The sequence below is a fragment of the Solibacillus sp. iso_87 genome (genome assembly GCF_056173085.1).
Map to the genome: position 1 here is coordinate 3,783,186 of NZ_CM149656.1, position 57,671 is coordinate 3,840,856.

General features: G+C 41.0%; 60 protein-coding genes, 1 tRNA gene and 3 rRNA genes (1 of these 64 only partly in view). 4 read left to right on the top strand and 60 right to left on the bottom strand.

All coding sequences use genetic code 11. The annotated features are described in order from the left end of the window. Positions 1 to 10: 10 nt before the first annotated feature. The 6 genes from AC0VXV_RS19330 to AC0VXV_RS19355 all read right to left on the bottom strand — a co-directional run bounded on the left by AC0VXV_RS19330 (position 11) and on the right by AC0VXV_RS19355 (position 7,463). Positions 11 to 86, bottom strand: a tRNA-Asn gene (locus tag AC0VXV_RS19330). Positions 87 to 249: 163 nt separating this feature from the next. Beyond that, on the bottom strand, positions 250 to 1,536 hold the full coding sequence (locus AC0VXV_RS19335) for an alpha/beta hydrolase (protein WP_475529738.1): 1,287 nt from the start codon (positions 1,534 to 1,536) through the stop codon (positions 250 to 252). 96 nt (positions 1,537 to 1,632) lie between these two features. Then, positions 1,633 to 2,265: a FusB/FusC family EF-G-binding protein gene (locus tag AC0VXV_RS19340; RefSeq protein ID WP_475529739.1), complete on the bottom strand. Its 633-nt coding sequence runs from the start codon at positions 2,263 to 2,265 to the stop codon at positions 1,633 to 1,635. Positions 2,266 to 2,541: 276 nt separating this feature from the next. Continuing rightward, positions 2,542 to 2,657: ribosomal RNA gene (gene rrf, locus AC0VXV_RS19345) — 5S ribosomal RNA — on the bottom strand. A gap of 88 nt (positions 2,658 to 2,745) precedes the next feature. Next, positions 2,746 to 5,674: ribosomal RNA gene (locus tag AC0VXV_RS19350) — 23S ribosomal RNA — on the bottom strand. Positions 5,675 to 5,905: 231 nt separating this feature from the next. Next, a 16S ribosomal RNA gene (locus AC0VXV_RS19355) occupies positions 5,906 to 7,463 on the bottom strand. The 16S, 23S and 5S rRNA genes sit together here, the layout of an rRNA operon. A gap of 253 nt (positions 7,464 to 7,716) precedes the next feature. On the opposite strand from AC0VXV_RS19355, the gene AC0VXV_RS19360 reads away from it, so the two are divergent. Further along, positions 7,717 to 8,361 (top strand): hypothetical protein, encoded by a 645-nt coding sequence (locus tag AC0VXV_RS19360; protein ID WP_475529740.1) that lies wholly within the window; start codon positions 7,717 to 7,719, stop codon positions 8,359 to 8,361. 71 nt (positions 8,362 to 8,432) lie between these two features. On the opposite strand, the gene AC0VXV_RS19365 is transcribed toward AC0VXV_RS19360, so the two are convergent. Then, on the bottom strand, positions 8,433 to 9,113 hold the full coding sequence (locus AC0VXV_RS19365) for a KinB-signaling pathway activation protein (RefSeq protein WP_475529741.1): 681 nt from the start codon (positions 9,111 to 9,113) through the stop codon (positions 8,433 to 8,435). 149 nt (positions 9,114 to 9,262) lie between these two features. Here AC0VXV_RS19365 and gerD point away from each other — a divergent pair, with 149 nt between their 5' ends. Continuing rightward, complete coding sequence (gerD, locus tag AC0VXV_RS19370; protein WP_475529742.1) at positions 9,263 to 9,874, top strand: spore germination lipoprotein GerD; 612 nt, start codon at positions 9,263 to 9,265, stop codon at positions 9,872 to 9,874. Between the two features lie 43 nt (positions 9,875 to 9,917). On the opposite strand, the gene AC0VXV_RS19375 is transcribed toward gerD, so the two are convergent. The 5 genes from AC0VXV_RS19375 to AC0VXV_RS19395 form a co-directional block, all read right to left on the bottom strand. Further along, positions 9,918 to 10,976 carry a P-loop NTPase gene (locus tag AC0VXV_RS19375; protein WP_475529743.1) on the bottom strand — a complete coding sequence of 353 codons (1,059 nt, stop codon included), beginning with the start codon at positions 10,974 to 10,976 and terminating at the stop codon, positions 9,918 to 9,920. 73 nt (positions 10,977 to 11,049) lie between these two features. Then, the gene (locus tag AC0VXV_RS19380; protein WP_475529744.1) at positions 11,050 to 11,763 is read right to left on the bottom strand and encodes an N-acetylmuramoyl-L-alanine amidase; all 714 of its coding nucleotides are present in this window, start codon (positions 11,761 to 11,763) and stop codon (positions 11,050 to 11,052) included. 58 nt (positions 11,764 to 11,821) lie between these two features. Continuing rightward, on the bottom strand, positions 11,822 to 13,630 hold the full coding sequence (locus tag AC0VXV_RS19385; protein ID WP_475529745.1) for an ABC transporter ATP-binding protein: 1,809 nt from the start codon (positions 13,628 to 13,630) through the stop codon (positions 11,822 to 11,824). Further along, positions 13,623 to 15,362: an ABC transporter ATP-binding protein gene (locus AC0VXV_RS19390; protein WP_475529746.1), complete on the bottom strand. Its 1,740-nt coding sequence runs from the start codon at positions 15,360 to 15,362 to the stop codon at positions 13,623 to 13,625. Before AC0VXV_RS19390 ends, AC0VXV_RS19385 begins: the two co-directional genes overlap by 8 nt. Positions 15,363 to 15,394: 32 nt before the next feature. Beyond that, positions 15,395 to 15,679 (bottom strand): 2-keto-3-deoxygluconate kinase, encoded by a 285-nt coding sequence (locus AC0VXV_RS19395; RefSeq protein ID WP_475529747.1) that lies wholly within the window; start codon positions 15,677 to 15,679, stop codon positions 15,395 to 15,397. Between the two features lie 165 nt (positions 15,680 to 15,844). Here AC0VXV_RS19395 and AC0VXV_RS19400 point away from each other — a divergent pair, with 165 nt between their 5' ends. Further along, positions 15,845 to 16,882: a C45 family autoproteolytic acyltransferase/hydolase gene (locus AC0VXV_RS19400; protein ID WP_475529748.1), complete on the top strand. Its 1,038-nt coding sequence runs from the start codon at positions 15,845 to 15,847 to the stop codon at positions 16,880 to 16,882. Between the two features lie 70 nt (positions 16,883 to 16,952). Here AC0VXV_RS19400 and rpsI read toward each other — a convergent pair whose 3' ends face one another. The 40 genes from rpsI to AC0VXV_RS19600 form a co-directional block, all read right to left on the bottom strand. After that, positions 16,953 to 17,345: a 30S ribosomal protein S9 gene (gene rpsI, locus AC0VXV_RS19405; protein ID WP_008406708.1), complete on the bottom strand. Its 393-nt coding sequence runs from the start codon at positions 17,343 to 17,345 to the stop codon at positions 16,953 to 16,955. A 29-nt stretch (positions 17,346 to 17,374) separates the two neighbouring features. Continuing rightward, a complete protein-coding gene (gene rplM / locus AC0VXV_RS19410) occupies positions 17,375 to 17,812 on the bottom strand; it encodes a 50S ribosomal protein L13 (RefSeq protein WP_008406709.1) in 438 nt (145 codons plus the stop codon). Positions 17,813 to 18,042: 230 nt separating this feature from the next. Beyond that, on the bottom strand, positions 18,043 to 18,792 hold the full coding sequence (truA, locus tag AC0VXV_RS19415) for a tRNA pseudouridine(38-40) synthase TruA (RefSeq protein WP_475529749.1): 750 nt from the start codon (positions 18,790 to 18,792) through the stop codon (positions 18,043 to 18,045). 12 nt (positions 18,793 to 18,804) lie between these two features. Next, positions 18,805 to 19,602, bottom strand: a complete 798-nt coding sequence (locus tag AC0VXV_RS19420; RefSeq protein ID WP_475529750.1) for an energy-coupling factor transporter transmembrane component T family protein — start codon at positions 19,600 to 19,602, stop codon at positions 18,805 to 18,807. Further along, entirely contained in the window at positions 19,599 to 20,471 is an 873-nt protein-coding gene (locus AC0VXV_RS19425; RefSeq protein WP_475529751.1) for an energy-coupling factor ABC transporter ATP-binding protein, read from the bottom strand. The genes AC0VXV_RS19420 and AC0VXV_RS19425 overlap by 4 nt, the downstream gene beginning before the upstream one ends. Continuing rightward, positions 20,447 to 21,292, bottom strand: a complete 846-nt coding sequence (locus AC0VXV_RS19430) for an energy-coupling factor ABC transporter ATP-binding protein (RefSeq protein ID WP_475529752.1) — start codon at positions 21,290 to 21,292, stop codon at positions 20,447 to 20,449. Before AC0VXV_RS19430 ends, AC0VXV_RS19425 begins: the two co-directional genes overlap by 25 nt. A 441-nt stretch (positions 21,293 to 21,733) precedes the next feature. Then, positions 21,734 to 22,111: a 50S ribosomal protein L17 gene (rplQ, locus tag AC0VXV_RS19435; protein WP_108714263.1), complete on the bottom strand. Its 378-nt coding sequence runs from the start codon at positions 22,109 to 22,111 to the stop codon at positions 21,734 to 21,736. 56 nt (positions 22,112 to 22,167) lie between these two features. Beyond that, positions 22,168 to 23,112: a DNA-directed RNA polymerase subunit alpha gene (locus AC0VXV_RS19440; protein WP_008406717.1), complete on the bottom strand. Its 945-nt coding sequence runs from the start codon at positions 23,110 to 23,112 to the stop codon at positions 22,168 to 22,170. 145 nt (positions 23,113 to 23,257) lie between these two features. After that, entirely contained in the window at positions 23,258 to 23,647 is a 390-nt protein-coding gene (rpsK, locus tag AC0VXV_RS19445; RefSeq protein WP_008406718.1) for a 30S ribosomal protein S11, read from the bottom strand. 26 nt (positions 23,648 to 23,673) lie between these two features. Beyond that, the gene (gene rpsM / locus AC0VXV_RS19450; RefSeq protein WP_008406720.1) at positions 23,674 to 24,039 is read right to left on the bottom strand and encodes a 30S ribosomal protein S13; all 366 of its coding nucleotides are present in this window, start codon (positions 24,037 to 24,039) and stop codon (positions 23,674 to 23,676) included. 24 nt (positions 24,040 to 24,063) lie between these two features. Further along, positions 24,064 to 24,177, bottom strand: coding sequence for a 50S ribosomal protein L36 (rpmJ, locus tag AC0VXV_RS19455; RefSeq protein WP_000868344.1), 114 nt, complete (start codon positions 24,175 to 24,177; stop codon positions 24,064 to 24,066). Between the two features lie 37 nt (positions 24,178 to 24,214). Further along, the gene (infA, locus tag AC0VXV_RS19460; protein ID WP_016839390.1) at positions 24,215 to 24,433 is read right to left on the bottom strand and encodes a translation initiation factor IF-1; all 219 of its coding nucleotides are present in this window, start codon (positions 24,431 to 24,433) and stop codon (positions 24,215 to 24,217) included. A gap of 413 nt (positions 24,434 to 24,846) precedes the next feature. Next, entirely contained in the window at positions 24,847 to 25,500 is a 654-nt protein-coding gene (locus tag AC0VXV_RS19465) for an adenylate kinase (RefSeq protein ID WP_475529753.1), read from the bottom strand. A gap of 62 nt (positions 25,501 to 25,562) precedes the next feature. Then, entirely contained in the window at positions 25,563 to 26,858 is a 1,296-nt protein-coding gene (secY, locus tag AC0VXV_RS19470) for a preprotein translocase subunit SecY (protein WP_350478628.1), read from the bottom strand. Beyond that, complete coding sequence (gene rplO, locus AC0VXV_RS19475; protein WP_008406935.1) at positions 26,858 to 27,298, bottom strand: 50S ribosomal protein L15; 441 nt, start codon at positions 27,296 to 27,298, stop codon at positions 26,858 to 26,860. Before rplO ends, secY begins: the two co-directional genes overlap by 1 nt. Before the next feature lie 33 nt (positions 27,299 to 27,331). Beyond that, positions 27,332 to 27,511 carry a 50S ribosomal protein L30 gene (rpmD, locus tag AC0VXV_RS19480; RefSeq protein WP_008406936.1) on the bottom strand — a complete coding sequence of 60 codons (180 nt, stop codon included), beginning with the start codon at positions 27,509 to 27,511 and terminating at the stop codon, positions 27,332 to 27,334. A 14-nt stretch (positions 27,512 to 27,525) separates the two neighbouring features. Next, positions 27,526 to 28,026: a 30S ribosomal protein S5 gene (gene rpsE / locus AC0VXV_RS19485; protein WP_008406937.1), complete on the bottom strand. Its 501-nt coding sequence runs from the start codon at positions 28,024 to 28,026 to the stop codon at positions 27,526 to 27,528. Between the two features lie 21 nt (positions 28,027 to 28,047). Continuing rightward, complete coding sequence (gene rplR / locus AC0VXV_RS19490) at positions 28,048 to 28,407, bottom strand: 50S ribosomal protein L18 (protein ID WP_008406944.1); 360 nt, start codon at positions 28,405 to 28,407, stop codon at positions 28,048 to 28,050. A gap of 42 nt (positions 28,408 to 28,449) precedes the next feature. Further along, positions 28,450 to 28,989, bottom strand: coding sequence for a 50S ribosomal protein L6 (rplF, locus tag AC0VXV_RS19495; protein WP_079523479.1), 540 nt, complete (start codon positions 28,987 to 28,989; stop codon positions 28,450 to 28,452). Between the two features lie 31 nt (positions 28,990 to 29,020). Next, complete coding sequence (gene rpsH, locus AC0VXV_RS19500; protein ID WP_079523480.1) at positions 29,021 to 29,419, bottom strand: 30S ribosomal protein S8; 399 nt, start codon at positions 29,417 to 29,419, stop codon at positions 29,021 to 29,023. Positions 29,420 to 29,449: 30 nt separating this feature from the next. After that, positions 29,450 to 29,635: a type Z 30S ribosomal protein S14 gene (locus AC0VXV_RS19505; RefSeq protein ID WP_079523481.1), complete on the bottom strand. Its 186-nt coding sequence runs from the start codon at positions 29,633 to 29,635 to the stop codon at positions 29,450 to 29,452. A gap of 23 nt (positions 29,636 to 29,658) precedes the next feature. Further along, positions 29,659 to 30,198, bottom strand: a complete 540-nt coding sequence (gene rplE / locus AC0VXV_RS19510; protein ID WP_079523482.1) for a 50S ribosomal protein L5 — start codon at positions 30,196 to 30,198, stop codon at positions 29,659 to 29,661. Between the two features lie 28 nt (positions 30,199 to 30,226). After that, entirely contained in the window at positions 30,227 to 30,535 is a 309-nt protein-coding gene (gene rplX, locus AC0VXV_RS19515) for a 50S ribosomal protein L24 (protein ID WP_057986278.1), read from the bottom strand. Positions 30,536 to 30,572: 37 nt separating this feature from the next. Next, a complete protein-coding gene (gene rplN, locus AC0VXV_RS19520; protein ID WP_008406955.1) occupies positions 30,573 to 30,941 on the bottom strand; it encodes a 50S ribosomal protein L14 in 369 nt (122 codons plus the stop codon). Between the two features lie 46 nt (positions 30,942 to 30,987). Continuing rightward, positions 30,988 to 31,251, bottom strand: a complete 264-nt coding sequence (gene rpsQ, locus AC0VXV_RS19525; protein WP_079523483.1) for a 30S ribosomal protein S17 — start codon at positions 31,249 to 31,251, stop codon at positions 30,988 to 30,990. An 18-nt stretch (positions 31,252 to 31,269) separates the two neighbouring features. Further along, complete coding sequence (gene rpmC / locus AC0VXV_RS19530; RefSeq protein ID WP_004233646.1) at positions 31,270 to 31,470, bottom strand: 50S ribosomal protein L29; 201 nt, start codon at positions 31,468 to 31,470, stop codon at positions 31,270 to 31,272. Further along, positions 31,460 to 31,894: a 50S ribosomal protein L16 gene (gene rplP, locus AC0VXV_RS19535; RefSeq protein ID WP_079523484.1), complete on the bottom strand. Its 435-nt coding sequence runs from the start codon at positions 31,892 to 31,894 to the stop codon at positions 31,460 to 31,462. Before rplP ends, rpmC begins: the two co-directional genes overlap by 11 nt. 1 nt (position 31,895) lies before the next feature. Beyond that, the gene (gene rpsC, locus AC0VXV_RS19540) at positions 31,896 to 32,552 is read right to left on the bottom strand and encodes a 30S ribosomal protein S3 (protein ID WP_008406961.1); all 657 of its coding nucleotides are present in this window, start codon (positions 32,550 to 32,552) and stop codon (positions 31,896 to 31,898) included. Positions 32,553 to 32,555: 3 nt separating this feature from the next. Continuing rightward, positions 32,556 to 32,900 carry a 50S ribosomal protein L22 gene (gene rplV, locus AC0VXV_RS19545; protein WP_008406963.1) on the bottom strand — a complete coding sequence of 115 codons (345 nt, stop codon included), beginning with the start codon at positions 32,898 to 32,900 and terminating at the stop codon, positions 32,556 to 32,558. Positions 32,901 to 32,922: 22 nt separating this feature from the next. Then, positions 32,923 to 33,201: a 30S ribosomal protein S19 gene (gene rpsS, locus AC0VXV_RS19550; protein WP_004233637.1), complete on the bottom strand. Its 279-nt coding sequence runs from the start codon at positions 33,199 to 33,201 to the stop codon at positions 32,923 to 32,925. Positions 33,202 to 33,261: 60 nt separating this feature from the next. Further along, positions 33,262 to 34,092, bottom strand: coding sequence for a 50S ribosomal protein L2 (gene rplB / locus AC0VXV_RS19555; RefSeq protein ID WP_008406964.1), 831 nt, complete (start codon positions 34,090 to 34,092; stop codon positions 33,262 to 33,264). A 43-nt stretch (positions 34,093 to 34,135) separates the two neighbouring features. Further along, complete coding sequence (rplW, locus tag AC0VXV_RS19560) at positions 34,136 to 34,420, bottom strand: 50S ribosomal protein L23 (RefSeq protein ID WP_008406966.1); 285 nt, start codon at positions 34,418 to 34,420, stop codon at positions 34,136 to 34,138. Next, the gene (gene rplD, locus AC0VXV_RS19565; protein WP_251690867.1) at positions 34,420 to 35,043 is read right to left on the bottom strand and encodes a 50S ribosomal protein L4; all 624 of its coding nucleotides are present in this window, start codon (positions 35,041 to 35,043) and stop codon (positions 34,420 to 34,422) included. Before rplD ends, rplW begins: the two co-directional genes overlap by 1 nt. Positions 35,044 to 35,070: 27 nt before the next feature. Then, complete coding sequence (rplC, locus tag AC0VXV_RS19570; protein ID WP_008406969.1) at positions 35,071 to 35,700, bottom strand: 50S ribosomal protein L3; 630 nt, start codon at positions 35,698 to 35,700, stop codon at positions 35,071 to 35,073. Positions 35,701 to 35,751: 51 nt separating this feature from the next. Next, positions 35,752 to 36,060, bottom strand: coding sequence for a 30S ribosomal protein S10 (gene rpsJ / locus AC0VXV_RS19575; RefSeq protein ID WP_008406970.1), 309 nt, complete (start codon positions 36,058 to 36,060; stop codon positions 35,752 to 35,754). A gap of 360 nt (positions 36,061 to 36,420) precedes the next feature. Beyond that, on the bottom strand, positions 36,421 to 37,740 hold the full coding sequence (locus AC0VXV_RS19580) for a Na+/H+ antiporter family protein (RefSeq protein ID WP_475529754.1): 1,320 nt from the start codon (positions 37,738 to 37,740) through the stop codon (positions 36,421 to 36,423). 125 nt (positions 37,741 to 37,865) lie between these two features. Further along, on the bottom strand, positions 37,866 to 39,851 hold the full coding sequence (locus AC0VXV_RS19585) for an FtsX-like permease family protein (protein ID WP_475529755.1): 1,986 nt from the start codon (positions 39,849 to 39,851) through the stop codon (positions 37,866 to 37,868). Further along, positions 39,841 to 40,602: an ABC transporter ATP-binding protein gene (locus AC0VXV_RS19590; protein WP_350478633.1), complete on the bottom strand. Its 762-nt coding sequence runs from the start codon at positions 40,600 to 40,602 to the stop codon at positions 39,841 to 39,843. The genes AC0VXV_RS19585 and AC0VXV_RS19590 overlap by 11 nt, the downstream gene beginning before the upstream one ends. A 97-nt stretch (positions 40,603 to 40,699) precedes the next feature. Further along, positions 40,700 to 41,671, bottom strand: a complete 972-nt coding sequence (locus AC0VXV_RS19595; protein WP_475529756.1) for a sensor histidine kinase — start codon at positions 41,669 to 41,671, stop codon at positions 40,700 to 40,702. Next, the gene (locus AC0VXV_RS19600; RefSeq protein WP_475529757.1) at positions 41,668 to 42,348 is read right to left on the bottom strand and encodes a response regulator; all 681 of its coding nucleotides are present in this window, start codon (positions 42,346 to 42,348) and stop codon (positions 41,668 to 41,670) included. Before AC0VXV_RS19600 ends, AC0VXV_RS19595 begins: the two co-directional genes overlap by 4 nt. A 119-nt stretch (positions 42,349 to 42,467) precedes the next feature. Between AC0VXV_RS19600 and AC0VXV_RS19605 the strand changes: the two genes are divergently transcribed. After that, positions 42,468 to 43,355: a LysR family transcriptional regulator gene (locus AC0VXV_RS19605; protein WP_475529758.1), complete on the top strand. Its 888-nt coding sequence runs from the start codon at positions 42,468 to 42,470 to the stop codon at positions 43,353 to 43,355. Positions 43,356 to 43,539: 184 nt separating this feature from the next. On the opposite strand, the gene AC0VXV_RS19610 is transcribed toward AC0VXV_RS19605, so the two are convergent. The 8 genes from AC0VXV_RS19610 to rpoB form a co-directional block, all read right to left on the bottom strand. Next, positions 43,540 to 45,717 carry a malate synthase G gene (locus AC0VXV_RS19610; RefSeq protein ID WP_475529759.1) on the bottom strand — a complete coding sequence of 726 codons (2,178 nt, stop codon included), beginning with the start codon at positions 45,715 to 45,717 and terminating at the stop codon, positions 43,540 to 43,542. Positions 45,718 to 45,919: 202 nt separating this feature from the next. Then, on the bottom strand, positions 45,920 to 47,107 hold the full coding sequence (gene tuf, locus AC0VXV_RS19615; RefSeq protein WP_079523494.1) for an elongation factor Tu: 1,188 nt from the start codon (positions 47,105 to 47,107) through the stop codon (positions 45,920 to 45,922). A 140-nt stretch (positions 47,108 to 47,247) separates the two neighbouring features. Continuing rightward, complete coding sequence (fusA, locus tag AC0VXV_RS19620) at positions 47,248 to 49,326, bottom strand: elongation factor G (protein ID WP_475529760.1); 2,079 nt, start codon at positions 49,324 to 49,326, stop codon at positions 47,248 to 47,250. Between the two features lie 81 nt (positions 49,327 to 49,407). Next, complete coding sequence (rpsG, locus tag AC0VXV_RS19625) at positions 49,408 to 49,878, bottom strand: 30S ribosomal protein S7 (protein WP_008406982.1); 471 nt, start codon at positions 49,876 to 49,878, stop codon at positions 49,408 to 49,410. A gap of 41 nt (positions 49,879 to 49,919) precedes the next feature. Continuing rightward, positions 49,920 to 50,339, bottom strand: coding sequence for a 30S ribosomal protein S12 (gene rpsL / locus AC0VXV_RS19630; protein ID WP_008406983.1), 420 nt, complete (start codon positions 50,337 to 50,339; stop codon positions 49,920 to 49,922). Between the two features lie 100 nt (positions 50,340 to 50,439). Next, positions 50,440 to 50,691: a ribosomal L7Ae/L30e/S12e/Gadd45 family protein gene (locus tag AC0VXV_RS19635; RefSeq protein ID WP_008406985.1), complete on the bottom strand. Its 252-nt coding sequence runs from the start codon at positions 50,689 to 50,691 to the stop codon at positions 50,440 to 50,442. Between the two features lie 180 nt (positions 50,692 to 50,871). Continuing rightward, the gene (rpoC, locus tag AC0VXV_RS19640; protein WP_285848953.1) at positions 50,872 to 54,552 is read right to left on the bottom strand and encodes a DNA-directed RNA polymerase subunit beta'; all 3,681 of its coding nucleotides are present in this window, start codon (positions 54,550 to 54,552) and stop codon (positions 50,872 to 50,874) included. 260 nt (positions 54,553 to 54,812) lie between these two features. Beyond that, positions 54,813 to 57,671, bottom strand: the 3' portion of a protein-coding gene (gene rpoB, locus AC0VXV_RS19645; RefSeq protein WP_475529761.1) for a DNA-directed RNA polymerase subunit beta. Its footprint extends 696 nt past the window's final position; the window shows 2,859 of its 3,555 coding nt (coding positions 697–3,555); the start codon falls outside the window, past its right edge; it ends in the stop codon at positions 54,813 to 54,815.

Sequence of the window (57,671 nt, forward strand, 5' to 3'; positions counted from 1 at the left end):
GCAAAAAAAATGGCTCCGAAGGCAGGACTCGAACCTGCGACCTGCCGGTTAACAGCCGGATGCTCTACCAACTGAGCTACTTCGGAACGCTACTATTATACAGTGATGTACAAGCCATCTCTCGTACATTTATTATTATAGCAACGTTTTAAATTTATACAAGCAGTTTTTTGAAATAATTTGAACATTTTATTTATTATGCTCCTCTTTTATTGGAAAATCCTCATTTTAATGAATATTTGTACTCCATTACTGCTTTATAAACTCAGTAATCTCATCAATCAAACCATTTGTTAGCGGTAAATCAGGGTTATAATAGCTCGCAAGATTTTGGTCTCGATCGCCTTCTACATCTTTTAACACATGATTCATCTTATCAAAATAGTGTATTGTCGCATCATTATTTGCTGCATGTAAGTTTTCCGCATCATTTTCGGTTACTTGAATATCCTTTTTCCCTTGAAGGATGATAATTGGAACGGTAACATTGCTTATTTCATGCTGGGGATCGTATTTAAGCCATGAAATCATATATGGTTGAACAGACGGTCTAAATAATGATTGAAGCTGTGCAGAGACTGTCTCTACTCTTTTGCCTGCTTTTAATTGCTGCAATGCTTTTTCCGATTCCATTAATAAATTCGGAGGTAGGCTTGCTGACAATTGTTCCATTAAAACTTCATCTGCCGGTCTTCCAATACCTGCTACCGAAATTAGAGAGGCTACATCATTTTGCTGGGCAGCAATGGTCATTATTAAAGCACCTTCACTATGCCCTAATAAATGAATTTCATTAAATCGGTCATCCTTTTTAGCATAATCAACAATAGATTTAACATCCTCTACATATAAATCAAACGTTAAATCCTCTTCTTTTTTAATTAATGCCGTATTATCACCTACTCCACGTTTATCGAAACGAATAGAAGCAATTCCTTTCTCCGCTAAGCTCTCTGCAATCATTTTTAAACTATTATTCGAACCAGCTCCTATTGTATTGCCGTCTTTATTTGTAGGACCTGACCCTGCATGGATTATAACTACCTCTCCCATAGCTTTATCAGGCATTTCCAGCGCTGCTTTAAGCTCTCCGCCGGCAACAGGGATTAATAGTTCCTCATACGTTACAGGTATCTCTGTATATGGCTTTAACGTAATTGGGTAGGACTGTCCGTTTTGTGTAAACGTTCCCTCTATTGTATCGTTATTTAGCTTCCCGGCAATTTTAACGAGAGATCCAGCTAAATTAATAGCGATGGTCACATCCGTCTCATTATACTTAATCGATTCAAATGCATAATCACTGATTCCTTGTGCAGGTACGGAAATACTTCCACTCGAATCTTCCAATTTTAATATAATTTCAAGAGGCAACTGCGGAATTTCAATCATCCCCTGCCATTTTCCTAATAGTGCTTCCACCATATGCACAACCTCCTGCTTCGTTTGTTCTTCTGCTGTTGACTTATCCGTAGCTTCACTATTACAAGCTGACAGCAATAACACAACAGCTAAACTATAAGCAATTTTTCGCATGGCTCAATCCCCCCCAATTGGGTTCTTAAATTCCTTTACGGTTAGAAAAGGAAAAAGTTTCAAAATAAAAAGCCTCAATAAAGATGACTTTTATTTTCATATTAAATTACGGGCAACAAAATCCTGAAGTTTTTCATAATCACTGACCTTTTGATTACATAGTTGTGAGTCATCACAAATGTAGTTGCTGTAAGATGTATAATTATCACCATTGCCCTTTACTGTAGCTGTAAACAAATGAACTGAACTGTGCTGATTACAAATCGAACAGACACCTTTAATAGGATTGTGGGTGTCTACAACTCCACGTAATGCCGTATATTGACCTACCTTTTCCAGTACAATGTATTGGCGGTTTGTCCCCTTATCAACCCATGACAGATAACTGATTGCTTGCCAATCAATCATTTCTAGTTTAGGTAACTTCAGCTTTTTATCCTTTTTAAATAGCTTTTGCAAACCTTGCTCGGAAATTGATTTATACGGAATAGTATATGACTTTAAGCTTTGGAAAAATAAATCTGCCCCGACGGTATCCTCAACCGTTTCTACTTCTTTAATAATATCTTCATTTACATGCGTCAATTTTTCTCTTAGCTCTGTAATTGCCAGCTGACGTACAGCCGCAACAATTTTCTTGTCGTTTGATGCCAGTTTTGCCTTCAGTATTTTATTTACTTGTTGCTCAATTAATCGTAAGTCCACTACTGTTAAAAATGGTGCTGTCATGTTACTTCCTCCAATGTTTTGCCTTATAGGACATTTTACATTCATTAATCGTATTTCTTTCTGCTTTAATGGTCAACTACTAAAACAATCCTCGTATAAGGCATGCAAAATAATTTAATTCAAATATAAGAAAAACCAAAGAAGGCAGTCTGTTATTTAAGACACCCTCTTTGGTTTAATATGTTATGAGTTTACTCTTTATATTGTATAGTAGCAATTATAATTTCCAATAATATAAAAAAGCCACTACTGACTAAATCAGCAGCGACTTTTTGAGCGAAGCGACGTCCTACTCTCACAGGGGGAAGCCCCCAACTACCATCGGCGCTAAAGAGCTTAACTTCCGTGTTCGGTATGGGAACGGGTGTGACCTCTTTGCCATCATCACTTCACTATATTGGGCTTTAAATAAGCCTATGTAAAAGAAATTTCATTCTTTCAAAACTGGATAAACGTTTCATTGAATTGGTGCAATAAAATGTGGTTAAGTCCTCGACCGATTAGTATTCGTCAGCTGCATGCGTCACCGCACTTCCACCTCGAACCTATCTACCTGATCGTCTTTCAGGGGTCTTACTTACTTGCGTAATGGGAAATCTCATCTTGAGGGGGGCTTCATGCTTAGATGCTTTCAGCACTTATCCCGTCCATACATAGCTACCCAGCGATGCCTTTGGCAAGACAACTGGTACACCAGCGGTATGTCCATCCCGGTCCTCTCGTACTAAGGACAGCTCCTCTCAAATTTCCTACGCCCACGACGGATAGGGACCGAACTGTCTCACGACGTTCTGAACCCAGCTCGCGTACCGCTTTAATGGGCGAACAGCCCAACCCTTGGGACCGACTACAGCCCCAGGATGCGATGAGCCGACATCGAGGTGCCAAACCTCCCCGTCGATGTGGACTCTTGGGGGAGATAAGCCTGTTATCCCCGGGGTAGCTTTTATCCGTTGAGCGATGGCCCTTCCATGCGGAACCACCGGATCACTAAGCCCGTCTTTCGACCCTGCTCGACTTGTAGGTCTCGCAGTCAAGCTCCCTTATGCCTTTACACTCTACGAATGATTTCCAACCATTCTGAGGGAACCTTTGGGCGCCTCCGTTACCTTTTAGGAGGCGACCGCCCCAGTCAAACTGTCCGCCTGACACTGTCTCCTACCCCGCTAAGGGGCATGGGTTAGAAGTTCAATACAACCAGGGTAGTATCCCACCGACGCCTCCTTCGAAGCTGGCGCTCCGAGATCTCTGGCTCCTACCTATCCTGTACAAGTTGTACCAAAATTCAATATCAGGCTACAGTAAAGCTCCACGGGGTCTTTCCGTCCTGTCGCGGGTAACCTGCATCTTCACAGGTACTATAATTTCACCGAGTCTCTCGTTGAGACAGTGCCCAGATCGTTACGCCTTTCGTGCGGGTCGGAACTTACCCGACAAGGAATTTCGCTACCTTAGGACCGTTATAGTTACGGCCGCCGTTTACTGGGGCTTCAATTCACAGCTTCGCTTGCGCTAACCGCTCCTCTTAACCTTCCAGCACCGGGCAGGCGTCAGCCCCTATACGTCACCTTACGGTTTTGCAGAGACCTGTGTTTTTGCTAAACAGTCGCCTGGGCCTATTCACTGCGGCTTCTCTAGGCTATGCACCCAAAGAAGCACCCCTTCTCCCGAAGTTACGGGGTCATTTTGCCGAGTTCCTTAACGAGAGTTCTCTCGCACACCTTAGGATTCTCTCCTCGACTACCTGTGTCGGTTTGCGGTACGGGCACCTCTCACCTCGATAGAGGCTTTTCTTGGCAGTGTGAAATCAGGAACTTCGCTCATACGAGCTCGTCATCACAGCTCAACGTTAAAGTATGCGGATTTGCCTACATACACGCCTTACTGCTTGAACACGCGCAACCAACGGCGTGCTTACCCTATCCTACTGCGTCCCCCCATTTCTCAAACGGTGAGGAGGTGGTACAGGAATATCAACCTGTTGTCCATCGCCTACGCCTATCGGCCTCGGCTTAGGTCCCGACTAACCCTGAGCGGACGAGCCTTCCTCAGGAAACCTTAGTCATACGGTGCATGGGATTCTCACCCATGTTTCGCTACTCATACCGGCATTCTCACTTCTAACCGCTCCACCAGTCCTTCCGGTCTGACTTCAACGCTGTTAGAACGCTCTCCTACCACGCATACTCAAAGTATGCATCCACAGCTTCGGTGAATCGTTTAGCCCCGATACATTTTCGGCGCAGCGTCACTCGACCAGTGAGCTATTACGCACTCTTTAAATGATGGCTGCTTCTAAGCCAACATCCTGGTTGTCTAAGCAACGCCACATCCTTTTCCACTTAACGATTACTTGGGGACCTTAGCTGGTGGTCTGGGCTGTTTCCCTCTTGACTACGGATCTTATCACTCGCAGTCTGACTCCCGTGTATAAATATCCGGCATTCGGAGTTTGTCTGAATTCGGTAAAGCGAGATGCCCCCCTAGTCCAAACAGTGCTCTACCTCCGGTATTCTCAATCACGAGGCTAGCCCTAAAGCTATTTCGGAGAGAACCAGCTATCTCCAGGTTCGATTGGAATTTCTCCGCTACCCACACCTCATCCCCGCACTTTTCAACGTGCGTGGGTTCGGGCCTCCAGTGAGTGTTACCTCACCTTCACCCTGGACATGGGTAGATCACCTGGTTTCGGGTCTACGACCACGTACTAATTCGCCCTATTCAGACTCGCTTTCGCTGCGGCTCCGTCTTCTCAACTTAACCTCGCACGTAATCGTAACTCGCCGGTTCATTCTACAAAAGGCACGCTATCACCCATTAACGGGCTCTAACTACTTGTAGGCACACGGTTTCAGGATCTATTTCACTCCCCTTCCGGGGTGCTTTTCACCTTTCCCTCACGGTACTGGTTCACTATCGGTCACTAGGTAGTATTTAGCCTTGGGAGATGGTCCTCCCGGATTCCGACGGAATTTCACGTGTTCCGCCGTACTCAGGATCCACTCTGGAGGGAATGAACTTTTGACTACAGGGCTTTTACCTCGTTTCGCGGACCTTTCCAAGTCGCTTCGTCTAGTTCATTCTTTTGTAACTCCGTATAGAGTGTCCTACAACCCCAAAGAGCAAGCTCTTTGGTTTGGGCTCTTCCCGTTTCGCTCGCCGCTACTCAGGGAATCGAATTTTCTTTCTGTTCCTGCAGGTACTTAGATGTTTCAGTTCCCTGCGTCTGTCTTCAACACGCTATGAATTCACGTGAAGATACTATCCGATTAAAGATAGTGGGTTCCCCCATTCGGAAATCCCCGGATCAAAGCTTACTTACAGCTCCCCGAGGCATATCGGTGTTAGTGCCGTCCTTCATCGACTCCTAGTGCCAAGGCATCCACCGTGCGCCCTTATTAACTTAACCAAAAGTTAACACTTGGATATAATCCAAGATTTAGGTTTACACGTCAATTGCTTGACTTGTTTAAAAATCTATAAAATAGAAATTTGATTTATTGCTTTCAATGTCGTTTTATCCAGTTTTCAAAGAACAAAGGTTTTGAAGTGTTTCATTCATTTAAGAATGAACCTTCAAAACTGAACAGCAACCGTTAATGTTTCATTCCCCAAGGGAATGATTCCGAAAAATCCTTAGAAAGGAGGTGATCCAGCCGCACCTTCCGATACGGCTACCTTGTTACGACTTCACCCCAATCATCTATCCCACCTTCGGCGGCTGGCTCCATAAAGGTTACCTCACCGACTTCGGGTGTTACAAACTCTCGTGGTGTGACGGGCGGTGTGTACAAGGCCCGGGAACGTATTCACCGCGGCATGCTGATCCGCGATTACTAGCGATTCCGGCTTCATGTAGGCGAGTTGCAGCCTACAATCCGAACTGAGAACGGTTTTATCGGATTAGCTCCCCCTCGCGGGTTGGCAACCGTTTGTACCGTCCATTGTAGCACGTGTGTAGCCCAGGTCATAAGGGGCATGATGATTTGACGTCATCCCCACCTTCCTCCGGTTTATCACCGGCAGTCTCCTTAGAGTGCCCAACTGAATGATGGCAACTAAGAATAAGGGTTGCGCTCGTTGCGGGACTTAACCCAACATCTCACGACACGAGCTGACGACAACCATGCACCACCTGTCACCGTTGCCCCCGAAGGGGAAACTATGTCTCCATAGTGGTCACCGGGATGTCAAGACCTGGTAAGGTTCTTCGCGTTGCTTCGAATTAAACCACATGCTCCACCGCTTGTGCGGGCCCCCGTCAATTCCTTTGAGTTTCAGTCTTGCGACCGTACTCCCCAGGCGGAGTGCTTAATGCGTTAGCTACAGCACTGAGGGGCGGAAACCCCCCAACACTTAGCACTCATCGTTTACGGCGTGGACTACCAGGGTATCTAATCCTGTTTGCTCCCCACGCTTTCGCGCCTCAGTGTCAGTTACAGACCAGACAGTCGCCTTCGCCACTGGTGTTCCTCCAAATCTCTACGCATTTCACCGCTACACTTGGAATTCCACTATCCTCTTCTGCACTCAAGTTCCCCAGTTTCCAATGACCCTCCCCGGTTGAGCCGGGGGCTTTCACATCAGACTTAAGGAACCACCTGCGCGCGCTTTACGCCCAATAATTCCGGACAACGCTTGCCACCTACGTATTACCGCGGCTGCTGGCACGTAGTTAGCCGTGGCTTTCTAACAAGGTACCGTCAAGGTAGCGCCAGTTACTACGCTACTTGTTCTTCCCTTGCAACAGAGTTTTACGAACCGAAATCCTTCTTCACTCACGCGGCGTTGCTCCATCAGACTTTCGTCCATTGTGGAAGATTCCCTACTGCTGCCTCCCGTAGGAGTCTGGGCCGTGTCTCAGTCCCAGTGTGGCCGATCACCCTCTCAGGTCGGCTACGCATCGTTGCCTTGGTGAGCCGTTACCTCACCAACTAGCTAATGCGCCGCGGGTCCATCTTATAGTGACAGCGAGATGCCGTCTTTCAACTTCAAAACATGTGTTAAAAAGTGTTATTCGGTATTAGCCCCGGTTTCCCGGAGTTATCCCAATCTATAAGGTAGGTTACCCACGTGTTACTCACCCGTCCGCCGCTAAAATTTTAAAGGTGCAAGCACCAATAAAATTTCCGCTCGACTTGCATGTATTAGGCACGCCGCCAGCGTTCGTCCTGAGCCAGGATCAAACTCTCCATAAAAGTAGTTTGAAAGCTCATTTGCTTTGCTAGCGATCCAACTTCGTTAGAAGTTGGAATCTATTGTTTGCTTCATTTAAGAAGCTTGTTTCATTAACGTTGCTTGTTCAGTTTTCAAGGTTCATTGTGTTTCGTTTGTCGCGTCATCTCTTGGCGACCTACTTATAGTATCACCCCCTTGTTATATCCGTCAACACTTTTTCATAAGTTTTTTATATAATCGTGTTTAAAACTAATTGAAAGTGGGTATTAAAGCATGTACAAAACATTGGTATCACTGGTTTTATGCTTATTTTTAGTTTTTATTTATTTTGATGATAAAAATAGTATTTCCCCTGTATTTCAATTAACAGAAGCCCCCGCAATCATTACAAAAGGTCAATTTGGGCAAAGCTTAATCATTGAGTTAAGTTATTCCCACAAAGGTTTTGAGGAATGGATTACAAATCTTCGTGAACCATATCCGCTTATATTGGCTGATAGTGACTGGTTGTTACGAAGTCCTGAATTGGTAAAGATGCTGAGGGAAAAAAACATTCGTGTCGGGCTGCTTGGTTCTAATAGTGATCAATACGAAGATAAGAATCTATTAAAAAAAGAAATCGCAATCTATGAAAAAACGTTTTACAAAAAACCACTTTGGTTTGCGACCGCGGATTATAAAGTCGACACTTCCATGCAAACTGCTTTGCATGAGCAAGGTATCAATATCGTTGCTCCGACTTATACGTTTCCTATAGAAGAAAGTAAAATTCCTGAAGGTTCATTTGTAAGTATTCCTTTACATCGAGACAAGGAAGTTTCTTTTGAAGGTATTAATAAATTTATAAAAGCGCATAAGTTTGTATCTATTGAACAAAATATATTTGGCTATGAAATTTCTACGAAGCGTTATCCTTAAGTTTGAGGAATCTACTATATAACTAAAAAAGGGCTGACACGAAATATTTCATTTCTGTGATCGCCCTTTTTTTATGCTTTTACAGTTTTAGTTGTTTCTTTTCGTGCTTTGCGACGCTCTTCCAATCGCTTTCGATCTTCTTCTGATTGTGCATTGTATTTCGGCAGCATTAAAATTTGGTATGCATTAACGGCTACTAATGGGAATAATAATAGGGCAACATATACATCAATATTATCTTGTCTTCCCATTAAAGCAATGATCCATTCTAAAGATGTAATAACAATCATGAAAAACAATGTTGAAATCAACACATGCGGTTTTTGCGTCATTTTAATTTTTTTAACTGCTGTCCATATAGCAACACCGACTAGCACTGCAAGCAAGAAGCCATAAAAAATCCAGTCTACAGCCGCATTTGCTCCTGGTGCAAAACGGAAAACAATAATATCCACTAACACGATAATTATTAATAAGATTTGAATCCAATTCCAAAGTGTTAACGTTCTAAATATATTGACCCCGACTTGATGTAATGTTAAATAAGCGAAAAAGCCTGCTTGTGCCATTACACTCATCGTCATCCCTAATACGATATTCCAAACTATTGCAGCAAGAAATTCTGAGATTTCCCCATTCGCTAAGTATGGCTGGTAAAAGTCCCAACGAATAATTAACGAGGCAACCGCATTAACTAAACCACCGATTACTAATGCCCAAAAAGCAAATTTCACCCAGTTCCGTATCGTCACGAACAAATCCCCCCCATTTTTTAATATATCTTGTATATTTTATCAATTTGGTGTCAAAAAAGCGACCTCTCTTAAAAGATGTTACATATAATTTGTAAAATTGTGAACACTAAGCGAAAGCGCATAATTGAAGAAAGGTCGTGAGAAAAGTGAAACGATTAATCATACTAGCCTTTTTCCTCATTTTCCTTGCCGGTTGTAATGATGCTAAATCGACGACATTATCCTATGATGAAGTTAAGAAAATTATGGTCGATGCCATTCAAACAGAGGATGGGAAAAAAGCAATTCGCCAAATGTTTGAAGATAAGAATTTCCGGGAGTTGCTTATTTTAAATACGGAAGAAGTTAAGAAAGCGACCGAGGAAACAATGTTGTCAAAAGAGGCAATGGATTTTTGGATTAAAACATTTGAAGACCCGAAATTCAAAGAGACATTCGCTAAAAGTATGCAGGATCAGCAGGAAGATTTAATGAAAAGCTTACTGAACGACGCCAGCTACCAAGAATCTTTAACGTCTTTCTTCGGCCAGCCGGATATGCAAAAACAGCTTGAAAGTATCATGAAAGGTGCCGTTATGCGAAAAGAGCTGGAGAAAATCGTAATGGAAACAATCGAAAATCCGCTTATGCAGACAAAATGGCAGGAGCTCATTAAGAAGAGCGGTGAAGCTTCATCCGAAAAGGAATCGGGATCTGAATCCGGATCCGGCTCGGAGAAGGAAAGCGGCGGCGGTAAAGAAAGCGGTGGGGGCTCATAAAAAACAACCAGTCGTCTCATTCGGGACAACTGGTTGTTTTATTTTATTGTTTATTTAGCTCTGAAATAATTTCTTTAGCGATTTGCAAATAGATTTTACCTGTTGGATGACTTTCTGCATAGACAGATGGTGCGAAGTCTTCCTCTGTCCAATCTGGTTGTCCTAACGGAATTTGGCCAAGTAATTTTGTGCGCAATTCATCAGCAAGCTTTGGACCGCCACCTTGACCAAATACGAATTCTTTTTCCCCTGATTTGCTTTCATACCAAGCCATATTCTCAATAACACCAAGGATCTCATGATTTGTTTGTAATGCCATCGCACCTGCACGGGCTGCTACGAAAGCGGCTGTCGGGTGTGGTGTCGTCACAACAATCTCTTTTGAAGACGGCAGCATTTGGTGAATATCCAGTGCTACATCTCCTGTTCCTGGTGGTAAATCCAATAGTAAATAGTCTAAATCGCCCCACTCTACATCACGGAAGAACTGGTCCAATACTTTCCCAAGCATCGGTCCGCGCCAAACGATTGGTGCATTGTTTTCAACGAAGAATCCCATTGAGATAACTTTTACACCAAGACGTTCTACCGGGTAAATACGGTCATCTTTTACGACCGGCATTTCTGTTACGCCCATCATGTCCGGTACAGAGAAACCATAAATATCAGCATCGATTAAACCGACTTTTTTGCCTAGGCGTGCTAGTGCAACTGCCATATTTACAGATACAGTTGATTTCCCTACTCCGCCTTTACCTGATGCAATTGAAATAAATTGTACGCTTGATAAAGGTGATAAAATATCTTGTGCTTCCGCTTCCGTCGCTTGTCCACGGAATGATTGCAGTACTTCTGCCGGTAACTCTTCAAAACGAATCCCAACTGAAGCCGCGCCATTTTCTTTTAGCACTTCAACAATTTTCATTTGAAGTGTCATTTGTTCAGGCGTATTAGTTTTTGCAATTGCAATACGAACACTCACATGCGCTTTTTCTGCTTTAATCGAAACGTTTGTTACACCTTTTGTTTCTGCTAGTGATTTATGTAAAAACGGATCTTGTAGTTCTCCTAATAGTTCTCGGACTTGTTCCTCATTTAACATATCAAACACTCCCCTGAATGAAATTACAATTGTTAGTATATCATAATCGATTCGTATTGTTATTACATGTTGCCTACTCGTATTTTACGTGAATATAATTTTCAATCCCGCGTGCAATCGCAAATGCCATTTTTTCCTGATAGCTGTCATTTGCCAGTAAATCACGCTCTTCCTCATTACTTAAAAAACCTGTTTCTACTAATACAGCCGGTTTTTCAACTTTCTTTAATAAATAAACATTTTTAATCGCCAGTGCTTCGCGTTCCGTATTTTCCATCGTCTCTCGAATTGATTGCTGAACAGCCTGTGCGAGTACCGCACTTTTCTCATGTCCAGTCTGATGGTAAAACACTTGCGCCCCTCTCCACTTGCTATTTGGGATTGCATTTGCATGAATCGTAACGAATAGATCCGGTTCATGTGATTCTACTAACGTTTCACGTAAAAAAATGTCCTGTTTTTTACGCTCACGAAGTGTTGGAAATGTCTCACTTGGTGCATGTTCACTTAATACATCCCCATCTGTTGAACGTGTTAATACTACTTCTGCCCCTAAACGTGTCAATTGACGAGCTACTTTTTTTGTAATTGCCAGTGTCACATCTTTTTCGATTACCTCTCCATTTGAAGCACCACCATCAACCCCTCCATGACCAGCATCTAATACAATTTTTACCCCACCTAATGGCTCGGGTAAAAAAAATCGCCGGTCGGATGCGTTCGTTTCATATACAACGACAAGCATCGAACAAAAAATTACGAATATGAGTGCAAGCCAACGTCTCAAAAAAAACACCGTCCTTTTTGCCTACTATACGCAAAAGGACGGTGGAATATTCACCTTATCATTGCGACAAAAGCTGACGCTGTAATGTTGCATAAAAACCTTGTTCATTCATTAAAGAATCATGATTTCCTTGTTCTAAAATCCGGCCGTCTTTAATGACAAGGATCTGGTCGGCATTTTCAATCGTTTTAAGACGGTGTGCAATGACAAAGCTCGTACGCCCTTCCATCAAATTGTTCAAACCTTTTTGAATATGCACTTCTGTCATCGTATCAACACTTGAAGTTGCTTCATCTAAAATTAAGATGTCGGGGTCTTCTAGAATGGCACGGGCAATCGCTATAAGCTGACGCTGCCCCTGACTTAAATTTAAGCCCCCGCTTGTCAGCACAGTATCGTACTGTTCAGGCAAATACTTTATAAAATTATGTGCATATGCAATTTTTGCCGCTTGTTCAACCTCATCATCCGTTGCATGGAGCTTACCGAACCGAATATTCTCACGTACTGTTCCCGAAAACAGGTATGTATCCTGCAGTACGACTCCGACATGATCACGAACATTCGTCATCTTGTAATGTTCAATTGGATCGCCGTCCAATAAGATCCGGCCACCTGTCGCATCATAAAATCGGGTTAACAGCTGGATGATTGTTGTCTTCCCTGAACCAGTCGGACCAACAATGGCAATTGTCTCTCCTGCTTTTGCTTCAAAATCAATTCCGTGTAATACAGTCTTGCCCGTTTCATAGGCAAACTGAACGTTTTCGAATTTAACATCACCACTAAACTGTCGTTTCGCATTTGCATTTTCAATATCAGATACTTCTTTTGCTTCATCCAGCACTTCAAAAACACGTTCGGAACCCGCAATGGCCGATTGGAACGTATTGAGCAAGTTCGATAGCTGATTGATTGGTCGGAAAAACTGGCGCGTATACGTAACAAATGATGCGATTACACCGATTGTAAGTCCGCTTGTTACAGCCATGATTGCACCTGCACCTATTACAAGACTTAAACCTAAGTTGTTCATAAAGTTATTGATTGGACCCATGAAGCCAGAAATAATATCGGCTCGCATTGCTGAACCGCGCAATCGCTCATTGGCTTCTTTAAACTCGGCAAGCGTTGATTTTTCCTGACCGAAAAGCGTAATAATATCCGCGTTCGAAATGGTTTCTTCAATATAACCATTTAAATTGCCCAAATCCCTTTGACGTGCCTTGTAGTTCACGCTGCTTCGTTTAATGATCTGCTTTGTCGCATAAACGATGAGCGGGATAATAATGAGCGTTACTAGCGCTAATCGCCAATCTAAATAAAAGAGTGCAAAGGCTGTTCCGACAATCGTTAAAAAACTCGAAACAATTTGTATGACACTTTGTGACAATGCCGCATTTAAATTTTCGATATCATTTGTCATCCGGCTCATTAAATCACCCTGCTGTCTTTTATCATAAAAGGCAAGCGGTAATGACTGGTACTGCTCAAACAGCTGTTGTCGCAACCGGCGAATCGTCTTCTGTGAAACACGAATCATGACAAATGTTTGAAGCCAAGTGAGTAACGATGACGCGATATAAACACCGGCTAAAATAAGTGCCATCCGAATCGCTCCTGGAACATCTAGCTTCACAATATAATCATCGATTGTTTTCCCGATTAAAAATGGGCCAACTAAGCTTAACAATGTACTAATAATAACGAAAATGACAACACTGATCAGTTCTACCTTTTGTATGCGTAAATAGCTCCAAATACGAAGCAATGTTTCTTTTTGATTTTTTGGCTTCACAACCGGACCTGTAAAGCGCCCACCTGGATGCCTCATTGGTACAGGCGGTTCCCCTTGTTGTTTATTCACTTAAGGTCACCCCTTTTTTTGCCTGTGTTCTTGCCATCTCTTGATACAATGGACTTTCCTGCAATAATTGCTCATGTGTTCCTTTAGCGGCAATTTTCCCGTCATCCATTACGAGTATTTGATCGGCATGACGAATGGAAGAGATTTTAGACGAGACAATCACTTTTGTGGCATCACTAAACTGTTCTTCAATCGCCCGTTGAATCGTTTTTTCAGAAATACTGTCAACCGCACTTGTCACATCATCCAAAATTAAAATACTCGGTTTCCGGATAAAGGACCTCGCCATTGCCAACCGCTGCTTTTGCCCGCCTGATAAGTTTGTCGCCCCTTGTGTGAGCAAATGTTCTGTCCCTGCATCCAGTTTTTCGACAAACTCCTTTGCATTTGCTGATTGCAATGCCTGCACAATTTCCTCTGCCGTTGCATCGGATTTGCCGTAGCGTAAGTTGTCGGCAATCGTTTTCGAAAACAATGTGGCCTTTTGTGGCGCAAAACCGATTGACTGGCGTAAATGTTCCAATGAATAGTTTCCGATCGGTAACCCGTCAATTTTTACGACACCACTGTCAGGATCAAACAAGCGTGGAATCATTTTAACTAATGTCGATTTTCCGCTTCCTGTCATTCCGATAACACCGACCGTTTCTCCCGCATTCACATGGAAGCTAATATTTTTTAACACCGATTCTGTTTCTTTTAAATAGGAGAAGCTTACATTTTCGAAACTTAAACTTCCTTTAATTTCTTTCGTCTCTGGTTCTGAAGGGCTCGTTAAATCTGTTTTCTCTTCCAGCACTTCTACGATTCGACCAGCGCTTGGTATCGCACGGGCCAACTGTACAAGTACCATTGAAGAACTCATCAGTCCCTGCATGACCATCATTAAATAGTTGATAAAGGCAAGAATAACCCCCACTTGTAACGTATTGTTATCTACTTTGATTGCACCCATCCAAAGTGCTGCTACAATACCTAAGTTCACGACAAACATCGTAAGCGGTGCAAGTACGCCTATAATTTGATCGGCTGCCATACTGCGCTTCATCAGCTGTGTGTTCACTCCGGTAAATTGCTCAATTTGATGATTTTTCCGGTTATAAGCCTTGATGACCCGAATACCCGCCAAGTTTTCCTGGACTTTCGTATTTACAACATCGACAACCTGTTGCACTTTATGAAAAAGCTTCCCTGATAGTGCCGTAAAATAGTACATGCAAAATGCCAAAATCGGTACAACGACCAACAAAATCGGAAATAACTCGCGTGCTGTAATAAAAACAATGACAATGGCCCCGATAAACATCATCGGTCCACGTACAAATATTTTTAATAACATCGTCAGTGCACGCTGAAGCATTTCCATATCACTCGTTAAATTCGTAACAAGCTTTCCGAGCGTAAATTTATCTTTACTGCTATTCGAAAAATACGTAATTGTTTCATATAAATCATGACGTAGATCGGTTGAAAAGTTAACGGCCGTCCGCGATGCGTAAATCGAACACCCTACACCGCCGATTAACCCGATTAAGGATGTCGCTATCATTAAGCCAAACATTTTTACAATGTATGAAGTATCATTTTGAGCAATCCCCTCATCGATAATATGCTGTAATATTGTAGGCTGCAGTAAATCCATGCTTACCTCAATAACCATCATTACGGGAGCTATGATCGCAAAAAGTATATATGGCTTAATATATTTTGAGAGTTTCCATACTGCCTGCATTAAACAAGTTCACTTCCTTATGTTGTGAAAAATTATTCCTCTTCGGTTGCCTGTGTTTCTCCCAACAATTCATTCAACTGAAACAAGCCTACGAAATCATTCATAATCGCTTCGGTCGCTTTCAGTTCTCCGGCAATGACAGGATGAATCGATTTCAACTCCGCAGACTCCAGCTGTTGTTTCAATGTTGAACGCTTCATTTCGAGTTGGCGGTAAAACTCCAGTGCACGCCCGCGACGGAATGTTTGGGCACCCTTTGAACGGCGATTACCATGTTCTCCTTCTCCCCGATGTCTCCCTCTACCTTCTGATCTCATATTTTTCCCCCACTCTTTTTGAATACTATTGTATACCAATGTATACAAAAATACTACTCTAAACAAAGTATTCAGGAGAAGTACTTTTCTCAAACCCTTTTATTTTGTTTGTCCATAAAATATCGTTACTATGAAAAAAACAGTTTCATTAAAGGGGTACATAAAATGAAAAACGTGACGAGCGATATTATACAATTTAGAGGTTCGCATTATGAGTTTGGTATATATCAGGGAGAGCTTTTAAAGAATTCTCCTCTTCTTTCTAATAGAGAAGAACTTTATAAAAAACTGGATCATAGATTTTCTATAGATAAAACATATGTTAAACAACTTTTAGCCCGTTTCGGCCCAGGAATTGAAGAGGAAATCGAAGGCCTCGCTTATGCTCTTGGTTATAAGGTAGAACAGGCTTTACTTCATTATGGCGGCTATTATGCTGCACAGAAAAAAAGCGGTTGTTCTATTACGACAACCTCTTCTTATATGATCCGCAACTATGACAATGACCCCAAAAGCTATGATGGGCGTTTTGTGTTATATGAACCAACAGACGGTGGCTACTCGACACTCGGGCCTTCCATGCAAGTTACAGGGCGTATGGATGGAATGAATGAAAAAGGACTCGTCGTAGGTTATAACTTTGTAAATACGAAAAACAGTGCGGATGGTTTTGTATGCAATATGATCGGGCGTCTGTTACTGGAGCGTTGTGCAACTGTTGAAGAGGGGATTTCATTATTAAAAGATCTTCCCCATAAGCATTCATTTAATTATGTATTACTAGATGCCAAGCAAACGATGGTGGCAGTAGAAGCATCTCCGCGCAATGTGGCTGTTCGGGATGCAACAGCCTGCACGAATCACTTTAAAGTCCTGAAAGAAGAAAACCGTTATCGAACGGAAGATTCCTTGGCGCGTGAACACATTATTTCGAATGCCCAGGCAAATCCGCTTACTTTTGAAAATGCATTTAAATTAATGAACGGTATCGAAAATGGGGTCTTTGCGACTAAATACGGAGCATGGGATGGTACACTTCATACAGTTGGCTATGTACCAGCTGAAGGAAAATGCATTTTTGCTTTAGGCGGAGATGCGTTGCCTGTAGTAATTGATTTTAAATCGTGGCTAAGTGGAACTCATTTGCCTCTTTCAAAAATTAAAGGAAAACTTCATGCGACAAGTGGCTTTGCGAATGAATAAAGAAAAAACCCTTTCTTGGAAAAATTCCAAGAAAGGGTTTTTTAATTTCGCAAAATAGTAATCGTAAAGATTAACGTTTTGAGAACTGAGGTGCACGACGAGCGCCGCGTAGACCTGGTTTTTTACGCTCTTTCATACGTGAATCACGAGTTAATAGACCCGCTGATTTTAAAGCTGGGCGGAAGTCTGGATCAACTTGTAATAATGCACGTGCGATACCGTGACGGATTGCTCCAGCTTGACCTGTGAATCCACCACCGTTTACGTTAACGTGAACGTCATATGAACCTTTAGTTTCTGTAGCTACTAATGGTTGGTTGATAATTAAGTGTAAAGTTTCGTATGGTAGGTAATCTGCAACATCACGGTTGTTGATTACTACTTTACCTTCGCCTGGTACTAAACGTACGCGAGCAGTTGAGCTTTTACGGCGACCTGTGCCGATGTATTGTACTTGTGCCAAAGTTATTTCCTCCTATTATAGTTTATTGATTAACCACGTAACTCGTAAGCTTCTGGTTTTTGTGCAGCATGTGGATGTTCAGAACCAGTGTAAACGTTCAATTTAGAGAACATTTGACGACCTAAAGAGTTCTTTGGAAGCATACCTTTAATTGCTAACTCAAGCATTTGAGTTGGGTATTTTTCCTTCATTTCACCAGCTGTACGTTGTTTTAAACCACCAGCGAATTGAGTGTGACGGTAGTAAATTTTCTTTTGTAATTTGTTACCTGTTAACTCAATTTTATCAGCGTTGATGATGATCACATGATCTCCTGTATCAACGTTTGGTGTGAAAGTTGGTTTATGTTTACCGCGTAAGATAGAAGCTACTTCAGAAGCTAAACGACCTAACGTTTGGCCTTCTGCGTCAACTACTAACCATTTACGTTCTACTTCTTGACCTTTAGCCATGAAAGTTGTGCGCATGTTTGTATCCTCCTAATCGATATGAATTACCGTTATTTTTCATTATATACACTTTATAAGTTTCGGGGCTTATTTTTGTGGTGGTAATGAAAATACCATACATCATCATATACTGGATCGCGTTTAAAGTCAAGATATTTAATTGAACACCTGGAGAGGTTGTTAACCCTTTTCACAAGCCGATTTCTCTAGGATTTTATAGAGAAAAGGAAAACTTTTTCAAAAAAAAATCATAAATCTTGATAAAAAACTTGTTCTAAATATAGACCATGTGCTGGTGCTGTTTTACCTGCTTGTGCACGGTCCATCGAAGTGATCGTCTTTTCCAGTGACGATGCTTCCCTTCGACCGATGCCAACTTCCCACAATGTCCCTGCAATGATCCGGACCATATTATATAAAAAGCCATTGCCGCTGATGGTCATATGCAGTTCTTCCCCATGCCAGGCAAGCTCCAGTGCTTCAACCGTACGCACTTTATCGACAACACTCGTATTTGCCGCGCAAAAGCAGCTGAAGTCATGTGTCCCGACAATTGCTTGTGCTGCTTCACGCATTACCTCTAAATTCGGCTTCACTCCACCTGTCTCCACTGTATAATGCCTTCTAAACGGGCTTTGAACAGCGCTACAATCCCAAATATACCGGTAACGCTTGCCTGATACATCATAGCGTGCATGAAAGTCTTCCCTTACTTGCTCCATATGAAGTACACGAATATCACGCGGCAATTGAACATTTAATGCCTTTTGAAATTTTTCAGGTGGAATTGCTAGAGCTGTATCAAAATGTATAACCTGACCAGTTGCATGGACACGCGCATCGGTACGGCCGCTCGCTGTAATTTTAACGTGTGTCCCTTTTTGCATAGCTGTTAATACTTTTTCGATTTCAAGCTGTACTGTACGCTCACCCGGCTGCACCTGATAGCCGGCAAAACCGGTACCGTCATAGCTAATCGTTGCTTTTAATCTCAACATATCTTTACTCCTCTAACTGCGCAGCATCCATAACAGGACGCCCAATAATACAAGTACGACTAAAATAACCGTATCTCTTCCCATCCACTTTAACTGACGGTATTTCGTACGCCCTTCGCCTCCGCGGTAGCCTCGCACTTCCATCGCAGTCGCTAAATCTTCTGCACGTTTAAATGCACTGACAAAGAGCGGTACCAGCAATGGCACAACTGCCTTAAGACGATCTTTAATTGGTCCTGCACTTAAATCCGAACCGCGGGCCATCTGCGCTTTCATAATTTTATCCGTCTCATCCATTAATGTTGGAATGAAACGTAAAGAAATCGACATCATTAATGCAAGCTCATGAACAGGCAGCTTTAACTTTTTAAACGGGTTTAGCAGTACTTCCAGACCGTCCGTAATTGAAATAGGGGAAGTAGTTAACGTTAAGATCGATGTCATAAATACAAGCATTAAAAAGCGCATTGATATGAACATCCCTTGTCGTAAACCTTCTTCATATATTTTCATAAAGCCAAGATCTACTAATACAGGTCCTTCCCTCGTCATAAACAAATGCAAAATCAAAGTGAAGAGCATTAAAAATATGACGGGTTTTAAGCCGTTGATTAAAAAATATAGGCGGATTTTCGACAGTAAAATAACGAGTAATGTAAACGCCAAAAGCAGCGCATAGGTAACTACATTATTGGCAAAAAAGACTACGATAATAAATGCAAAAACAAAAAGCAGCTTTGAACGCGGATCTAACTTATGCACAAATGAATTGCCTGGTATATAGCGACCAAAAATCATTTTTTCCATCATTGCTGTTCACGCCCCTTTGGAATTGCCTGTCCAATTTCTACGGCAAGCTCTTCTTCAGTTAAGCATACTTTCGCTAATGGTTTCCCCATCATCTTCTCGACCTGATGCTGAAAGCGAACAATACGTGGCGGCTCCAGACGGAATTGGGCAAGAGTTTGACGATCGCTGAAAATAGTACGCGGATCTCCAGTCAACACACAGCGACCTTCATGCATAATGGCAACCGCATCCGCATAGCGTGCCGCATCTTCCATACTATGTGTAACAAGTATCGTTGTTAAACCGCGCTCTTTATGTAGCTTATAAAATAAGTCCATAATTTCCTTTTGGCCACGTGGATCAAGACCCGCTGTTGGCTCATCCAAAACGATTACTTCAGGATCCATTGCCAATACCCCCGCAATGGCGACACGGCGCATTTGGCCACCAGATAGGTCAAATGGGGATTTATCCAATATTTCTTCAGGTAACCCTACTAATGAGATCAGCTCACGCGCCCGCTTTTCCGCTTCTTCTTCAGACACCCCAAAATTCGTCGGACCAAACATAATATCCTTTAATACAGTCTCCTCAAAAAGCTGGTGCTCAGGAAACTGAAACACGATACCTACCTTTTGACGTACTGCTTTTAAGTCTTTTGCCTTTTTTCCTGCTTCAATCATTCGGTCCCCGATTTTTACGTTACCGCTCGAAGGTTTTAATAATCCGTTAAAGTGAAGGAGGATTGTGGATTTTCCTGAACCTGTATGTCCGATAATCGCCTGAAATGTTCCACTTTTAATTGTTAAGTCAACCTCATGTAAAGCTTGTTTTTCAAATGGAGTGCCTTTTGCATAGGCATAGCTTACTTGTTGAAGTTGGATGTCCATAAGTCATTCACCAGCTCTTCTTCTGTCATATGTTGTCCTACAAGATGTACACCTTGTGCTTGCAGCAGCTTCGTCATTTTCATCGCAAACGGCATATCCAAACCAAACTGTACAAGATCATCTCCCAATGCAAAAATCTCTTCAGGCGTTCCTTCTGCGTATTTTTTACCGGCATTCATAAAAATAATACGGTCTGCCAGTAAAGATTCTTCAAGATCATGTGTTATCGCCAGTACCGTAAGACCAATTTCTTTCCGTAGTGCTTCCACGATTGTTAACACTTCTTCACGGCCTTGAGGATCCAGCATAGATGTTGCTTCGTCCAATATTAATATTTGCGGATGCATTGCCAATGCCCCAGCAATAGCAACACGCTGCTTCTGTCCGCCTGATAAATGATGTGGCTCGTGGTTGATAAAGTCTTCCATCTTCACTTGTCTGAGTGCATTATGCACACGTTTAACCATCTCTTCATGCGGAACACCATTGTTTTCGAGCGAGAAGGCAACATCATCCTGCACAGTAGCCCCTACAAACTGATTGTCCGGATTTTGAAAGACAATACCAATCTGCGAACGAATATCCCATATATTCTCTTCTGTGAGGATTTCACGTTTAATACGGATTTCCCCTTGCTGTGGCATTAGTAATCCACTCATCAATTTAGCCATTGTCGATTTTCCGGAGCCGTTATGACCGACAATCGTAATCCATTCCCCTTTATTAATGACAAAGGAAACATCCTCTACCGCATTGCGTGTATGAGGCTCTTCCGGTGTATAGGAGTAGGTTACTTGATTAAATGATAAAATTTCACTCATACGCAGCTAATCTCCCCTCTGCTTCGCTATAGTATGACATATTATTAGTTAACTTGAATTTCCCAGGAAATGATACCTATATAAAAATAAAGCACGTTTTCAAACAAGTTTTGCGCGAACGGCCACCTATTTAAACGTACTTTATGTTTGCATATGTATAGGGAATTTAGGGGCTCAACCCTGCATTCCATAAATAAAAAAGCGCGCACCTCATTCAGAGAAATGCGCTTGTCGTTACATTTACAAAATTTACGGGTGCTCAAGCCCGAAAATTCGTTGAATGAGGTGCGGAGAGCTAAACGAGACGCCAGTATTTACTACCCCGCTCATCATAACGCTCAGCTTAATTATGTCGTATAAATCAATTTGTTTATATAAAAAAGGGGTGCGGGTTCAACCGGTGAACCGGACACCCCTTTTCCACCTGTATGTTATTAAGAATTAAACTAATTCGATAATTACTACTGGTGCGCCGTCTCCACGACGAGGACCTACTTTAAGAATACGAGTGTAACCACCTTGACGCTCCGCATAACGAGGTGCGATATCGTCAAATAATTTTTGAAGTGCGAAAACAGTTTTTTCTTCTTCGCCTTCTCCAACTGTTACTAGCTCACGACGGATGAATGCTGCTGCCTGACGACGAGCGTGTAAATCTCCGCGTTTACCTAAAGTAATCATTTTCTCAACAGCTTTACGAGTTTCTTTAGCGCGCGCTTCAGTAGTTTCGATGCGCTCGTTGATGATTAAATCAGTAGCTAAGTCGCGTAATAATGCTTTACGTTGAGAACTTGTACGACCAAGTTTTCTGTAACCCATGGACGTTTCCCTCCTTTTAAATATATCTGATCTAGCTAAATTTTATAATTTTTCGCTTAGTCTTCTTTACGCAATCCTAAACCAAGCTCTTCTAACTTATGCTTAACTTCTTCAAGAGACTTACGACCAAGATTACGTACTTTCATCATATCGTCTTCTGACTTGTTAGCTAATTCTAGTACCGTATTGATACCAGCACGCTTCAAGCAGTTATAAGAACGAACAGAAAGATCAAGTTCTTCGATAGTCATCTCTAATACTTTTTCTTTTTGGTCTTCTTCTTTTTCGACCATGATTTCAGCAGTTTGTGCCTCGTTCGTCATGCCAACGAAGATATTTAAGTGTTCAGTTAAAATTTTCGCTCCAAGTGAAATCGCCTCTTTAGGACCGATGCTTCCATCTGTCCATACATCAAGTGATAACTTGTCGTAGTCAGAATTTTGTCCAACACGAGTGTTCTCTACTTGGAAGTTGACGCGTGAAACTGGAGTGTAAATAGAGTCGATCGGGATCACGCCGATAGGAAGATCCTCACGTTTGTTTTGATCAGCAGGAGTATAACCACGGCCACGTTGTGCGTACATACGCATACGTAAATGACCGTTCTTAGCGATTGTTGCGATATATAGATCTGGGTTTAAAATTTCTACATCACTGTCATGTGTAATGTCAGCTGCAGTAACCGTTCCGTCACCTTTTACATCAATCTCAATAACTTTTTCTTCGTCAGAGTAGATTTTTAAAGCTAGCTTTTTCACGTTTAAGATAATCGAAGCGACATCTTCTACAACGCCTTCTACAGTTGAGAATTCGTGTAATACGCCGTCAATTTGAATTGACGTAACAGCAGCTCCAGGTAATGAAGACAGAAGGATACGACGTAGAGAATTCCCCAAAGTATTACCATAACCGCGTTCAAGCGGTTCTACAACAAACTTGCCGTATTTGGCATCTTCGCTAATCTCCACTGTTTCAATCTTTGGTTTTTCAATTTCGATCATTCCAATTTACCCTCCTTCAAAACATCTAATGTATAGGTTCTTATCATCATAGTTGTTAATCTGAGTTAGACTATAAAATGCACAAGACTTTTGTACAAAGTAACATGATGTACGTAGAAGTAATTATACTTCTAAGCTGCACCCATTACACACGACGACGTTTTGGCGGACGGCAACCGTTATGAGGAACTGGAGTAACGTCTTTAATAGCAGTTACTTCTAATCCAGCAGCTTGAAGTGCACGTACTGCAGCTTCACGACCTGAACCAGGACCTTTAACTGTTACTTCAATGTTTTTTAAACCATGTTCCATTGAAGTTTTTGCAGCTGTTTCAGCAGCCATTTGAGCTGCGAATGGAGTTGATTTACGTGAACCACGGAAACCTAAAGCACCAGCTGAAGACCAAGATAATGCGTTACCTTGCATATCAGTGATCGTTACGATTGTATTGTTGAATGTAGAACGGATGTGAGCAACACCAGATTCGATGTTCTTTTTCACACGACGTTTACGAGTTTGTTGTTTACGAGCCATGTTAAGAAGGAACCTCCTTTACTTAATTATTTTTTCTTGTTCGCTACAGTCTTACGTGGACCTTTACGCGTACGCGCATTGTTTTTCGTATTTTGACCACGAACAGGTAAACCACGACGGTGACGGATACCACGGTTTGAAGCGATTTCCATTAAACGTTTGATGTTTAAAGAAACTTCACGACGTAAGTCACCTTCAGTTTTGTATGAATCTAATTGTTCACGAATTTGGTTTAATTGATCTTCTGTTAAGTCTTTAACGCGAGTATTTTCGTCAATACCTGCACCTGCTAATACTTTTTGAGAAGTAGTTTTACCAATACCGTAAATGTATGTTAATGAAATTACAACGCGTTTGTCGCGAGGAATATCAACACCAGCAATACGTGCCATTCGTTAGTGCACCTCCTTGATTAATTATCCTTGTTTTTGTTTGTGTTTAGGATTTTCACAGATTACCATTACTTTACCGCGTCGGCGAATTACTTTACATTTTTCGCAGATCGGTTTCACAGATGGTCTCACTTTCATCTAACCTAACCTCCTTAATAGTCCGGAGTGCAAAAGATTATTTAAAACGGTATGTGATACGACCGCGAGTTAAATCATAAGGAGATAACTCAATAGTAACCTTATCTCCAGGTAGGATACGGATAAAGTGCATACGGATCTTTCCAGATACGTGTGCAAGCACAGTGTGCCCATTTTCTAATTCTACCTTAAACATCGCGTTTGGCAAAGTCTCAACAACTGTCCCTTCGACTTCAATTACATCGTCTTTCGCCATCTTCTCGACTCCCTTCTATATGCTTATATCAAAAAACTCATGCGAGCTCTTGCAACTGTTTCTCCTAATTAAGAAGCAACTCGTTTCAACATATGGTTTGGATTGCATGAGAGATGTAGAATAAGACGCTCGTCTGGTTTCGCTTCACACAATCCATGGAAACAGTATCCTATAAGGAACCGCATCCTTATGTTAACACGATAGCCGGAATGTCTTGATGAGAGATTCATACCCGTTACACAGATGCTTCCACGAAACCCATTATACGTTACAAAGATGTCATCACACTAATTAAGTGCTCAACCTTTATAGTATATACCGGGCACAATATGCTTTTGCAACTCTCAAAAAATTATGTTTCGTTGTTGCCTCCGCATGACTACCGCGGAAGCTGTCTAGCGCCCGGACGGATATCAGCTGCGGCTGCCCTGCAATAGAGCATCAAGATCAGCAAATACTTTAGAAATTTCTTGCTGTCCATTAATATTTGTAAGTACTCCCTTTGCTTCATAGAAATCAAGTAAAGGTTGTGCTTGGTTCATATTTACTTCCAGACGGTTTGTAACAGTTTCAGGATTATCATCTGCACGCGTGTATAACTCGCCGCCATCCTTATCACAAATGCCCTCCACTTTTGGTGGGTTGAACACTAAATGATATGATGTACCACAAGTCTTACAAATACGACGACCACTTAAACGTGCGATTAACTCTTCTTTTTCAACTTGAACATTAATTGTATGCTCAACTGGGCGCCCTAATTCTTCAAGGATGCTATCTAAAGCTTCAGCTTGAGGAACTGTACGCGGGAATCCGTCTAATAAGAAACCTTTTTCGCAGTCTGGTTGTGAAAGACGTTCACGAACAATACCAATCGTTACTTCATCAGGTACTAATGCACCTTGATCCATAAATGATTTGGCCTGTAAACCTAATTCTGTACCTTCTTTAATAGCGGCACGGAACATATCGCCTGTAGAAATATGAGGGATTGCGTACTTCTCAACAATTTTGTCAGCCTGAGTACCTTTACCGGCACCTGGAAGACCCATTAAAACGATATTCATACGTAATACTCCCCTTTATAGCATAAGCCGGTAAGGAAACGAGAATGTTTCCTAAACCTGCATTATTTCATAAAGCCTTTATAATGACGCTTCACTAATTGAGACTCTAACTGTTTCATCGTTTCAAGTGCAACACCGACTACGATAATCATACTTGTTCCCCCGATTTGAGCCGAAGCTGGCAGGTTCATAAAGTTAATGAATAAAATCGGCATTACTGAAATAACTACTAAGAATAAAGCACCAACTAATGTCAAACGATAAAGAACTTTTGTTAAGTAAGCTTGAGTGTCATTACCTGGGCGGATACCCGGGATATAAGCACCTTGCTTTTTCAAGTTGTCTGCCACATTTTCCGGATTCACCTGAATGAATGCATAGAAGTATGTGAAGGCGACAATTAAAGCAACATAGATTAACATACCAACAGGTTTAGTATAGTCAAACGTGTTCGTAATAAACGCTGTTACATTATTATCTCCAAAGAATGTTGCTAAAGTTTGAGGTGTAACAATAAACGCAATTGCAAAGATTACCGGAATAACCCCTGCAGCATTTACTTTTAACGGTAAATGCGTTTGCTGTGCACCAACTTTAGGTGAATTCCCAGCAACTCGTTTTGCATATTGGATTGGAATTTTACGCAACGCTTGTTGAATATAAATAACTCCAACGACAACAGCAAGCAGCACTAGAACTAATAGAACTAAAATGGCAATATTGATAAACAATTGATCGCCGGCTCCATCAATTTGTTGTGCATAGATTTGGTTTACTGCGTTAGGAATCGCAGCTACGATACCAGCAAAGATAATGATAGAAATACCATTACCAACACCATATGCAGTAATTTGTTCAGATAACCACAATAGGAATGCTGTACCTGCAGTTAATACGATTGAAATCGTTAAGTATGATTGAATACTAGTATCAGTAATCAATGATCCGCCATAAAATTGGTTAAATCCAAAGCTCATTGCGAAAGATTGAATGAATGCTAATACAATCGTAAAGTAACGAGTGAATTGAGCCAACTTGCGTCGACCTACATCACCTTGTTTCGCCCATTCTGCAAACTTAGGAACAACATCCATTTGAAGTAACTGGACAATAATTGAGGCTGTGATGTACGGCATAATCCCCATCGCAAAGATCGAGAAGTTTGCCAATGCACCACCGCCAAACGTATTAAGGAAACCTACTAAGCTGAACTCATCAGTTGCCTTTAATACATCTGCGTTAACATTTGGTACCGGGATGAATGTCCCGAGACGAAAAATGATTAACATTAAAAGTGTGAAGATGATTTTATTTCGTATATCTCGAACGCGCATAAAGTTAGAGATTGTCTGAAACATTAGATCACCTCAGTTGTTCCGCCAGCGTTCTCAATTGCTTCTTTTGCAGAAGCTGAGAATTTGTGAGCCTTAACATTAAGCTTAACACTTAACGTTCCATGACCTAGAATTTTGATTCCAGCTTTTTCGTTGCTCACGATACCAGTTTCTAATAATAATGCAGGTGTTACTTCTGCACCATCTTCAAAACGGTTTAACGCGTCAAGGTTAACGATAGCGTATTCTTTACGGTTAATGTTCGTAAAGCCACGTTTAGGTAAACGACGGAAAAGTGGGTTTTGACCCCCCTCAAATCCTGGGCGAACGCCGCCGCCAGAACGAGCGTTTTGACCTTTATGACCTTTACCAGAAGTTTTACCGTTACCAGAACCGATACCACGACCAACGCGGTTACGTACTTTACGTGAACCTTCTGCTGGTTTTAACTCATGAAGTTTCATTTGGGTGGCACCTCCTTGTTCGTATAATTGAAATTAAATTTCTTTAACAGTAACTAAGTGAGCTACTTTTGTAATCATACCGCGGATCGCAGCGTTATCAGCTTGTTCCACAGTTTGGTTTAATTTACGTAATCCTAAAGCCTCAACAACTTTACGTTGGTTAGGTTTAGTACCGATGACAGATTTATTAAGGGTGATTTGTAATTTAGCCATTATAATTCCCCCCCTTATCCTAATAACTCTTCCACTGATTTACCGCGTAGTTTTGCAACTTCTTCTACACGTTTTAATTCAGTTAAACCTGCTACAGTTGCACGCACCATGTTGATTGGTGTGTTTGAACCAAGAGATTTTGAAAGAATATCAGTAATACCAGCTAGTTCAAGTACGGCACGTACTGGACCACCAGCGATAACTCCTGTACCAGGAGCTGCAGGTTTGATTAAGATTGAACCTGCACCGAAGCGACCTTGCACTAAGTGTGGAGTAGTTCCACCCACGCGTGGTACTTCGATTAAGTTTTTCTTCGCGTCTTCAACAGCCTTACGGATTGCATCTGGAACCTCTTGTGCTTTACCAGTACCAAATCCTACATGACCATTTTTATCTCCTACTACTACTAGAGCAGAGAAGCGGAAGCGACGACCACCTTTAACAACTTTAGCAACACGGTTAATTGTAACTACGCGTTCTTCAAGTTCTAATTTGTTTGCGTCAATGCGACTCATGAAGTATGTCCCTCCTTCTTATTAAAATTCTAAGCCGTTTTCACGTGCAGCTTCTGCTAAAGCTTTTACACGTCCGTGATATAAGTAACCGCTACGGTCAAATACTACTGTAGTAATATTTTTTTCAGCAGCGCGTTTAGCGATTGTTTCACCGATTTTAGCAGCAGCTTCTACGTTTGCGCCCATACCTTCGAAAGCTTTTTCTTGAGTATTAGCAGAAACTAAAGTTACGCCAGCTACGTCATCGATTAGTTGTGCATAAATGTTCTTGTTAGAACGGAATACGTTTAAACGTGGACGTTGTGCAGTACCCGAAATTTTAGAACGAACACGCCCATGACGTTTTTTACGAACTTGATTTTTATCTTGTTTCGTAATCACAGTGGTCACTCCTTTCAAAATTTAATGCGGTTTTACGCCGCATTATTTACCTGTTTTACCTTCTTTACGGCGAACGAATTCACCTTCGTAACGGATCCCTTTACCTTTATACGGCTCTGGTGGACGTACGTCACGGATGTTAGATGCTAATGCACCAACACGCTCTTTAGAAATACCTTTAACGATGATCTTCGTGTTCGAAGGAACTTCGACCTCTAAACCTTGCTCAGGTGTAAACTCAACTGGGTGAGAGTAACCAACGTTTAGTACAAGCTTAGTACCTTGTAACTGTGCACGGTAACCTACACCAACAAGTTCTAGAGTACGAGTGAAGCCTTCAGAAACACCTGTTACCATGTTAGCTAGTAACGCACGAGTTGTACCGTGGTTTGTACGGTGTTCTTTAGATTCAGAAGGACGAACAACTGAAAGTGTGTTGCCTTCTTGCTCGATTTTCATATCTTGGTTAAATTGACGAGTTAATTCGCCTTTAGGACCTTTAACAGTAACAACGTTGTCAGCAGCGACTTCGATTGTTACGCCAGCAGGTACCTCGATAACTTTTTTACCTACGCGAGACATTTATATTGCACCTCCGTTCTTTTCTTACTAATTACCAAATGTATGCTAAGATCTCTCCGCCAACTTGTTTAGCGCGAGCTTCTTTGTCAGTTAATAAACCGTTTGAAGTAGATACTAAAGCGATACCAAGACCGTTTAATACTTTAGGTACTTCGTTTGTTTTAGCATATACACGTAAACCTGGTTTAGAAATACGTTTTAGACCAGTGATAACACGCTCGTTATCTTTACCGTATTTTAAGAAAATACGGATGATACCTTGCTTGTTGTCTTCTACATATTCTACATCACGTACGAAACCTTCACGCTTTAAAATTTCAGCGATCTCTTTCTTTACGTTAGAAGCAGGAACTTCTAACTTCTCGTGACGCACCATGTTCGCATTACGAATGCGTGTAAGCATATCTGCAATCGGATCAGTCATTGTCATGAAAATTTACCTCCTTCCCAAATTAGGGGATTACCAGCTGGCTTTTTTAACGCCAGGAATTTGTCCCTTATATGCAAGTTCACGGAAACAAATACGGCAAAGTTTAAATTTGCGGTATACAGAGTGTGGACGGCCACAGCGTTCACAGCGTGTATATTCTTGTACTTTGAACTTTTGTTTGCGTTGTTGTTTAACAACCATTGCCTTTTTAGCCAAGTTTTTCGCCCTCCTTGTTTAAATTACTTTTGGAACGGCATACCGAACTGTGTTAATAACTCGCGAGCTTCTTCGTCAGAATTCGCAGTAGTTACGATCACGATGTCCATACCGCGTACTTTTGAAACTTTATCGTAATCGATTTCTGGGAAAATTAGTTGCTCTTTAACACCTAATGTATAGTTACCGCGACCGTCGAATGCTTTTTTAGAAACACCACGGAAGTCACGTACACGTGGAAGTGCGATAGAGATTAATTTATCCAGGAATTCATACATACGCTCACCGCGTAATGTAACTTTAGCACCGATCGCTTGACCTTCACGTAAACGGAAACCTGCGATAGATTTTTTCGCTTTAGTTACTACTGGTTTTTGACCAGTAATTGTTGTTAATTCTTCAACAGCTACATCAAGAGCTTTTGAGTTTTGAACAGCGTCACCAACACCCATGTTGATTACGATTTTCTCCACTTTAGGAACTTGCATCACTGATTTATATTCGAACTTGCTCATAAGAGCAGGTGAAACTTCGTTTAAATACTTTTCTTTTAGGCGGCTCATGTGTGTACCTCCCTTCTCAATTTACTTATTAGTCGATTACTACACCTGATTTTTTTGCAACACGAACTTTTTTGCCATCTTTGATCTCATAACCTACACGAGTCGGCTCGCCAGATTTAGGATCGATTAGCATTACGTTCGAAACGTGGATTGCAGCTTCTTGAGAAACAATTCCACCTTGTGGGTTAAGTTGGTTAGGTTTAACGTGTTTCTTAACGATGTTCACACCTTCAACAAGAACGCGGTCTTGTTTAGGGAAAGCAGCTAAGATTACGCCTTCTTTACCTTTGTCTTTACCAGTAATTACTTTTACTTTATCGCCCTTTTTAACATGCATTATGTGTCGCACCTCCTTGATTGGTACTGTCATGAAATTAAAGAACTTCTGGAGCTAAAGAAACGATTTTCATGAAGTTGCCATCACGTAATTCACGTGCAACTGGTCCGAAAATACGAGTTCCGCGTGGTGATTTATCATCTTTGATAATTACGCAAGCATTCTCATCAAATTTAATGTAAGTACCGTCTTTACGACGAGCACCTGATTTTGTGCGAACGATAACAGCCTTAACAACGTCACCTTTCTTGACAACGCCACCTGGTGTTGCTTTCTTAACCGTACAAACAACGATATCACCGATGTTTGCAGTTTTACGTCCAGAACCACCAAGTACTTTAATAGTTAAAACTTCACGTGCACCTGAGTTGTCAGCAACTTTCATACGACTTTCTTGTTGAATCACTTAGGTTACCTCCCTTCGGAAATATATTTTATTCCGAAATGTGTTATTAAATAATAACCGCTTTTTCTACAACTTCAACTAAACGGAAGCGTTTAGTAGCTGATAGCGGGCGAGTTTCCATGATACGTACGATATCACCGATATTCGCAGTGTTTTGCTCATCATGAGCTTTAAACTTTTTCGAGTATTTTACACGCTTGCCATAAAGCTTGTGCTTTTTGTGAGTTTCAACTAAAACAGTAATTGTTTTATCCATTTTGTCAGAAACAACACGGCCCGTGTAAACTTTGCGTTGGTTACGCTCAGTCATACTTAAAACCCTCCTTTATCAGTTATTTGCACTGATTTCTCTTTCACGAATCACAGTTTTCATACGTGCGATCGCTTTGCGAACTTCACGGATGCGAGCTGTGTTTTCTAATTGACCAGTCGCCAATTGGAAGCGAAGGTTGAAAAGCTCTTCTTTCAGTGATTTCACTTTTAACTCGATTTCAGAAGTGGCAAGGTCACGGATTTCATTAGCTTTCATTAGATTCACCACCAGTTTCTTGACGTTTTACGATCTTACATTTAACAGGAAGTTTGTGTGATGCTAAACGAAGTGCTTCGCGTGCTACCTCTTCAGATACACCAGCAATTTCGAACATTACTTTTCCTGGTTTTACTACTGCTACCCAACCTTCAGGAGAACCTTTACCAGAACCCATGCGGACTTCTAGAGGCTTTTTCGTGTAAGGCTTATGTGGGAAGATTTTGATCCAAACTTTACCGCCACGTTTCATGTAACGAGTCATTGCGATACGAGCAGATTCGATTTGACGGTTTGTAATCCATGATGCTGTAGTAGCTTGTAAGCCCCACTCACCGAAAGATACTTCTTTACCGCCTTTCGCTTCTCCACGCATGTTACCACGGTGTTCACGACGATATTTTACGCGTTTAGGTAATAACATATTATTTGCCTCCTTCCACAGAGTTCTTTTTAGTAGGAAGGACTTCACCACGGTAGATCCAAACTTTAACGCCTAGTTTACCGTAAGTAGTATCAGCTTCAGCATGTGCATAATCAATGTCAGCACGTAATGTATGAAGCGGAACAGTTCCTTCACTATAGTGTTCAGCACGCGCGATATCAGCGCCACCTAAACGACCAGATACTTGTGTTTTAATACCTTTTGCACCAGCGCGCATTGTGCGTTGGATTGATTGTTTTTGAGCACGACGGAATGATACGCGGTTCTCAAGTTGACGAGCGATGTTTTCAGCTACTAATTTAGCGTCAAGATCTGCACGTTTGATTTCAATAATGTTGATATGCACACGTTTACCAGTTACTTCAGTTAAGTGTTTACGTAAGTTTTCTACTTCCGTACCACCTTTACCGATAACCATACCTGGTTTCGCAGTGTGAATAGTGATGTTTACGCGATTTGCAGCGCGTTCGATCTCTACTTTAGATACAGATGCATCTTTAAGTTTAGTTTCGATATATTTACGTACTTTGATGTCTTCGTGTAATAAGTTAGCATAGTCTTTCTCAGCGAACCACTTTGACTCCCAGTCACGAATAACACCAACACGTAGTCCTATTGGATGTACTTTTTGACCCACGGATTAAACCTCCTTCTTCTCAGATACCACGATTGTAATGTGGCTAGTACGTTTGTTGATTGCCGACGCACGACCTTGTGCACGTGGACGGAAACGTTTTAATGTTGGACCTTCATCAACAAAGATTTCAGATACAACTAAGTTATTAACATCTAACTCATAGTTATGTTCAGCGTTAGCAACTGCAGATTTTAATACTTTCTCAACGACTGGAGACGCCGCTTTTGGAGTATGACGTAAAATTGCAACTGCTTCACCAATTTGCTTGCCTCGGATTAAGTCTACTACTAGACGTACTTTACGAGGAGCGATACGAACTGTACGAGCGATAGCTTTAGCTTGTGTCATTAGGATTTACCTCCTCTCAAAATTAGCGTCTTGTTTTCTTGTCATCTGCACCGTGACCTTTATAAGTACGAGTTGGTGCGAACTCACCAAGTTTATGACCTACCATATCTTCAGTTACGTATACAGGAACGTGTTTACGTCCATCATATACAGCGATTGTTAAACCGATGAAGTTTGGGAAGATAGTAGAACGGCGAGACCAAGTTTTAATAACCTGTTTTTTCTCAGAAGCCTCTTGTGCTTCCACCTTTTTCATTAGGTGGTCATCAACAAAAGGTCCTTTCTTTAAGCTGCGACCCATTTAGGAACCTCCCTCCGTGATACGACCACGGCTCTCGAACTGAACCGTAGTTTTACCACATTATTTTTTACGTCCACGAATAATAAATTTAGATGATTTATTTTTCTTGCTACGAGTTTTGTAACCAAGAGCTGGTTTGCCCCATGGTGTCATTGGAGATTTACGTCCGATTGGAGAACGTCCTTCACCACCACCGTGTGGGTGATCGTTAGGGTTCATTACAGAACCACGTACTGTTGGGCGTTTACCTAACCAACGAGAACGACCTGCTTTACCGATGTTGATAAGTTCGTGTTGCTCGTTACCAACTTGACCGATTGTTGCACGGCAAGTAGCAAGGATTAAACGTACTTCACCAGATTGTAAACGAACGATTACGTACTTACCTTCACGACCTAATACTTGCGCAGAAGTACCAGCTGAACGTACTAATTGTCCACCTTTACCAGGTTTCATTTCGATGTTATGGATTGTAGTACCCATTGGAATGTTTGCTAATGGTAATGCGTTACCTACTTTGATATCCGCTTCTGGACCTGAATAAATAGTTTGACCTACTTCAAGACCTTTCGGAGCTAGGATGTAACGTTTTTCACCGTCAGCATAGTTAATTAAAGCGATGTTCGCAGAACGGTTTGGATCGTACTCGATTGTAGCAACGCGTCCTGGAATGCCGTCTTTAAGACGTTTAAAATCGATAACACGGTATTGTTTCTTGTGACCGCCACCGTGATGACGAACAGTAATTTTACCCTGGTTGTTACGACCAGCTTTGCGTTTAGTCGGTTCTAATAAAGACTTTTCAGGTTTATTAGTAGTGATTTCAGCAAAGTCAGATGATGTCATGTTACGACGACCATTTGAGGTTGGCTTATACTTTTTAATCGCCATTTGTATTCCCTCCTTCTTTAAGGTTACTTATATAAATTTAGAATTAGATTTCGAATAACTCGATTTCTTTTGAATCAGCAGTTAATTTAACAATCGCTTTACGACGTTTGTTAGTGTATCCACCGAATTTACCAACGCGTTTGAACTTGCCTTTGTAGTTCATTACGTTTACTTTCTCAACTTTAACACCGAAGATTTCTTCAACAGCGTCTTTAACTTGAGTTTTGTTAGCGCGAGTGTCTACTTCGAAAGTATACTTTTTCTCTGCCATAATTTCTGAAGAACGCTCAGTAATGACCGGACGTTTTAAGATATCACGTGCTTCCATTATCCAAGCACCTCCTCAACTTTTTTTACAGCATCTTGAGTGAATACAACTTTATCGTGACCTAATAGATCTAATACGTTGATTCCTTCAGCTGTTAACACTGTAACACCAGGGATGTTACGAGCAGATAAAATAGCGTTTTCGTTAACTTCAGCAGTTACGAATAATGCTTTTTTGCTGATTTCTAAAGCAGCTAGTACTGATTTGAAATCTTTTGTTTTTGGTGCATCAAATGATAATGCATCAAGTACTACTAAGTTTTGCTCTAATACTTTCGTAGATAAAGCAGACTTAATTGCTAAGCGACGAACTTTCTTAGGTAGTTTGTAAGCGTAGCTACGTGGAGTAGGACCGAATACAACACCACCACCACGCCATTGTGGAGAGCGGATCGAACCTTGACGAGCACGACCAGTTCCTTTTTGACGCCATGGTTTACGACCACCACCAGCAACTGCAGAACGGTTTTTAACTTTGTGATTACCTTGACGTAAAGAAGCACGTTGTGCAACTACAGCGTCGAATAATACAGCTTCGTTTGGCTCGATTCCGAAAATCGCATCGTTTAATTCGATTTCACCAACTGAAGCACCTGTTTGACTAAGTACTGAAACCTTTGTCATTCCTGTTTCCTCCTTTCTTTAAGAGAATTATTTTGATTTAATAGCAGTTTTAACTGTTACTAATGCTTTTTTAGAACCAGGAACATTACCTTTAACAAGTAGTAAGTTGCGCTCTACGTCAACCTTAACGATTTCAAGGTTTTGAATAGTAACAACTGTGCCACCCATTTGACCAGGTAATTTCTTTTGTTTGAATACGCGGTTCGGGGCAACTGGACCCATTGAACCAGGACGACGGTGGTAACGAGAACCGTGAGACATAGGGCCGCGAGATTGACCATGACGTTTAATAACACCTTGGAAACCTTTACCTTTTGTTACACCTGTTACATCGATTACATCGCCTTCAGCGAAAATTTCAACCTTGACTTCTTGACCAACTTCGTAAGTCGCAGCTTCTAAGTTGCGGAACTCACGGATGAAGCGCTTAGGAGCAGTATTTGCTTTTGCTACGTGACCTTGTTCAGGTTTGTTTGAAAGCTTAACGCGCTTATCTTCAAAACCTAATTGGATCGCTTCGTAGCCATCAGTTTCAACAGATTTCTTTTGTAAAACTACGTTTGGAGTAGCTTCGATTACTGTTACTGGGATAAGATCTCCGTTTTCAGCGAAAACTTGAGTCATACCAATTTTTCTACCTAAGATTCCTTTAGTCATTTGTCACACCTCCTGTAAATTTTAGAAAAAGTTTTATATTTGTTTTTACCATTAAAGTTTGATTTCGATATCAACGCCAGATGGTAAATCAAGCTTCATTAACGCATCAACAGTTTGTGGTGTCGGGTTAACGATGTCGATAAGACGTTTATGTGTGCGCATTTCAAATTGCTCACGAGAATCTTTGTACTTATGAACCGCACGTAAGATCGTGTATACAGATCTTTCAGTTGGTAGCGGGATCGGACCCGATACTCCAGCACCTGAACGTTTCGCAGTTTCAACGATTTTCTCAGCAGATTGATCAAGGATACGGTGATCATATGCTTTTAAACGAATACGAATTTTTTGTTTTGCCATTACTTTCCCTCCTTCTCGCCTATTTTCTAGACATTCTCCACGAAAATTTCTCCTACACACCGCCATGGCAAAGCGGCCGGGTGTGTCGGCAACCTCTCGCTTCATCGCAGTCAAAGACCAACATTCAACATTATATACAATAAAAAAGAAGTTCGCAAGTCTTTTAGCAAAATTCTTTTCATAATGTTTTATTCTTTATAAATAGGTTCGCTCTTTTTGAGCCGTTTTCTAGTATATAAGTTTCTGACGATGAAAGCAACTGAAAAGGGAGTAATATGCTTTAAATATATTATTCTGAAAACTAACGGTTCAGAGAATGGAAAAATCGCCGCTTTCTGTTTGCTGAAAGCGGCGACTATATTATAGAAAGAAAACGACTGCAATCCAACCGAAAATAATCTGTGGGATATTATAGAAGATAAATGTCGGTACACATGTGTCCCAAATATGATTGTGCTGTCCATCGACATTTAGCCCTGCTGTTGGACCTAATGTAGAATCGGATGCGGGGGAACCAGCATCACCGAGTACACCCGCTGTTCCGATTAAACAGATGATAGCTAATTCACTTAGCCCCAGCTCCATTGCAATCGGAACAAAGATTGCTGCAATGATTGGAATCGTTGCAAATGAAGAACCAATTCCCATTGTGACAATTAATCCGACAATTAACATAATTAAAACGGCTATGCTTACATTTCCGTTAAAAATGTCCATTGCACCTGATACTAGTGTTTCAACATCGCCTGTAGCATTTATAACAGCCGAAAACCCGTTCGCTGAAATCATGACGAACCCGACAAACGCCATCATACGCATTCCATCCGATAGAACTTCATCTGCTTCTTTTACTTTCAGTGCGCCTGTAATATATAAAATGATAATACCGGCAATCGACCCGACAATCATAGAATCCGTCATTACCTGTACTACTATAGAAGTGATTAATGCTACAGCAGCAAAAATAATGTGTAGTGTATTTACTTCTTTATTTAAATCATTCGATGTTTCCAGTTCGATAATTTCATACTGTCTTGGTTTACGGTAGGCAACAAAGGCTCCTGCAAGCCCTACAGCCATCCCTAGCGCTACAATAGCCATTGCCTTAGGAACATCACTCAAAGGAACGTCAAGTCCTGCTATGGCCATTTGATCGACAATAATACCTTGATAGATTAAACCGAATCCTGCAGGTATGAACATATAAGGCATAACTAAACCGAACGTTAAAATACATGCGATTAAACGGCGGTCAATTTGCAGCATGTTCATAATTTTAATCATCGGCGGTACGATTAAAGGAATAAATGCGATATGCACCGGAATCAAGTTTTGCGACATGATTGCCATTGCAAATAATACTAAGAAGATTAATGCTTTGGCAGCACCTTTCTTTTGAGAGTCGCCTTCACGCTGTACGATTTTTAAAATTGCTTTGACTAACACTTCAGGTATACCAGTACGAGATATTGCGAGGGCAAATCCACCAAGCAGTGCATAGCTTAGCGCAATTGTTGCGCCCCCGCCAAGACCGTCTACAAAGGCCTTGATTGTCTCTGTTATATTTAATCCGCCGGCAATGCCGCCAAGAATTGCCCCAACCGTCAGGGATAAAACGACATTTATACGCAGTAGGCTTAAAATAAGCATAACCCCTACCGCTATTAAAACAGCATTCATGTTGTACACTTCACTTTCGTCTGCTAAATTACTAATGTGTTAAAGTTACAAGAAAATCGAACGCTAGTCAACGGATATAGATAAAATAAAACCGTCAAATAAGAGAAAGTTGACGGTTTGAAGTATTATAAAGCCTGTTTTATTATTTTTCTGTAATAATTGATTGTTAATGCAGCAAATACGATATACATGGCGATATATAATGCCATTGTTACAAGTAGAGGGGTTGTCAATTCTGTACCGAATAAAAACCAGCCGGATTTCACTGCAAAGTAGCTGTGCAACAGTCCGATCAGTAACGGTACACCAAAGTTAAACAACTGTTTCATCATTATACCGCGCGTTAATTCCTCTTGTGTAAAACCGATTTTACGAAGAATCTTATAGGATTCCATCTCTTCATCCGCTTCAGACATTTGTTTAAAGTATAAAATGCTGCCCGTTGCCAATAAAAAAGCTAAACCTAGAAACGCTGTTGTAAATATTGATGTCCCGTAAAGATTTAAATTGTATTCAACAGTTGATCGTTGCGAACTCAGTTTATTTACTCCACGGTTTGCTTCACTATCTTCATACAGTATATTGGCACCTGTTTGTTTATATAGCTTTTCTACAATTTGATATGTTTCATCATCAGCATCAATCAAGTTAATCGATGTTTGCTCTTTTGTTGTATAACCAATTGCATGTTCCTCATTTAGTTGCTGCAACTGTTCGAAAACCGTGTCTTCAACGATAACAACAAAACCGCCTGCCGTAATACGCCATGCTACAACCGATGTATCATTTACTTCCTTAACTTTTAAAGGAAATTGGTGCTCTTGGTGCAAGAATGTTAAATCCAAAGGTGCTTCAAGCGGCATTATATTTGCCTGAAAGCCATTATACCCTGCAATAATTGCTTCACCCTCGGAAAGCTTTACATCTGAATCAATCTGTTGGTAGTCCGAAAGCGGAATCATTAACACATCCGCTAACGTATTGCCTTGAAGCATATCTACTATTTCACCAGAAAAAAAGTCTGTCATATCAAACTGTGCACTTGTCAGTCTAAATGTCTTTTCCTCAAATGTAATCTCTTCCTGCACCAGCGTTTCAATGAATGCCTCTCCACGTCCATCTGCTACTATATAATCTGCTGGTATTGAATTTTCCGCCGTACTATTTGCTGAATAATAGCTAATGTAGGAAAGTATAGTAATTGCAAGAGACACTGCTGTAATAACAGTAATGAGTGTAAGAGATTTAGCATTGCCCTTCATTCGGTGCATAATGGGTGTAAGCGCCAGAACATCTGTTAAATTTAAATGCCCTTTCTTTCTTAGACGGAACAGATTTAATATGAATGCAACCGAATAGCGGAATACAAAGTAAGTACCGCCGATTGTTGTCGCTAAAATAATGATCATGCTTAAAAATAAGTTTGTTGTATGCCCTGAAAATAATATCGTACTCTCATAGTAGCCATAAATAATCAATGCCAATCCAATAGCACCCATCACCATAGGGAATACACTAAAGCGTTTTACACGCTCGTCCGCCTGTTTGGATGCGTTAAATAACGAAAGCAATGTTGTTCTGTATACCATAAATGCCATTTGCACTAAAATGATTACTAACAGAATGCCAAATACAATTAACGTATTCACAACTGCAACTTTACTAATACTCAATGTTACAACCGCATCAAATTTTAGTAGCTTCAGTAAAATCATCGCAAATAAACGTGAACTTAAAAATCCTAATAAAATTCCGACGCTTACCGCACCAGCAAATAAAAGGATGTTTTCAAAGGCAATCAGGCGTGTCACAAGCCCTTTTGTCATGCCGACCAGTTGATACAACCCAATTTCCTTGCTCCGGCGCTTAATAAATAAATGATTCGCGTACAGTACGAAGAACAGAACGATAAAATACAGCATATACGATGCCGCTTCAAATCCTGAAGCGGCCGTTCCGCTCGCTTTTGTCGCTTCAATAACCGACTCATTAAACTGCAGTGTCACAAATGAGAAAAACAGCGTCACACTGAAAATGAGTGCGAAAAAGTATAAGTAATAGTGACGCATATTTTTTATCATGCTTTTAATAACGAGCTGACTAAGCTTCACTCTGCTCACCGCCTAAAACACTTTGCGTATTCAAAATTTGCTGGAAAAACTCATTGCGTGATTTATCGCCCTTATACAGTTCCGTATAAATTTGGCCGTCTTTTAAAAACAGTACACGGGAACAGAAACTAGCGGCAATGGCATCATGTGTAACCATCATGATCGTTGCATTTTTTGCTTTATTAATTTTTGCTAAATTGTCGAGCAGTGCCGTTGCAGCTTTTGAATCAAGTGCCCCTGTTGGCTCATCTGCAAATACAAGTGATGGATTGGATATTAAGGCTCTGGCTGCGGATGTACGCTGCTTTTGACCACCGGAAATTTCATTCGGGTATTTCGTTAAAATATCTGCAATCCCTAAAATCGATACGAGCTCCTTTAAACGTTGCTCTGCTGCTGCTTTAGGAATGGAGCTAAGCGATAATGGCAGTAAAATATTTTCCTTTACCGTCAATGTATCCAGTAAATTATAGTCCTGGAAGATGAAGCCGAGCTCATCACGTCTAAACTTCGCTAATGTACGTTCCTTCATCCCTTGAAGCTTTTGCCCATTAATTTCGACAAATCCGTCTGTCACCTGGTCTATGGAGCAGAGTACATTTAATAGCGTTGTTTTTCCCGAACCAGAAGCACCCATAATGCCGACAAATTCACCTTTTTCCACTTCCAAATCTATGCCTTTTAATACTTCCTGTGCAAGCGAGCGCTTACCATATGTTTTTCGAACTTTACGTGCGATTAAAATACTCATTGTTTCCCATCCTTTCTTGTTACTTTCATTCTACATGGTCTATTAATCGGAATCGTTTGATTTACATGACAAAAACGCCCGGTAAGTGACAAGTTCGTCACATTCCAAGCGTTTTCTGATATTCATTCATTTTAGGGAAAGTAATTTTTATAGAAGTACCTACCCCTTCTGTTGATTCGATTGCCAGAACAATATGCAGTGATTGTGCCACCTGTTTAGCAAGGTACAGCCCCATTCCTGTTGCAGCACTCGTTTCACGACCAATTGTTCCAGTGTAGGATTTTCGGAATACACGCGGCAAATCCTCACGCTTTATACCGATTCCGTCATCTTGAATGATAAGAACTGCCTGTTCATTAACCACTTGAGCGGATATTCTGATTTCTCCACCGATCTCACTATACTTTACCGCATTCGATAAAACTTGCCGTACGATAAAACCTAACCACTTTGCGTCTGTAGGTACAGTCAGATCATCCAATTCCAGATTAATGGCGATTTGCTTTTCAAAACACCAGCTGCGCAATGCTTTAATTTCTTGAATAAGTACATCCTTCACCTTTACTTTTTCGATTCGGTTATCAAGTTCGATTGTCATAAGACGTGTTGCATGAAGCTGCTGGTCTAATAATAAATAAAGGCGCAGCCATTCATTCTCAATGCGTTCTTTTACTTCGCCTTTTTCTACTTTTTCCATTAATAACTGCATTGCGGTTAATGGAGATTTCATTTCATGCACCCATGCCAACAGCTCATCCTGTCGTTCCAGTACAATCAGTTTCTGTTCCTGTATTTTTGCATTTTTATCAGCCAGCTGCTCTTTGTAATCTTCATGAATAACGTCATAGTAAGACCCACTATACTTCGCATACGGCTTCATCAATTTCCTGTCTTTCACATAGCGTAAACTGAAATAACCGGCTACGAGCGTAAACCAGATAATATTTAAATAAAGCAGGGAAACATCATGAAATCCTGTATCTAGAAATAATATTAAATTCATCAGCAACTGAAGTAGGATTACAAATAGGATGGCGGATATATATTGTCTTATAAACAAGCGGATCATGCATCCACCGCCAAATAGCCAAGGCCTTTTTTTGTCATTATGACATTGATAAGCCCAATATCCTCTAAACGTTGGCGTAAACGGTTTACGTTGACCGTTAATGTATTGTCGTTTACAAAGCGCTCATCATCCCATAATTTACGCATTAGTTCATCCCGGGAGACGATTTGCCCTTTAGCCTTTACCAGCACCTTTAAAATAAACAGCTCATTTTTTGTTAACTCTATCTGATTCTCTTTATAGTGAACAATTGCGCGGTCATAATGAATTTCAGCTCCATTCCATGTTTCAATATCACTTTGCTGTGTTTCCTGATAATTATAAGCACGACGAAGCAATGCTTGTACTTTTGCGACTAATACTTCTGTATGGAAAGGTTTTTGCACAAAGTCATCCGCTCCCATTTGCATCGCCATGATCATGTCCATCGGGTGATCGCGTGAGGAAAGAAATAAAATAGGGACATTCGATACCGCCCTTATTTCACGACACCAATGAAAGCCGTCAAATGCAGGTAACTGAATATCAATAATAACAAGCTGAGGCTCTTCTTCTTTAAATGTCACCATTATATGTTGAAAGTCTTTCGGTCCAATTACTTGTATATTCCATTGCGCTAATCGTTCACCTATCAGATTAAATATGGAGACATCATCTTCTATTAATAATACCTTCAAAGAACACCACTCCTTCTATATACTTCCATTATACAAAAAACTAACAGTCCAACCCTTACAATCTTTGCTATAATCAATTCAATTACAGGAATTATAGGTGAAAAGGTGGGGAAAAAGAAATGGATCTACGCCAAATCGAATATTTTGTTGAAGTGGCCAAGCATTTAAGTTTTACGAAGGCTGCCGCAACTTTGCATGTGTCACAGCCATCTATTAGTAAAGCAATCCAAAACTTTGAGTCAGAGCTGGGCGTACCGTTATTTTACCGTTCATCCAAACAGCTTGAGCTGACGGATGCCGGTCAGGCCGTTCTTGTGAATTCGATGCAAGTACTTGAATCATTTCAAAACCTGCGATCGGAATTAACGGATTTGATGGAATTAAAGAAAGGCCAAATCCGTATCGGGATTCCACCAATCGTTGGGGCCGAGTTTTTTTCAAAATTGATTAGCTATTATAAAGAGCTTAATCCATATATCGAAATTTTATTAACGGAAGTTGGAACGAAGCGCATACGCCAGGAAATTGAAGCAGGTGAACTGGATGTTGGTTTAGTATGCAGTGTGACTTCCTCGAACGAATCTTTGGAAACGATACGGTTTTTAGAAGATCCTTTAATGTTAATCGTCCATGAAAGTCATCCTTTAGCAGCAAAGGAAACAATACAGCTAAATGAATTAGCGAATGAGACTTTTATTATTTACCGGAAAGATTTTATTTTGTATGACCGCATTATCGAGGAGTGCTCCAAACACGGATTCTTCCCTACAATTACATGTGAAACGACTCAGAAAGATTTATTTATCGAAATGGTTCAGGCAAAACTGGGGATTGCACTGCTTCCGGAAAAGCTTGCCGAAAAAATTCCATACACTTCGATAAAATGCATCCCTTTTCAGGAAGAAGCAATCTATCTTGAACTGGGGGTTACGTGGAAGAAAAATAAATACTTGCCTTTTGCTGTACGGGAATTTATTAAACTTGCCCGGGAATTTGTTTCCCAATAAAAAAGTTGTCTAGAAAGTTTCAGTATCTCTAGGCAACCATTTTAATCTGTTTCCCTACATAATACGGCCAATCTGATCATTCGCCTGTGTAAGGAAACCGTTATTGCTTGGAAATTTATATGCCGGAATTTGTAATGTTAAAAAAACTACTATTTCAAAAGAAATAGTAGCAACTTAGAAAATCTTATGCGTTTACTTTTTGTTTTGCTTTAGCTTCAATACGCTTTTTGTGTAAAATTGGCTCTGTATAGCCATTAGGCTGATCATAACCTTTAAATATCAATTCGCTTGCCGCTTGGAAAGCTACAGATTCCTCGTAGTTTGCTGACATTGGCGAGTATTCCGGATCATGGGCATTTTGCTCATCTACAACTTTTGCCATACGGTTCAACGATTCCTCTACTTGTTCTTTTGTACAAATACCGTGATGCAGCCAGTTTGCTACATGCTGACTTGAAATACGCAACGTTGCGCGGTCTTCCATTAAGCCGATATCATTAATATCCGGCACTTTCGAACAGCCAACACCATGCTCTACCCAGCGAACAACATAGCCTAGAATTCCCTGTACATTATTATCAAGCTCATGTTGAATTTCTTCCGGTGACCAGTCTGTATTTTCAGCAACCGGGATTTCCAAAATCGCATCCTGTAAATCTTCCGATGTCACAATACCTTTTTGAACCTCTTTTACATTTACTTCATGGTAATGTGTGGCATGTAAAGTTGCTGCTGTCGGCGATGGTACCCAGGCAGTGTTCGCTCCTGCTTTCGGATGATTGATTTTTTGTTCAATCATATCCGCCATCAAGTCAGGCATTGCCCACATACCTTTACCGATTTGTGCACGGCCTTGCAAGCCAGTATTTAAGCCAACAACGACATTGGATTTTTCATAAGAAGTTAGCCATGTTGATGTTTTCATTTCGCCTTTGCGAATCATTGGTCCGGCTTCCATCGATGTATGGATTTCATCACCTGTACGATCCAGGAATCCAGTGTTAATAAATACGATACGGTTTTTCACTTCACGAATACATGCTTTTAAGTTAAGTGATGTACGGCGCTCTTCATCCATAACACCGATCTTTAACGTGAGCCGTTCCAACCCGATTAAATCTTCTACACGTTCAAATAGTTTATTAGCAAACGCAACTTCCTTTGAGCCGTGCATTTTCGGTTTTACAATATAAATAGAACCTTTTTGCGAGTTTTTATACTGGCCATTACCGATTACTTCATGCTTTGCTATTAAGCTCGTTACGACGCCATCCATTATTCCTTCTGGCACTTCGCTACCATCTTTATCTAAAATAGCCGGATTTGTCATCAAGTGACCTACATTGCGGATAAACATTAAAGAACGGCCGTTTAATGTTACCTCATCACCATTAACTCCCGTATATACACGGTCAGGATTTAATGTACGTGTTACCGTTTTTGAGCCTTTTTCAAAAGTTGCCGTCAAGTCGCCTTTCATTAGCCCTAACCAGTTCGCATACACTTCTACTTTATCTTCCGCATCTACTGCCGCTACCGAGTCCTCGCAATCCATAATTGTTGTAATTGCCGACTCTAAATATATATCTTTAACACCAGCTGCATCATCTTTTCCGATTGGATGATTGCGGTCGATTTGAATTTCAATGTGTAAATCATTATTTTTGAGTAAAATCGCAGTCGGCTGTTCTGCTGTTCCTTGATAGCCCACTAACTTTTCAGGTTCCGTCAATGTCGTTGTTTCACCAGTTGCAAGTGACACTACTAATTGGCATTCTGCGATTTTATAAGTTGTCGCTTCTTTATGTGAGGCTGCTGTTAAAGGAGCAGCTTCATCTAAAAACTTTTTAGCATAATCGATTACTTTGTTACCACGGATCGGGTTATAACCCTTGCCTGCTTCAGCACCATCTTCATGACTGATGGCATCTGTACCATAAAGTGCATCATAGAAACTTCCCCAACGTGCATTTGCAGCATTAATCGCATAACGTGCATTGCTTACAGGTACAACTAATTGCGGACCTGCCTGATATGCAATTTCTGCATCAACGTTTTCAGTTTCCACTTGGAACTCCTCTACTTTTGGTTCTACATAACCGATTTCCTCTAAAAATGCTTTATAATCGGCAAATTGGAAATTCCCCTTATTCCCTTTGTGCCAATCATTAATTTGTGCCTGCAGTGAATCTCGCTTAGCAAGCAATGCCTTATTTTCAGGTGCCAGCTCATGAACTAGCTGATCAAAGCCGTCCCAAAATGCCGTTTGCTCTACACCGCTATTCGGTAATACTTGTTCATTAATAAACTGAAATAATACTTCCGCTACTTGTAAGTTCCCCACTTGCACGTAATTTGTCACTATTAAGTCCCCCTTTTAAATGAACATTTCTAATAAATAATTAGAATCCCCTGTTCTTACATTTCATTATACAAGAGTCATGTTATATAAATGAAATACATATATTGAATAAACATTATGCTTTTACGCTATAAAGGATACAAAAAAACACCTTGCAAGCGTCCCTGCAAGGTGTTTTTAAAAAATTAGCAATTAGCTAAAATTATTTTTGGATAGATGCTACTACGCCAGCGCCTACAGTACGGCCACCCTCACGGATAGAGAATTTAGTACCTTCTTCTAAAGCGATTGGAGCGATTAATTCAACAGTCATTTCGATGTTGTCGCCAGGCATAACCATTTCTACGCCTTCTGGTAACATGCAGATACCAGTTACGTCAGTTGTACGGAAGTAGAACTGAGGACGGTAGTTAGAGAAGAATGGAGTGTGACGTCCACCCTCTTCTTTTGATAATACATAAACTTCAGCTTTGAAGTTAGTGTGTGGAGTGATTGAACCTGGTTTAGCTAATACTTGACCACGTTGGATATCTTCACGAGCGATACCACGTAATAAAGCACCGATGTTGTCACCAGCTTCAGCGTAATCTAATAATTTACGGAACATTTCTACACCAGTTACAGTTGTAGTTTTAGCTTCTTCTTCGATACCGATAACTTCTACAACGTCACCAACTTTAACTTGACCACGTTCAACACGGCCAGTTGCTACTGTACCACGACCAGTGATAGAGAATACGTCCTCTACTGGCATCATGAATGGTTTGTCAGTTTGACGTTCTGGAGTTGGGATGTAAGAATCTACAGCGTCCATTAATTCAACGATTTTTTCTTCCCATTCTGCTTCGCCTTCTAAAGCTTTTAATGCAGAACCTTTGATTACTGGAACATCGTCGCCTGGGAAGTCATATTCAGATAGTAAGTCACGGATTTCCATTTCTACTAACTCTAATAATTCTTCGTCGTCAACCATATCACATTTGTTCATGAATACTACTAAGTAAGGAACACCTACTTGTTTAGAAAGTAAGATGTGCTCACGAGTTTGTGGCATTGGGCCGTCAGCAGCAGATACTACTAAGATACCGCCGTCCATTTGTGCAGCACCAGTGATCATGTTTTTAACATAGTCAGCGTGACCTGGGCAGTCAACGTGTGCATAGTGACGAGTTGCAGTTTCATACTCTACGTGAGAAGTATTGATTGTGATACCGCGCTCTTTTTCTTCTGGAGCGTTGTCGATGTCAGCGTAAGATTTAGCTGCACCACCCATTTTTTTAGAAAGAACTGTTGCGATAGCAGCAGTTAAAGTTGTTTTACCATGGTCAACGTGTCCGATTGTACCAACGTTAGCATGCGTTTTTGAACGGTCAAATTTTTCTTTAGCCATTAGAAAATGCCTCCTCAGAGATATGTTTTATTTTTTTTGAATTTATTTATTCTAAGATGCCGACTATAAACGGGCCCCATCTATAGTCAGTCAATCATAGCTTACAAATTATTTATACTTGATGCAAGGTGAAATTTCAATTATTCACCTTTATTTTTTTTGATGATATCTTCTGCAATTGATTTTGGTACTTCTTCATAGTGATCAAATGTCATAGAGAATACACCGCGACCTTGAGTTGCAGAACGTAAAGTTGTCGCATATCCGAACATTTCAGATAGTGGAACCATAGAACGTACTACTTGAGAGTTACCACGAGCTTCCATACCCTCTACGCGACCGCGACGAGCAGTAATGTTACCCATAATATCACCAAGGTACTCTTCTGGAATTACAACTTCTACTTTCATCATTGGCTCTAAGATAACTGGGTTACATTTTTTAGCTGCTTCTTTTAATGCCATAGATGCAGCGATTTTGAACGCCATTTCACTTGAGTCAACGTCATGGTAAGAACCGAATACTAATTTCGCTTTAATGTCGATTAGTGGGTAACCAGCAACAACACCGCGGTCAAGAGAGTCACGTAGACCCGCTTCTACTGCAGGGATGTATTCACGAGGTACAACACCACCAACGATAGCGTTTTCGAATTCGAAACCTTTACCCTCTTCGTTTGGAGAGAACTCGATCGTTACGTCACCGTATTGACCGCGACCACCAGATTGACGAGAGAATTTACCTTGAACTTTAGCTTCGCTACGGAATGTTTCACGGTAAGATACCATTGGAGCACCCACGTTAGCTTCAACTTTAAATTCACGTTTCATACGGTCAACTAAGATATCAAGGTGAAGTTCACCCATACCAGAGATGATTGTTTGACCTGTTTCAGTGTCAGTATGCGCACGGAATGTTGGATCTTCTTCTTGTAGTTTTTGTAAAGCTTGACCCATTTTATCTTGGTCAGCTTTAGATTTTGGTTCTACAGAAAGAGAAATTACTGGCTCTGGGAATTCCATTGACTCTAAGATAACAAGGTTTTTCTCGTCACATAGAGTATCACCTGTTGTAGTATCTTTAAGACCTACAGCTGCAGCGATGTCACCAGCGAATACTTTTGAAATCTCTTCACGAGAGTTAGCGTGCATTTGTAGGATACGACCTACACGCTCACGTTTACCTTTAGAAGAGTTTTGTACGTAAGAACCTGAATCCAATGTACCTGAGTACACACGGAAGAATGTTAACTTACCTACGAATGGGTCTGTCATTACTTTGAATGCAAGAGCTGAGAATGGCTCATCATCAGAAGAATGGCGGATGATTTCTTCGTCGCCATCAACGTCCGTACCTTTAATTGCAGGAACGTCAGTTGGAGCTGGAAGGTAATCAACAGCTGCATCTAGCATTTTACGAACACCTTTGTGTTTGAATGCTGTACCACAAAGTACTGGGTAGAATTCTACCGCGATAGTAGCTTTACGGATTGCTGCTTTTAATTCTTCTTTAGTAATTTCTTCGCCTTCTAAGTATTTCTCCATAAGTTCTTCATCAACACTTGCAACAGCGTCGATTAATTTCTCACGGTACTCTTCAGCTTGATCCATGAATTCTGCAGGGATTTCTCCTACAGTTACATCTGTACCTTCATCGTTACCGTAGAAAGTTGCGTTCATTTCGATTAAATCGATAATTCCGCGGAACTCGTCTTCAGCACCGATTGGTAATTGGATTGCGTGAGCATTAGCTTGTAAACGCTCATGTAATGTACCTACAGAATATAGGAAGTCTGCACCCATTTTATCCATTTTGTTAATGAATACGATACGAGGAACTCCGTATGTTGTAGCTTGACGCCATACTGTTTCAGTTTGAGGCTCAACACCTGATTGAGCATCTAATACTGTTACAGCACCATCAAGTACGCGTAAAGAACGTTCAACTTCAACAGTGAAGTCTACGTGTCCTGGAGTATCGATGATGTTGATACGGTGACCATTCCATTGAGCTGTTGTAGCAGCAGAAGTGATTGTGATACCACGCTCTTGCTCTTGCTCCATCCAGTCCATTTGAGAACCGCCATCATGTGTTTCACCGATTTTGTGAATCTTACCAGTGTAATAAAGGATACGCTCAGTAGTTGTTGTTTTACCAGCATCAATGTGAGCCATGATCCCAATATTACGTGTATTCTCTAGAGAGAATTCGCGTTTCATAGGAAATTTCTCCTTCCATATTGGGTTAACTGTATAGATGGTAAAAATCTTAGCCCTAGCAATGCTAGAGCAAAGATCAAATTACCAACGGTAGTGAGCGAATGCTTTGTTCGCTTCTGCCATTTTGTGCATATCTTCACGTTTCTTAACTGAAGCACCTGTGTTGTTAGATGCATCTAAGATTTCGTTAGCTAAGCGCTCTTCCATCGTTTTTTCTCCACGAAGACGAGCGTAGTTTACTAAATAACGTAAACCTAAAGTTGTACGACGTTCTGGACGAACTTCTACTGGTACTTGGTAGTTAGAACCACCAACACGACGAGCACGTACTTCTAGTACAGGCATTACGTTGTTTAATGCAGCTTCAAATACTTCTAAAGCATTTTGACCCGAACGCTCTTGAACTAATTCGAAAGCTCCGTATAAAATCTTTTGAGAAGTACCTCTTTTACCATCAATCATCATTTTGTTGATTAAACGAGTTACTAACTTTGAATTATAAAGTGGATCTGGTAACACGTCACGTTTGGAAACAGGACCTTTACGAGGCATGTGTTTTCCTCCTTTCAAATCGTTGTATATTTAAACTTAAATTATTTTTTTTCTTTAGGGCGTTTAGTACCGTATTTAGAACGAGATTGTAAACGACCGTTAACACCAGCTGTATCAAGTGCACCACGAACGATGTGGTAACGTACTCCAGCTAAGTCTTTTACGCGTCCGCCACGGATAAGAACTACACTGTGCTCTTGTAAGTTGTGACCTTCACCTGGGATATACGCAGTAACCTCAAGTTGGTTAGTTAAGCGTACACGAGCGTATTTACGTAAAGCCGAGTTCGGTTTACGTGGTGTCATTGTACCTACACGAGTACAAACTCCGCGTTTTTGAGGAGACTTAACGTCAGTTAAAGATTTTTTAAATGAGTTATATCCTTTGTTTAACGCTGGAGATTTTGATTTCGTGCTTTTAGATTGACGAGGCTTACGTACTAATTGGTTAATTGTAGGCATCGATTTGTCCTCCCTTCATTTTTTCCTTGTTTCAATACCACACATCCAGGTGGTTCATTTTTTGGGTAAAAACAAAGTCTTTGTGTACTTTACACAAAAACTACATCGCAGTAATCGCAACAACTGCAGCTCCAACATGAATGCCGCAAGCTTTACCAAGTTCTTTCTTTGAATCGACGTAATTGACTGGTACACCGATTTCTTTCGCGAGAAGAATGGCCGGATCGGTTACCCATTTGTCTGCATCGATTGCGACAAAAAGAGCTGTTACTTGTCCAGCATACATTGCTTTCACTGCTTGCTTTATACCTATGATTGTTTTACTGGCCTGTTTTACTTGATCGTAAGACATTTTCATATCCTCCTAAGTACAGACAGTTAACTATCAACCTTCAATATATTATCATTCCAAACTTACACTGTCAACAGATTTCTTATGAAAGTATGTTGGTTAATATTTAATCCAAGGAAATTTCAAAGAAAATCTCCCGACAGAGAATGGTCTCTGTCGGGATCTCTTCATTATATACTGCTATTCAGCTGTAATTACTTCTGCTGATTCTTCTTGCTCCATGCGGATTTGACGGTAACGTTGCATACCAGTACCAGCCGGAACTAGTTTACCGATAATTACGTTTTCCTTCAGACCTAGAAGCTCATCACGTTTACCTTTAATTGCAGCATCCGTTAACACACGTGTTGTTTCCTGGAATGATGCAGCTGATAAGAATGATTCTGTTTCAAGAGAAGCTTTTGTAATACCTAAGATGACAGGACGGCAAGTTGCTGGAGTTTTTCCGCTAAGTACGGCTTCAGCATTTGCTTCAGAGAATTGGTGGATATCAAGAAGTGACCCTGGTAATAGCTCTGTGTCACCTGCTTCAATCACGCGCACTTTACGAAGCATTTGGCGAACCATTACTTCGATGTGTTTGTCCCCGATTTCTACCCCTTGCATACGGTATACTTTCTGTACTTCTTTTAATAAATATTCTTGAACTGTCGATACATCTTTAACTTTTAATAATTGCTTCGGATCGATAGAACCTTCAGACAATGTTTGACCCGCTACAATTGTGTCGCCTTCTGCTACTTTTAGACGCGCATTGTAAGGTGCTTGGTATTTACGTGTTTCCACATCACCTTGAATCGTTACTTCTTTAAGACCTTCACGAATTTCTTCGATTTCGATTACTGTACCAGTAATTTCAGAAATGACTGCTTGACCTTTAGGGTTACGAGCCTCGAAAATTTCCTGGATACGTGGAAGACCTTGTGTAATATCGTTACCGGCTACCCCACCTGTATGGAATGTACGCATCGTTAACTGTGTACCTGGCTCACCGATAGATTGTGCAGCAATAATACCAACTGCTTCACCAACTTCTACCTCTTCACCAGTAGCTAAGTTCATACCGTAACATTTTTTACATACGCCGTGTTTTGTATTACATGTAAATGCAGAACGGATTGTAATTTCTTCGATATTTGCATCTTCGATAACGCGAGCAATATCTTGTGTAATTAAACCATCACGCTCTACGATAACCGCTCCTGTTTCTGGATGGCGAACTGTTTTCTTCACGTAACGACCAACAATACGTTCGTCTAACGCTTCGATCAATTCGTTTCCTTCCATTAATGAACCGATTAATAAACCACGGTCAGTACCACAGTCGTCTTCACGAACGATAACATCTTGTGCTACGTCTACTAAACGACGAGTTAAGTAACCTGAGTCGGCAGTTTTTAGTGCTGTATCGGCAAGACCTTTACGCGCACCATGTGTAGAGATGAAGTACTCTAATACTGTTAAACCTTCACGGAATGAAGACTTGATTGGTAACTCGATAATACGACCAGCCGGGTTGGCCATCAGACCACGCATACCAGCTAACTGTGTAAAGTTCGACGCGTTACCACGGGCACCAGAGTCAGACATCATGAAGATCGGGTTAGTTTTTTGTAAAGATTTCATCAGCTTGCCTTGAATTTCATCTTTCGCAGCTGTCCATACGTTAATAACTCGGTTATAACGCTCTTCCTCAGTAATTAAACCGCGGCGGAACTGGATCATTACTTTATCTACTTTGCTTTGGGCTTCATCTAAGATTACACCTTTATCCGGTAATACGACGATGTCAGATACACCTACCGTAATACCTGCACGAGTAGAATATTTGAAACCTAAGTTTTTCATGCGGTCAAGCATCTTAGAAGTTTCTGTAATGTGGAACTCTTTAAATACTTCAGCAATAACATTTCCTAAGAATTTTTTACGGAAAGGATCTACTACAGGCATATTTGTGAAGTGCTTCGCTAAAATAGCGCGGCGTTGTGCTTCAACTTTTTCTGACTCAGATAAATCAGCATAGCCTTCTGTTGCTTCGATTTCTTTCAGTAACTCTTCGTCAATTGTTAAGTTCACGAAGTATTTTTCAGGTGTTTTTTGCTCTAAGTTGACTGAAGTAGGCTCATTAATATAAGGGAATGAGCGTGGTAAAATTTCATTGAAGATTACTTTACCTACAGTCGATAATAAGAACATTTTATTTTGTTCTTCTGTAAATGTCGGATTATTTAATGAGCTTGCTTTAATCGCAATACGAGAGTGTAAATGTACATGACCGTTTTGGTAGGCGATTAACACTTCGTTTGAATCATTAAATATTGCTCCTTCACCACGAGCACCTTCACGCTCAAGTGTTAGGTAATAGTTACCTAATACCATATCCTGAGATGGAGTTACTACCGGTTTCCCGTCTTTCGGGTTAAGGATGTTTTGTGCTGCTAACATAAGTAAGCGAGCTTCTGCTTGTGCTTCAGCTGATAATGGAACGTGAACCGCCATTTGGTCACCATCGAAGTCAGCGTTATAAGCTGTACATACTAATGGGTGAAGACGGATTGCACGGCCTTCTACTAGTGTAGGCTCGAATGCTTGGATACCAAGACGGTGTAATGTCGGTGCACGGTTAAGTAATACCGGATGCTCACGAATTACATCTTCTAATACATCCCAAACTTCGTTGTGTAAACGCTCAATTTTACGTTTTGCACTCTTAATGTTATGGGCAAGGCCACGTTCTACTAACTCTTTCATTACGAAAGGTTTGAATAGTTCGATTGCCATTTCTTTTGGAAGACCACATTGGTACATTTTCAAGTTAGGACCTACTACGATAACCGAACGACCAGAGTAGTCTACACGTTTACCTAGTAAGTTTTGACGGAAACGACCTTGTTTCCCTTTCAGCATATGTGAAAGTGATTTTAAAGGACGGTTACCAGGACCTGTTACAGGACGACCGCGACGACCATTATCGATTAATGCGTCAACCGCTTCTTGTAACATACGTTTTTCGTTTTGAACGATGATGCTTGGTGCACCAAGGTCAAGTAAACGTTTTAAACGGTTGTTACGGTTAATAACACGACGGTAAAGGTCATTTAAGTCAGATGTAGCAAAACGTCCACCATCTAATTGCACCATCGGACGAAGCTCTGGCGGAATTACCGGTAGTACATCTAAAATCATCCACTCTGGTTTGTTGCCTGAGTTACGGAATGATTCTACTACTTCTAAACGTTTAATTGCACGTGTACGGCGTTGGCCTTGTGCAGATTTTAACTCTTCTTTTAAAACTTGTGTTTCATCTTCTAAGTCAATTTTCTCTAAAAGACGTTTAATCGCTTCAGCACCCATTGCTGCTTCGAATTCGTTGCCATACTTTTCACGGTATGCACGGTATTCTTTTTCAGAAAGTAAGTCTTTATAGCCTAAAGACGTTTGACCTGGGTCGACTACTACATATGAAGCAAAGTAAATTACTTCTTCCAATGCACGTGGAGACATATCTAAAATAAGACCCATACGGCTTGGAATACCTTTGAAGTACCAAATATGTGATACAGGTGCTGCTAGTTCGATATGTCCTTGACGTTCACGGCGAACTTTCGAACGCGTTACTTCTACGCCACAACGGTCACAAACGACACCTTTATAACGTACACGCTTATATTTACCACAGTGACATTCCCAGTCTTTTGTTGGTCCAAAGATACGTTCACAGAATAGACCATCTTTTTCTGGTTTTAATGTACGGTAGTTAATTGTTTCTGGTTTTTTTACTTCTCCGTATGACCAAGAACGGATCTTGTCAGGTGAAGCTAAACCAATTTTCATATATTCAAATTCATTAACATCGATCAAGGAGCCTACCTCCCTTTAGTTATAAGTCGTAAATGACTTTTAATGTAGCTCTACACTTACAAAATTTCATATTAGGCCATAATGAAACTTGTATCTAAAATTATTCAATTATGCCTTGGCATAATTGCGTCCAGATTTTTATGAGTTTACTCATAAAGTTTCCTTTATAAAATCTGCGACATCTGCCAGAGCCTATTTTCATCCTAAGAATGAAAATAGAAAAACCGGGCAGGGCATATACCTGCCCGATTCAATTGAAGTTATTCAAATGATTCTACTGGGTCTTCTTCTTTATCATTGGATCTTTCGACTGGTGCAGCTACTTCATCTTCATCGTCAAGGTCGCGTAATTCCACTTCCTCGTCATTGATTGTAAGCATCTTCACATCCATACCTAATGATTGAAGTTCTTTAATTAATACTTTAAATGATTCTGGAACACCTGGTTCTGGAACACTTTCACCTTTTACGATTGCTTCGTATGTTTTCACACGACCTACAACGTCATCCGATTTTACAGTTAAAATCTCTTGTAACGTGTAAGCAGCACCGTATGCTTCAAGTGCCCAAACCTCCATCTCACCGAAGCGCTGACCACCGAATTGTGCTTTACCACCAAGCGGCTGTTGCGTTACTAATGAGTAAGGTCCAGTTGAACGTGCATGAAGTTTGTCGTCAACCATGTGCGCTAGTTTGATCATGTACATGACACCAACAGAAACGCGGCTATCGAATGGCTCACCTGAACGTCCATCATAAAGAATTGTTTTACCGTCACGGTTCATACCAGCTTCTTCCATCGTTTCCCAAACATCGGCTTCGTTGGCACCATCGAATACTGGTGACGCCATATGAATGCCTAAGTAACGAGAAGCCATACCTAAGTGTAGCTCAAGCACTTGTCCGATGTTCATACGAGAAGGTACCCCTAGTGGGTTAAGCATGATATCTACTGGTGTTCCGTCCGGCATGAACGGCATATCCTCTTCCGGTAAGATACGTGAAATTACACCTTTGTTACCGTGACGTCCGGCCATTTTGTCACCAACGCGGATTTTACGTTTTTGAACAATATAAGCACGAACCAATTGGTTTACACCTGGTGGTAATTCATCGCCGTCTTCACGGTTGAATACTTTAACATCTAAAATGATACCGCCAGCTCCGTGTGGTACACGTAGAGAAGTATCACGTACTTCACGAGCTTTTTCACCGAAGATAGCATGTAATAAACGCTCTTCCGCAGTTAACTCTGTAACTCCTTTAGGCGTAACTTTACCTACTAAAATGTCACCATCGCGAACTTCTGCACCGATACGGATAATTCCGCGGTCGTCCAAGTTACGAAGTGCATCTTCACCCACGTTCGGAATATCACGTGTGATTTCTTCAGGTCCAAGCTTAGTATCACGAGACTCTGATTCATATTCTTCAATATGAACAGAAGTATATACATCGTCCTTAACAAGGCGTTCGCTCATAATTACAGCATCCTCGTAGTTGAAGCCGTCCCATGTCATGAACGCAACAAGTACGTTTTGACCAAGTGCTAATTCGCCTTTTTCCATAGATGGACCATCAGCTAAAATATCACGAGGTTTTACACGGTCGCCAACTTTTACGATTGGACGTTGGTTATAAGAAGTACCTTGGTTAGAACGAATGAATTTTTGTAATTTATATTTTGTTAAATCGCCTTTTACTTCTTTACCATCTACTACTTCAATACGACGTACGTGGATTGAACGTGCTTCTACATGTTCAACAATACCATCGAATTTCGCTACTACAGCAGCACCAGAATCACGTGCATCTACGTGCTCCATACCCGTACCAACGAATGGTGCGTTTGGATATAGTAATGGAACAGCTTGACGTTGCATGTTCGCTCCCATTAACGCACGGTTTGAGTCGTCGTTTTCTAAGAACGGAATACAAGCTGTCGCAGCAGATACTACTTGTTTAGGAGATACATCCATGTAGTCGATGCGGTCTTTAGAGAATACAGTGTTGTCACCACGGAAACGTCCAACAACTTCTTCATTCGCGAAAGTACCGTCTTCATTTAAGATTGAGTTCGCTTGTGCAACTACATAGTTATCCTCTTCGTCAGCAGTTAAGTAATGGATATCACTCGTTACAGCACCTGTTTCTGGATCAACACGGCGGTAAGGAGTTTCAATGAAGCCAAACTTATTAACTTTTGCGAATGAAGATAATGAGTTGATAAGACCGATGTTCGGTCCCTCAGGAGTCTCGATCGGACACATACGACCATAGTGAGAGTAGTGAACGTCACGTACTTCCATACCAGCACGCTCACGTGTTAAACCACCAGGCCCTAATGCAGATAGACGACGCTTATGCGTTAACTCTGCTAACGGGTTTGTTTGGTCCATGAACTGAGACAATTGAGAGCTACCGAAGAACTCTTTAATTGAAGCGATAACAGGACGGATATTGATTAATTGCTGCGGTACGATTGCAGCTGTGTCATTAATTGACATACGCTCACGTACTACACGCTCCATACGAGATAAACCGATACGGAATTGGTTTTGCAGTAATTCACCAACAGAACGTAAACGACGGTTACCTAAATGGTCAATATCATCTGTGTTACCAACGTCATATAATAAGTTGAAGAAGTATGATACAGAAGCCAATACGTCGGCTGGTGTAATATTTTTCACTTCTTCATCTACATAGGCGTTTGAAATAACATTAATTTCTTTTTGTGCTTCATCATTTGGTGCAAAGATTTTAACCGACTGAATTGTAATATCATCTTCCAATACACCACCAACTTGGTTTAATGTACGGAATCCGACACCACTTTCTAAATAAGGAATTAACTTATCCAAATTACGGCGGTCTAATAATGTACCTGCTTCTACGATAATTTCTCCTGTGTCAGGATCCACTAAAGTTTCTGCAATCGTTTGGTTGAATAAACGATTTTTGATGTGAAGCTTTTTGTTCATTTTGTAACGACCAACATTCGCTAAATCATAGCGTTTTGCGTCAAAGAAGCGAGAATATAATAAGTTCTTCGCAGATTCAACTGTTGGTGGTTCACCTGGACGTAATCGTTCATAGATTTCAAGAAGGGCCTTTTC

Coding starts and splice junctions, on each gene's coding strand:
- fusA (WP_475529760.1), bottom strand. CDS start 49,326: ATGAAACGCGAATTCTCTCTAGAGAATACACGTAATATTGGGATCATG.
- AC0VXV_RS19590 (WP_350478633.1), bottom strand. CDS start 40,602: ATGAGTATTTTAATCGCACGTAAAGTTCGAAAAACATATGGTAAGCGC.
- rplC (WP_008406969.1), bottom strand. CDS start 35,700: ATGACTAAAGGAATCTTAGGTAGAAAAATTGGTATGACTCAAGTTTTC.
- AC0VXV_RS19595 (WP_475529756.1), bottom strand. CDS start 41,671: ATGATCCGCTTGTTTATAAGACAATATATATCCGCCATCCTATTTGTA.
- AC0VXV_RS19335 (WP_475529738.1), bottom strand. CDS start 1,536: ATGCGAAAAATTGCTTATAGTTTAGCTGTTGTGTTATTGCTGTCAGCT.
- rplV (WP_008406963.1), bottom strand. CDS start 32,900: ATGACACAAGCTAAAGCTATCGCTCGTACAGTTCGTATCGCTCCTCGT.
- rplW (WP_008406966.1), bottom strand. CDS start 34,420: ATGGAAGCACGTGATATCTTAAAACGTCCGGTCATTACTGAGCGTTCT.
- AC0VXV_RS19400 (WP_475529748.1), top strand. CDS start 15,845: ATGAAAAACGTGACGAGCGATATTATACAATTTAGAGGTTCGCATTAT.
- AC0VXV_RS19360 (WP_475529740.1), top strand. CDS start 7,717: ATGTACAAAACATTGGTATCACTGGTTTTATGCTTATTTTTAGTTTTT.
- rplD (WP_251690867.1), bottom strand. CDS start 35,043: ATGACAAAGGTTTCAGTACTTAGTCAAACAGGTGCTTCAGTTGGTGAA.
- AC0VXV_RS19605 (WP_475529758.1), top strand. CDS start 42,468: ATGGATCTACGCCAAATCGAATATTTTGTTGAAGTGGCCAAGCATTTA.
- rplP (WP_079523484.1), bottom strand. CDS start 31,894: ATGTTATTACCTAAACGCGTAAAATATCGTCGTGAACACCGTGGTAAC.
- secY (WP_350478628.1), bottom strand. CDS start 26,858: ATGTTTCAGACAATCTCTAACTTTATGCGCGTTCGAGATATACGAAAT.
- AC0VXV_RS19440 (WP_008406717.1), bottom strand. CDS start 23,112: ATGATCGAAATTGAAAAACCAAAGATTGAAACAGTGGAGATTAGCGAA.
- rpsJ (WP_008406970.1), bottom strand. CDS start 36,060: ATGGCAAAACAAAAAATTCGTATTCGTTTAAAAGCATATGATCACCGT.
- tuf (WP_079523494.1), bottom strand. CDS start 47,107: ATGGCTAAAGAAAAATTTGACCGTTCAAAAACGCATGCTAACGTTGGT.
- rplX (WP_057986278.1), bottom strand. CDS start 30,535: ATGCATGTTAAAAAGGGCGATAAAGTAAAAGTAATTACTGGTAAAGAC.
- rplF (WP_079523479.1), bottom strand. CDS start 28,989: ATGTCTCGCGTAGGTAAAAAAGTTATCGAGGTACCTGCTGGCGTAACA.
- rpsL (WP_008406983.1), bottom strand. CDS start 50,339: ATGCCTACAATTAACCAATTAGTACGTAAGCCTCGTCAATCTAAAAGC.
- AC0VXV_RS19430 (WP_475529752.1), bottom strand. CDS start 21,292: ATGAGTGAAATTTTATCATTTAATCAAGTAACCTACTCCTATACACCG.
- rpsK (WP_008406718.1), bottom strand. CDS start 23,647: ATGGCTCGTAAACAACAAACTCGTAAACGTCGTGTGAAAAAGAACATC.
- AC0VXV_RS19395 (WP_475529747.1), bottom strand. CDS start 15,679: ATGAGATCAGAAGGTAGAGGGAGACATCGGGGAGAAGGAGAACATGGT.
- AC0VXV_RS19465 (WP_475529753.1), bottom strand. CDS start 25,500: ATGAATATCGTTTTAATGGGTCTTCCAGGTGCCGGTAAAGGTACTCAG.
- rpmJ (WP_000868344.1), bottom strand. CDS start 24,177: ATGAAAGTGAGACCATCTGTGAAACCGATCTGCGAAAAATGTAAAGTA.
- AC0VXV_RS19420 (WP_475529750.1), bottom strand. CDS start 19,602: ATGATGGAAAAAATGATTTTTGGTCGCTATATACCAGGCAATTCATTT.
- rpsM (WP_008406720.1), bottom strand. CDS start 24,039: ATGGCACGTATTGCTGGTGTTGATATTCCTCGCGACAAACGCGTTGTA.
- rpsQ (WP_079523483.1), bottom strand. CDS start 31,251: ATGACTGAGCGTAACCAACGCAAAGTTTACACGGGCCGTGTTGTTTCT.
- rplB (WP_008406964.1), bottom strand. CDS start 34,092: ATGGCGATTAAAAAGTATAAGCCAACCTCAAATGGTCGTCGTAACATG.
- AC0VXV_RS19635 (WP_008406985.1), bottom strand. CDS start 50,691: ATGTCTTACGATCAAGTAAAACAGGCCAGTAAAACAATCATAGGTATA.
- rplM (WP_008406709.1), bottom strand. CDS start 17,812: ATGCGCACAACTTTCATGGCTAAAGGTCAAGAAGTAGAACGTAAATGG.
- rpsS (WP_004233637.1), bottom strand. CDS start 33,201: ATGGGTCGCAGCTTAAAGAAAGGACCTTTTGTTGATGACCACCTAATG.
- rplQ (WP_108714263.1), bottom strand. CDS start 22,111: ATGGGTTACAGAAAACTTGGTCGTACAAGTTCTCAACGTAAAGCATTA.
- rpsE (WP_008406937.1), bottom strand. CDS start 28,026: ATGAGTCGCATTGACGCAAACAAATTAGAACTTGAAGAACGCGTAGTT.
- rpsG (WP_008406982.1), bottom strand. CDS start 49,878: ATGCCTCGTAAAGGTCCTGTTTCCAAACGTGACGTGTTACCAGATCCA.
- rplE (WP_079523482.1), bottom strand. CDS start 30,198: ATGAGCCGCCTAAAAGAAAAGTATTTAAACGAAGTTTCACCTGCTCTT.
- AC0VXV_RS19340 (WP_475529739.1), bottom strand. CDS start 2,265: ATGACAGCACCATTTTTAACAGTAGTGGACTTACGATTAATTGAGCAA.
- rplO (WP_008406935.1), bottom strand. CDS start 27,298: ATGAAACTTCATGAGTTAAAACCAGCAGAAGGTTCACGTAAAGTACGT.
- AC0VXV_RS19375 (WP_475529743.1), bottom strand. CDS start 10,976: ATGTTAAATGAGGAACAAGTCCGAGAACTATTAGGAGAACTACAAGAT.
- truA (WP_475529749.1), bottom strand. CDS start 18,792: ATGTTGAGATTAAAAGCAACGATTAGCTATGACGGTACCGGTTTTGCC.
- AC0VXV_RS19390 (WP_475529746.1), bottom strand. CDS start 15,362: ATGCAGGCAGTATGGAAACTCTCAAAATATATTAAGCCATATATACTT.
- rpmD (WP_008406936.1), bottom strand. CDS start 27,511: ATGGCTAAATTACAAATCACCCTTAATAAATCTGTCATCGGTACTAAA.
- rpmC (WP_004233646.1), bottom strand. CDS start 31,470: ATGAAAGCTAATGAAATCCGTGACCTTGCCACTTCTGAAATCGAGTTA.
- AC0VXV_RS19580 (WP_475529754.1), bottom strand. CDS start 37,740: ATGAATGCTGTTTTAATAGCGGTAGGGGTTATGCTTATTTTAAGCCTA.
- AC0VXV_RS19425 (WP_475529751.1), bottom strand. CDS start 20,471: ATGGACATCCAACTTCAACAAGTAAGCTATGCCTATGCAAAAGGCACT.
- rpsH (WP_079523480.1), bottom strand. CDS start 29,419: ATGACAATGACTGATCCGATTGCAGATATGCTTACACGCATTCGTAAT.
- infA (WP_016839390.1), bottom strand. CDS start 24,433: ATGGCGAAAGACGATGTAATTGAAGTCGAAGGGACAGTTGTTGAGACT.